General features: G+C 68.6%; 67 protein-coding genes. 48 read left to right on the forward strand and 19 right to left on the reverse strand.

The window, feature by feature from the left end:
• Positions 1-1,377 precede the first annotated feature (1,377 nt).
• Positions 1,378-2,175: a hypothetical protein gene (locus HZZ00_RS37435; protein ID WP_180333974.1), complete on the forward strand. Its 798-nt coding sequence runs from the start codon at positions 1,378-1,380 to the stop codon at positions 2,173-2,175.
• Positions 2,176-2,194: 19 nt separating this feature from the next.
• Positions 2,195-2,698, forward strand: coding sequence for a hypothetical protein (locus tag HZZ00_RS37440; protein ID WP_180333975.1), 504 nt, complete (start codon positions 2,195-2,197; stop codon positions 2,696-2,698).
• 179 nt (positions 2,699-2,877) lie between these two features.
• On the opposite strand, the gene HZZ00_RS37445 is transcribed toward HZZ00_RS37440, so the two are convergent.
• Positions 2,878-3,111 (reverse strand): hypothetical protein, encoded by a 234-nt coding sequence (locus tag HZZ00_RS37445; protein ID WP_180333976.1) that lies wholly within the window; start codon positions 3,109-3,111, stop codon positions 2,878-2,880.
• Between the two features lie 22 nt (positions 3,112-3,133).
• Between HZZ00_RS37445 and HZZ00_RS37450 the strand changes: the two genes are divergently transcribed.
• Both HZZ00_RS37450 and HZZ00_RS37455 read left to right on the forward strand, forming a co-directional pair.
• Positions 3,134-4,363, forward strand: coding sequence for a hypothetical protein (locus HZZ00_RS37450; protein ID WP_180333977.1), 1,230 nt, complete (start codon positions 3,134-3,136; stop codon positions 4,361-4,363).
• A 198-nt stretch (positions 4,364-4,561) separates the two neighbouring features.
• The gene (locus HZZ00_RS37455) at positions 4,562-5,101 is read left to right on the forward strand and encodes a hypothetical protein (RefSeq protein ID WP_180333978.1); all 540 of its coding nucleotides are present in this window, start codon (positions 4,562-4,564) and stop codon (positions 5,099-5,101) included.
• Positions 5,102-5,273: 172 nt separating this feature from the next.
• On the opposite strand, the gene HZZ00_RS37460 is transcribed toward HZZ00_RS37455, so the two are convergent.
• Together HZZ00_RS37460 and HZZ00_RS37465 are read right to left on the reverse strand one after the other, a co-directional pair.
• The gene (locus tag HZZ00_RS37460) at positions 5,274-5,516 is read right to left on the reverse strand and encodes a hypothetical protein (RefSeq protein ID WP_180333979.1); all 243 of its coding nucleotides are present in this window, start codon (positions 5,514-5,516) and stop codon (positions 5,274-5,276) included.
• 413 nt (positions 5,517-5,929) lie between these two features.
• Positions 5,930-6,331, reverse strand: a complete 402-nt coding sequence (locus tag HZZ00_RS37465) for a hypothetical protein (protein ID WP_180333980.1) — start codon at positions 6,329-6,331, stop codon at positions 5,930-5,932.
• A gap of 138 nt (positions 6,332-6,469) precedes the next feature.
• Here HZZ00_RS37465 and HZZ00_RS37470 point away from each other — a divergent pair, with 138 nt between their 5' ends.
• The 28 genes from HZZ00_RS37470 (at position 6,470) to HZZ00_RS37610 (ending at position 32,253) form a co-directional block, all read left to right on the forward strand.
• A complete protein-coding gene (locus tag HZZ00_RS37470; protein ID WP_180333981.1) occupies positions 6,470-7,009 on the forward strand; it encodes a sigma-70 family RNA polymerase sigma factor in 540 nt (179 codons plus the stop codon).
• Positions 6,993-8,549, forward strand: coding sequence for a terminase large subunit domain-containing protein (locus tag HZZ00_RS37475; RefSeq protein ID WP_180333982.1), 1,557 nt, complete (start codon positions 6,993-6,995; stop codon positions 8,547-8,549). The genes HZZ00_RS37470 and HZZ00_RS37475 overlap by 17 nt, the downstream gene beginning before the upstream one ends.
• 792 nt (positions 8,550-9,341) lie before the next feature.
• Entirely contained in the window at positions 9,342-11,222 is a 1,881-nt protein-coding gene (locus tag HZZ00_RS37480) for a hypothetical protein (protein WP_180333983.1), read from the forward strand.
• A 62-nt stretch (positions 11,223-11,284) separates the two neighbouring features.
• On the forward strand, positions 11,285-12,046 hold the full coding sequence (locus tag HZZ00_RS37485; RefSeq protein WP_180333984.1) for a hypothetical protein: 762 nt from the start codon (positions 11,285-11,287) through the stop codon (positions 12,044-12,046).
• Positions 12,047-12,160: 114 nt separating this feature from the next.
• Positions 12,161-12,571, forward strand: a complete 411-nt coding sequence (locus tag HZZ00_RS37490; RefSeq protein WP_257586061.1) for a head decoration protein — start codon at positions 12,161-12,163, stop codon at positions 12,569-12,571.
• A gap of 15 nt (positions 12,572-12,586) precedes the next feature.
• A complete protein-coding gene (locus HZZ00_RS37495; RefSeq protein ID WP_180333985.1) occupies positions 12,587-13,633 on the forward strand; it encodes a major capsid protein in 1,047 nt (348 codons plus the stop codon).
• Positions 13,634-13,635: 2 nt separating this feature from the next.
• Positions 13,636-13,917, forward strand: a complete 282-nt coding sequence (locus HZZ00_RS37500) for a hypothetical protein (RefSeq protein ID WP_180333986.1) — start codon at positions 13,636-13,638, stop codon at positions 13,915-13,917.
• Positions 13,918-14,012: 95 nt separating this feature from the next.
• On the forward strand, positions 14,013-14,339 hold the full coding sequence (locus tag HZZ00_RS37505; protein WP_180333987.1) for a hypothetical protein: 327 nt from the start codon (positions 14,013-14,015) through the stop codon (positions 14,337-14,339).
• Complete coding sequence (locus tag HZZ00_RS37510) at positions 14,336-15,184, forward strand: hypothetical protein (protein WP_180333988.1); 849 nt, start codon at positions 14,336-14,338, stop codon at positions 15,182-15,184. The genes HZZ00_RS37505 and HZZ00_RS37510 overlap by 4 nt, the downstream gene beginning before the upstream one ends.
• Positions 15,185-15,225: 41 nt before the next feature.
• Positions 15,226-15,531 (forward strand): hypothetical protein, encoded by a 306-nt coding sequence (locus HZZ00_RS37515; RefSeq protein WP_219014235.1) that lies wholly within the window; start codon positions 15,226-15,228, stop codon positions 15,529-15,531.
• Positions 15,528-15,914: a hypothetical protein gene (locus HZZ00_RS37520; RefSeq protein WP_180333990.1), complete on the forward strand. Its 387-nt coding sequence runs from the start codon at positions 15,528-15,530 to the stop codon at positions 15,912-15,914. Before HZZ00_RS37515 ends, HZZ00_RS37520 begins: the two co-directional genes overlap by 4 nt.
• Entirely contained in the window at positions 15,914-16,369 is a 456-nt protein-coding gene (locus HZZ00_RS37525) for a DUF6093 family protein (RefSeq protein WP_180333991.1), read from the forward strand. The genes HZZ00_RS37520 and HZZ00_RS37525 overlap by 1 nt, the downstream gene beginning before the upstream one ends.
• Positions 16,366-16,752, forward strand: a complete 387-nt coding sequence (locus HZZ00_RS37530; RefSeq protein WP_180333992.1) for an HK97 gp10 family phage protein — start codon at positions 16,366-16,368, stop codon at positions 16,750-16,752. The genes HZZ00_RS37525 and HZZ00_RS37530 overlap by 4 nt, the downstream gene beginning before the upstream one ends.
• Positions 16,749-17,195, forward strand: a complete 447-nt coding sequence (locus tag HZZ00_RS37535; RefSeq protein ID WP_180333993.1) for a hypothetical protein — start codon at positions 16,749-16,751, stop codon at positions 17,193-17,195. The genes HZZ00_RS37530 and HZZ00_RS37535 overlap by 4 nt, the downstream gene beginning before the upstream one ends.
• Positions 17,196-17,297: 102 nt before the next feature.
• A complete protein-coding gene (locus HZZ00_RS37540) occupies positions 17,298-17,771 on the forward strand; it encodes a hypothetical protein (RefSeq protein ID WP_180333994.1) in 474 nt (157 codons plus the stop codon).
• Positions 17,772-17,874: 103 nt separating this feature from the next.
• Positions 17,875-18,423, forward strand: a complete 549-nt coding sequence (locus tag HZZ00_RS37545) for a hypothetical protein (RefSeq protein ID WP_180333995.1) — start codon at positions 17,875-17,877, stop codon at positions 18,421-18,423.
• 143 nt (positions 18,424-18,566) lie between these two features.
• Entirely contained in the window at positions 18,567-18,809 is a 243-nt protein-coding gene (locus tag HZZ00_RS38975) for a hypothetical protein (RefSeq protein ID WP_257586062.1), read from the forward strand.
• A gap of 19 nt (positions 18,810-18,828) precedes the next feature.
• Positions 18,829-24,075, forward strand: a complete 5,247-nt coding sequence (locus tag HZZ00_RS37555) for a phage tail tape measure protein (RefSeq protein WP_180333996.1) — start codon at positions 18,829-18,831, stop codon at positions 24,073-24,075.
• Positions 24,065-24,964 carry a phage tail domain-containing protein gene (locus HZZ00_RS37560; RefSeq protein WP_180333997.1) on the forward strand — a complete coding sequence of 300 codons (900 nt, stop codon included), beginning with the start codon at positions 24,065-24,067 and terminating at the stop codon, positions 24,962-24,964. The genes HZZ00_RS37555 and HZZ00_RS37560 overlap by 11 nt, the downstream gene beginning before the upstream one ends.
• A gap of 15 nt (positions 24,965-24,979) precedes the next feature.
• Entirely contained in the window at positions 24,980-25,915 is a 936-nt protein-coding gene (locus HZZ00_RS37565; RefSeq protein WP_180333998.1) for a hypothetical protein, read from the forward strand.
• Positions 25,912-27,018 (forward strand): hypothetical protein, encoded by a 1,107-nt coding sequence (locus tag HZZ00_RS37570; RefSeq protein ID WP_180333999.1) that lies wholly within the window; start codon positions 25,912-25,914, stop codon positions 27,016-27,018. Before HZZ00_RS37565 ends, HZZ00_RS37570 begins: the two co-directional genes overlap by 4 nt.
• Positions 27,018-28,934 (forward strand): hypothetical protein, encoded by a 1,917-nt coding sequence (locus tag HZZ00_RS37575; RefSeq protein WP_180334000.1) that lies wholly within the window; start codon positions 27,018-27,020, stop codon positions 28,932-28,934. Before HZZ00_RS37570 ends, HZZ00_RS37575 begins: the two co-directional genes overlap by 1 nt.
• Positions 28,935-28,938: 4 nt before the next feature.
• Positions 28,939-29,160 carry a hypothetical protein gene (locus tag HZZ00_RS37580; protein WP_180334001.1) on the forward strand — a complete coding sequence of 74 codons (222 nt, stop codon included), beginning with the start codon at positions 28,939-28,941 and terminating at the stop codon, positions 29,158-29,160.
• A 143-nt stretch (positions 29,161-29,303) separates the two neighbouring features.
• Complete coding sequence (locus tag HZZ00_RS37585) at positions 29,304-30,131, forward strand: hypothetical protein (RefSeq protein WP_180334002.1); 828 nt, start codon at positions 29,304-29,306, stop codon at positions 30,129-30,131.
• 28 nt (positions 30,132-30,159) lie between these two features.
• Positions 30,160-30,543, forward strand: a complete 384-nt coding sequence (locus HZZ00_RS37590; protein ID WP_180334003.1) for a hypothetical protein — start codon at positions 30,160-30,162, stop codon at positions 30,541-30,543.
• Positions 30,540-31,469, forward strand: coding sequence for a GH25 family lysozyme (locus tag HZZ00_RS37595; protein WP_257586063.1), 930 nt, complete (start codon positions 30,540-30,542; stop codon positions 31,467-31,469). The genes HZZ00_RS37590 and HZZ00_RS37595 overlap by 4 nt, the downstream gene beginning before the upstream one ends.
• A 37-nt stretch (positions 31,470-31,506) precedes the next feature.
• Positions 31,507-31,869: a hypothetical protein gene (locus HZZ00_RS37605; protein ID WP_180334004.1), complete on the forward strand. Its 363-nt coding sequence runs from the start codon at positions 31,507-31,509 to the stop codon at positions 31,867-31,869.
• Between the two features lie 39 nt (positions 31,870-31,908).
• On the forward strand, positions 31,909-32,253 hold the full coding sequence (locus HZZ00_RS37610; RefSeq protein ID WP_180334005.1) for a hypothetical protein: 345 nt from the start codon (positions 31,909-31,911) through the stop codon (positions 32,251-32,253).
• A 1,347-nt stretch (positions 32,254-33,600) separates the two neighbouring features.
• Here the strand turns inward: HZZ00_RS37610 and HZZ00_RS37615 are convergent.
• From HZZ00_RS37615 to HZZ00_RS37640, 6 genes are read right to left on the reverse strand one after another with little or no spacing between them, the layout of a single operon-like run.
• Positions 33,601-33,864: a hypothetical protein gene (locus HZZ00_RS37615; RefSeq protein WP_180334006.1), complete on the reverse strand. Its 264-nt coding sequence runs from the start codon at positions 33,862-33,864 to the stop codon at positions 33,601-33,603.
• 11 nt (positions 33,865-33,875) lie between these two features.
• Positions 33,876-34,292: a hypothetical protein gene (locus tag HZZ00_RS37620; protein ID WP_180334007.1), complete on the reverse strand. Its 417-nt coding sequence runs from the start codon at positions 34,290-34,292 to the stop codon at positions 33,876-33,878.
• Positions 34,293-34,303: 11 nt separating this feature from the next.
• On the reverse strand, positions 34,304-34,537 hold the full coding sequence (locus tag HZZ00_RS37625; protein ID WP_180334008.1) for a hypothetical protein: 234 nt from the start codon (positions 34,535-34,537) through the stop codon (positions 34,304-34,306).
• Positions 34,538-34,548: 11 nt separating this feature from the next.
• On the reverse strand, positions 34,549-34,806 hold the full coding sequence (locus HZZ00_RS37630) for a hypothetical protein (RefSeq protein ID WP_180334009.1): 258 nt from the start codon (positions 34,804-34,806) through the stop codon (positions 34,549-34,551).
• Positions 34,803-35,006 (reverse strand): hypothetical protein, encoded by a 204-nt coding sequence (locus tag HZZ00_RS37635; protein WP_180334010.1) that lies wholly within the window; start codon positions 35,004-35,006, stop codon positions 34,803-34,805. The genes HZZ00_RS37630 and HZZ00_RS37635 overlap by 4 nt, the downstream gene beginning before the upstream one ends.
• Positions 35,007-35,018: 12 nt before the next feature.
• The gene (locus tag HZZ00_RS37640) at positions 35,019-35,321 is read right to left on the reverse strand and encodes a hypothetical protein (RefSeq protein ID WP_180333903.1); all 303 of its coding nucleotides are present in this window, start codon (positions 35,319-35,321) and stop codon (positions 35,019-35,021) included.
• A 256-nt stretch (positions 35,322-35,577) separates the two neighbouring features.
• Here HZZ00_RS37640 and HZZ00_RS37645 point away from each other — a divergent pair, with 256 nt between their 5' ends.
• The 4 genes from HZZ00_RS37645 to HZZ00_RS37660 all read left to right on the forward strand — a co-directional run bounded on the left by HZZ00_RS37645 (position 35,578) and on the right by HZZ00_RS37660 (position 37,553).
• Positions 35,578-35,868: a hypothetical protein gene (locus HZZ00_RS37645; protein ID WP_180334011.1), complete on the forward strand. Its 291-nt coding sequence runs from the start codon at positions 35,578-35,580 to the stop codon at positions 35,866-35,868.
• Positions 35,869-35,883: 15 nt separating this feature from the next.
• The gene (locus HZZ00_RS37650) at positions 35,884-36,912 is read left to right on the forward strand and encodes a site-specific integrase (RefSeq protein WP_180334012.1); all 1,029 of its coding nucleotides are present in this window, start codon (positions 35,884-35,886) and stop codon (positions 36,910-36,912) included.
• A 19-nt stretch (positions 36,913-36,931) separates the two neighbouring features.
• Positions 36,932-37,186 carry a hypothetical protein gene (locus HZZ00_RS37655; RefSeq protein WP_180334013.1) on the forward strand — a complete coding sequence of 85 codons (255 nt, stop codon included), beginning with the start codon at positions 36,932-36,934 and terminating at the stop codon, positions 37,184-37,186.
• A gap of 220 nt (positions 37,187-37,406) precedes the next feature.
• Complete coding sequence (locus HZZ00_RS37660) at positions 37,407-37,553, forward strand: hypothetical protein (protein ID WP_180334014.1); 147 nt, start codon at positions 37,407-37,409, stop codon at positions 37,551-37,553.
• Here HZZ00_RS37660 and HZZ00_RS37665 read toward each other — a convergent pair.
• From HZZ00_RS37665 to HZZ00_RS37685, 5 genes are all read right to left on the reverse strand, one after another.
• Complete coding sequence (locus HZZ00_RS37665) at positions 37,550-37,873, reverse strand: hypothetical protein (protein WP_180333904.1); 324 nt, start codon at positions 37,871-37,873, stop codon at positions 37,550-37,552. The two genes, HZZ00_RS37660 and HZZ00_RS37665, sit on opposite strands and share 4 nt — an antisense overlap.
• A gap of 57 nt (positions 37,874-37,930) precedes the next feature.
• Positions 37,931-38,542, reverse strand: a complete 612-nt coding sequence (locus HZZ00_RS37670) for a hypothetical protein (RefSeq protein WP_180334015.1) — start codon at positions 38,540-38,542, stop codon at positions 37,931-37,933.
• Entirely contained in the window at positions 38,539-38,961 is a 423-nt protein-coding gene (locus tag HZZ00_RS37675; protein ID WP_180334016.1) for a helix-turn-helix transcriptional regulator, read from the reverse strand. Before HZZ00_RS37675 ends, HZZ00_RS37670 begins: the two co-directional genes overlap by 4 nt.
• Before the next feature lie 101 nt (positions 38,962-39,062).
• Positions 39,063-39,233: a hypothetical protein gene (locus HZZ00_RS37680; protein ID WP_180334017.1), complete on the reverse strand. Its 171-nt coding sequence runs from the start codon at positions 39,231-39,233 to the stop codon at positions 39,063-39,065.
• Between the two features lie 271 nt (positions 39,234-39,504).
• Positions 39,505-40,380 carry a hypothetical protein gene (locus tag HZZ00_RS37685; protein ID WP_180334018.1) on the reverse strand — a complete coding sequence of 292 codons (876 nt, stop codon included), beginning with the start codon at positions 40,378-40,380 and terminating at the stop codon, positions 39,505-39,507.
• Positions 40,381-40,663: 283 nt separating this feature from the next.
• On the opposite strand from HZZ00_RS37685, the gene HZZ00_RS37690 reads away from it, so the two are divergent.
• Positions 40,664-41,392 (forward strand): hypothetical protein, encoded by a 729-nt coding sequence (locus tag HZZ00_RS37690; RefSeq protein ID WP_180334019.1) that lies wholly within the window; start codon positions 40,664-40,666, stop codon positions 41,390-41,392.
• Positions 41,393-41,395: 3 nt separating this feature from the next.
• On the opposite strand, the gene HZZ00_RS37695 is transcribed toward HZZ00_RS37690, so the two are convergent.
• From HZZ00_RS37695 to HZZ00_RS37705, 3 genes are all read right to left on the reverse strand, one after another.
• Positions 41,396-41,596, reverse strand: a complete 201-nt coding sequence (locus HZZ00_RS37695; protein ID WP_180334020.1) for a DUF6011 domain-containing protein — start codon at positions 41,594-41,596, stop codon at positions 41,396-41,398.
• 234 nt (positions 41,597-41,830) lie between these two features.
• Entirely contained in the window at positions 41,831-42,007 is a 177-nt protein-coding gene (locus HZZ00_RS37700; RefSeq protein WP_180334021.1) for a hypothetical protein, read from the reverse strand.
• Positions 42,008-42,015: 8 nt separating this feature from the next.
• Positions 42,016-42,432, reverse strand: a complete 417-nt coding sequence (locus tag HZZ00_RS37705; protein ID WP_180334022.1) for a WYL domain-containing protein — start codon at positions 42,430-42,432, stop codon at positions 42,016-42,018.
• Between the two features lie 232 nt (positions 42,433-42,664).
• Between HZZ00_RS37705 and HZZ00_RS37710 the strand changes: the two genes are divergently transcribed.
• The 11 genes from HZZ00_RS37710 to HZZ00_RS37760 all read left to right on the forward strand — a co-directional run bounded on the left by HZZ00_RS37710 (position 42,665) and on the right by HZZ00_RS37760 (position 51,374).
• Positions 42,665-43,171, forward strand: a complete 507-nt coding sequence (locus tag HZZ00_RS37710; RefSeq protein ID WP_180334023.1) for a hypothetical protein — start codon at positions 42,665-42,667, stop codon at positions 43,169-43,171.
• 86 nt (positions 43,172-43,257) lie between these two features.
• The gene (locus tag HZZ00_RS37715) at positions 43,258-44,226 is read left to right on the forward strand and encodes a Rad52/Rad22 family DNA repair protein (RefSeq protein WP_180334024.1); all 969 of its coding nucleotides are present in this window, start codon (positions 43,258-43,260) and stop codon (positions 44,224-44,226) included.
• Positions 44,226-45,929, forward strand: coding sequence for a DNA cytosine methyltransferase (locus HZZ00_RS37720; protein WP_180333905.1), 1,704 nt, complete (start codon positions 44,226-44,228; stop codon positions 45,927-45,929). Before HZZ00_RS37715 ends, HZZ00_RS37720 begins: the two co-directional genes overlap by 1 nt.
• Positions 45,930-46,285: 356 nt before the next feature.
• The gene (locus HZZ00_RS37725; RefSeq protein ID WP_180333906.1) at positions 46,286-47,065 is read left to right on the forward strand and encodes a WhiB family transcriptional regulator; all 780 of its coding nucleotides are present in this window, start codon (positions 46,286-46,288) and stop codon (positions 47,063-47,065) included.
• Positions 47,062-47,499 carry a hypothetical protein gene (locus HZZ00_RS37730; protein ID WP_180333907.1) on the forward strand — a complete coding sequence of 146 codons (438 nt, stop codon included), beginning with the start codon at positions 47,062-47,064 and terminating at the stop codon, positions 47,497-47,499. The genes HZZ00_RS37725 and HZZ00_RS37730 overlap by 4 nt, the downstream gene beginning before the upstream one ends.
• 349 nt (positions 47,500-47,848) lie before the next feature.
• Positions 47,849-48,319, forward strand: coding sequence for a DUF6221 family protein (locus tag HZZ00_RS37735; protein WP_180333908.1), 471 nt, complete (start codon positions 47,849-47,851; stop codon positions 48,317-48,319).
• Positions 48,316-48,627 (forward strand): hypothetical protein, encoded by a 312-nt coding sequence (locus HZZ00_RS37740; protein ID WP_180333909.1) that lies wholly within the window; start codon positions 48,316-48,318, stop codon positions 48,625-48,627. The genes HZZ00_RS37735 and HZZ00_RS37740 overlap by 4 nt, the downstream gene beginning before the upstream one ends.
• Before the next feature lie 551 nt (positions 48,628-49,178).
• Positions 49,179-50,186 carry a hypothetical protein gene (locus tag HZZ00_RS38150; protein WP_219014233.1) on the forward strand — a complete coding sequence of 336 codons (1,008 nt, stop codon included), beginning with the start codon at positions 49,179-49,181 and terminating at the stop codon, positions 50,184-50,186.
• Positions 50,183-50,980 (forward strand): DciA family protein, encoded by a 798-nt coding sequence (locus HZZ00_RS37750; RefSeq protein ID WP_180333910.1) that lies wholly within the window; start codon positions 50,183-50,185, stop codon positions 50,978-50,980. The genes HZZ00_RS38150 and HZZ00_RS37750 overlap by 4 nt, the downstream gene beginning before the upstream one ends.
• A gap of 68 nt (positions 50,981-51,048) precedes the next feature.
• Complete coding sequence (locus HZZ00_RS37755; RefSeq protein ID WP_180333911.1) at positions 51,049-51,228, forward strand: hypothetical protein; 180 nt, start codon at positions 51,049-51,051, stop codon at positions 51,226-51,228.
• A complete protein-coding gene (locus HZZ00_RS37760; RefSeq protein ID WP_180333912.1) occupies positions 51,228-51,374 on the forward strand; it encodes a hypothetical protein in 147 nt (48 codons plus the stop codon). The genes HZZ00_RS37755 and HZZ00_RS37760 overlap by 1 nt, the downstream gene beginning before the upstream one ends.
• 94 nt (positions 51,375-51,468) lie before the next feature.
• Here the strand turns inward: HZZ00_RS37760 and HZZ00_RS37765 are convergent, their stop codons facing one another.
• Both HZZ00_RS37765 and HZZ00_RS37770 read right to left on the reverse strand, forming a co-directional pair.
• The gene (locus HZZ00_RS37765; RefSeq protein WP_180333913.1) at positions 51,469-52,125 is read right to left on the reverse strand and encodes a hypothetical protein; all 657 of its coding nucleotides are present in this window, start codon (positions 52,123-52,125) and stop codon (positions 51,469-51,471) included.
• Positions 52,126-52,418: 293 nt separating this feature from the next.
• Positions 52,419-53,528, reverse strand: a complete 1,110-nt coding sequence (locus HZZ00_RS37770; protein WP_257586058.1) for a ParA family protein — start codon at positions 53,526-53,528, stop codon at positions 52,419-52,421.
• Between the last annotated feature and the right edge of the window lie 835 nt (positions 53,529-54,363).

Genomic DNA, 54,363 nt, shown 5'->3' on the forward strand with positions numbered 1-54,363 from the left:
GTGACATCAGCGGCGGCGGGGCGGGGCGGGGGGCGGAAGCGGAAACAGCCTGGGAAGCCCCCTGGTAGTCGTTCAGCAGCCCCGGAAACCGCCCCGCCCGCCCCGCCCCCGCGCTCATCCCGTGACAACACGGATAACACGCTGCGAAACGGATACGCCGCGATCTCACACACAGTGAGCGGTGAAACCGCAGCGATCGGCCTCGGATTCCTCGTCGGAGGCCCCATCGGAGCCGTCATCGGCGGCATCACCGCCCCAGCTGTCCTCGCCGCCGTCATGTGGCGCAGCCGGCGCGCCGAACACGACGCCAACGCCAACCAGAACAACCTGGCGCCGGGAACAGCGGCCGCGACTCAGCCGGATCCCGGCCCGGCAACGGGAACGGGAGCGGGAGCGGAGACCGCGGCCGGAACAACAACGGCGGTAGCGGACGCAACAACAGCCCGGGACGCCACGACAACCCGGGAGGTGGCCGGCGCCGGTCCCCGAACGGCCACAGCGACAGCGCCGGGACCCACCGCAAGCCCAGGTGAAGGACCCCGTCGCCGACAAGCTCAGCAAGCTCGGCAAGGACCTCCACAACAAGCTCAAGGACCGCAACCAGCGCAACAAGACCCCGAAGAACGGCAAGCACGACGGCTCAGGCACCTCCCCGGGCGGCGGCGGCAGCCACGACAGCAAAGGGCCCCGGAAGAACAACCCGGGCCCGAACAACGGCACCGGCCCGAAGCACGGTACGGACCCGAAGAACAGCCCAGGCAAGCGCCGCAAGTGGCTGAACGACCGCGGCCCCCAGCCCGACAGCCCCAAGCCTGGGACGGCCGCGGCAACAAGCCGAAGAAGCACCGCACCAAGGGCAGCGGCAGCGACACCTCGTCCTCCACCGCCCGGGACGGCCTCGCCCGATCACCCCAACGGCGGCAGCGGAGCCGAAGACGAAATCCTCGAAGGCGAACTCCTCGACAACGACCAGCAGCCCCCCCAGCCCCGCCAGGGCACCGGCGAGGTCATCGACGGCGAAGTAGTCGACGAGGACCGCATCGCCCCTCGTCCGCGCACACCGCGAGAAGCAGCGCCGCCGCCAAGCCATCACCGCGGCAAGAAGGCCGCCGAGAAAGCAGCCCGCGACGGCAACCTCGGCGACCCCCACCAGGTGAAGACCGAAGTGATCCGCGAGCACAAACCGGCGCATCGACCTCGAACTGCACCACGAGAACCAGCTGCTCGCCCCTCACCGCAGCGGCAGAAACACCAAGGAGCACCCCGTGAACTACCCCGCGATCCAGGGCCGCCCCAACCGGCACCCGCACCGCCGGCGTCGCCATCGCCCGGCAGATCGACTTCCGAGGCTCCACCGCCTACGCCATCCTCCACGCGATGGCCGACCAGCTCGCCCACGGCCTCCACAACGACGCCGACGCCGACATGGCCGACCACATCATCGAACTCACCGGCATCCCGAACATGTGCAAGAACCTCTCCCTCGCCGTCCAAGAAGCCGGCCGCGCCCTCGCCCGCACCGCACCCCTGCACCCGTCCGTGATCAAACACCTCAACAACGCGGCCATCGCCGCCCGCAGCGCCGGCCTCATGGCCGACCAGATCATGGTCGTGTTCGTCCAAGCCCACCGCGAGGACATCATCCGCGTCCTCGACCCCCGCATCGGCGAGGAACGCTGGAACCTCCGCAACGGCCCCGGCACCCTCGACGCCGCGAAGCTCCGCGCCGCGATCTCCTCCGCGCACTCCGCCCGCCTCGCCCTCCCCGCAGGCACCTCCGGCGGGGGAGGACAAGGCAACGGCGGCAGCAAGCTCGTACCGGCCTCCGACGGCAGCACCAAAAAGCTCATCACCCTGATGAAGGGCTTCACCCGCGGCCACATGGTCAACGTCCTGTCCGAAGTCGCCGGCTCCGCCGCCGGAGTCGAAGTCGTCGCCGACTCCGTCACCAAGCTCTACCGGCGCATGGTCAAGACCTGGCCCACCGAAGGAGTCGTCGACGACACCGTCCGCGCCACCGCCTCCAGGGTCCGCGCCGTCTCCACCGAACTGCGCAACGCCATCAAGGCCGCACAGCGCGCACACGAGCGGCAACTGCGCCTGAACGCCAAGCCCCGAAAAGGAGCCAAAGCGGAGTCCAAGTGGGACGTCGCCGGCCGCGGACCGGCCAACTAACCAGAAAGGAGACAAGGCCATGACCAGTGCAGAACTGCCGGTGACCCCCGCCGAAAAGCGATGGGACTTCAGCCGGGACGCCGTCACCCACGGCCGACTCGTCGCCTGGGGCAGCGAACTCGGCGTCGCCACCGCCCTCGTCGCCCCCCTCGCCGACATCCCCTGGGAAGCCGGAGCCGGCGCCGGCATCCTCTGCACCGGCGCGGCCGTCCTCTACGAACACGCCCGCGGCTCCTGGCGGCGCGTCCTGGCCGCCCGAGCCACCTCCTGGCTCGCCACCACCGGCTGGCTGTCCTACACCCTCGCCGAAGGCCCCACCCTCCTGAAGATGGCGTTCGGCGGCGCCATCTGGGCCACCGGAGCAGCTGTCAACATCGGCATGGACAAGTGGGGCGAGGAAACCCGCGCCGCCGAGAAAGAACTCGACCGTCGCCTCGAGGCCGGCGAACAGATCAAGGCCGCACAGGACGGCTGGGGCCCGCCTCCTCGAGGACATCTGCGGCATCGAAGGCGCCATCGCTGACCCGGTCATCGACCGCTGGTCCAGCGGAGCCGGCTACACCGTGAAGGTCACCCTGCCCTCCCACCTGAACATCGACGCCCTCCGCGGCTACGAGGCCCCCCTCGCCGGCGCCCTCCACCTCCCCAAGGGCGCCGGCGTCAGCTTCAACGCCGGAGGCCCCACCACCCCCGCAACGTCGTCTACATCGCCGTCACCGAGAAGACATGATGAGCGGCGCCATCCCCTACCCGAAGCTCACCCCGACCACCATCAACAAGCCGATCGGCTTCGGTGTCGTCGGCAACGGCGACGAAGCCGGCCTCAACCTCAAAGACGAAGGCTTCATCGCGATCGGCGCCCAGGGTTCCGGCAAGACCGCCTTGATGAAAAACCCTCGGCCTCGGCCTGGTCCGCTGCGTCGACGCCATCGTCATCGACCTCGACACCTCCGCGAAGATGTCCGCGGTCTTCGTGAACCCCTACCTGCGGTACGGCATCGGCCGGCCCCTCATCGACTGGCCCGCCACCACCGAAGACGAATGCCGCGTCGTCATCCAGGCCGCCAAGAACGCGATCGCCGCCCGCAAAACCGAATACGCCGACCTCCTCGAAGACGAAGACGTCGACAACCTGCCCGCACGCCCCGACATCCCCGCCATCCACATCCGCGTCGACGAGACCAAGTCCATGCCCGACGACGTCCTCGCCGGCCTCGACTTCATCATCGAAGAAGGCCGATCCGTCAACATCCGCGTCTCCAACACAGGGCTCCGCGCAACCCGCGAATACATCACCGGCACCATGGACGAACTCACCCCCGGCCGCATCGGACTCCGCACTAACAACAGCAGCGAACTCCAGATGCTGTTCCCCGACACCGGCGCCCCCGACATGGCCATCTTCACCGACCCCGGCACCGTCGCCTACATGTCCACCACGAAGGGCCCCTTCCAGCCCACCCCGGCGAAGGCCTACGCCACCATGGCCGAAGCCTTCCCCCAGGGCTCCGCAGAGTACGAGCGGATGCAGTCCCTGTTCATGGACGCCGCCCGGGAACTGTCTGACATCCGCCCCGACATGGACCCCATCACCGCCAAAGCCATGGGACTTGCCTGGTCACAGCGTTGGGCCCGGATCATCCCTAACCTCCGCGGTGACGCCCACGGCAATGTCACCCCCGACCGCATGCACGAGTCCGTGTGGGAGCTGTACCAGTCCTGGGAGAAGCCCGTCCCCTACGACCTGCTCCTCGGCCGCGCCGCCGACGACGACGGGTACACCCTCGCCGCACCGACGACCGGCGCCGCAGCCGAGATCCCCCGCCTGTCCGAGACGATGCTCGACGACAACGAACTCGACCGGCTCGCCGCCCAGGAAGCCGCCATCGAACTCGCCAAAACCTCGGCCAAGCCCAAGACGAACGACGAACTGGCCATCGAACTCTTCGCCTCCATGGGCCGCCCCGCGAAGCCGAGCGAGATCTACCCGCTGATGGTGAAAGCCGGCTACGACAAGTCAGAGCGCACCTTCCGCGACCTGGTCGCGAAACTCGGCCTACAGGACAAGCTGACCAGGCGTCATGATGGAACCTACGCGGCAGCCGACAGCGATGAGGTTCCCCATGCAGGACGAGTTCCCGGACCTGAAGATGACCCCGATGGACGAGGCGATGCTCCACATGACTGAGCTGATCTCCGGCCTGAAGAAGGCCGGCCTCAGCGAAAACTCCGCCGTGCGCTTCGCCGCCATCTACTTCGCCGAGTCCTCCGGCAACGTCGAAGACGACGACTGATCAAACCAGCGACCAGGAAAGCCCCCGGGTCGTACCCGGGGGCTTTCTGCATCCAAAACGCCCCCAGCAACCCCGCGAGGAGACCACCCACCGTGAACCGACTGCCCGAGCCCACCGCGCGGCAGCCCCACGCCACCCAGGCCGGGCAGCCCACCCCCGACACCCTCCACCAAGCCGCCCAGATTGCCGCAGCCGTCGACGCCATCTACGAACAGCCCACCAGCTACCGCAACGACTCCCTGCCCAACCACTCCACCATCGGCACCACCCCGCCCGTCCCCCAACCCGGGAAGCCCCCCATGAGCGAAGCCGCCGCCAACCTCAGCGGCGTCATGGTCGCCAGCAGCCTCCCCATCCTCGCCCTCGGCGGCGCCGCCACCGGCATCCTCTGGGCCTCCGGCCACGCGGACCCGGCCGTCGTCGGCTGCATCGTCGCCGCACCCGCAGCACTCGCCATCCCGATCCTCGCCCTCTCCCGCCTCATCAAGCGCGCCAAAGAGACCGTGGAAGCCGCACCGCCCGTCATCCACCAGCACTACAACGGCACCGTCCACCAGGACGCCCGCACCGTGAACAGCACCAACCGCGGCATCTGGGCCAGCACCCGTAACCAACTACCCGCAGGGGAGTGAGCCCCACCCGCATCACGGCCCCGCGGCACCCACACCGCGGGGCCGACCCATGCCCGAAGGAGCCCGCCTGAGCTGGGGACCGGTCCGGTTCGGCTTCGCGCGCGTGAGACACGGCGGGGACCGGGGGCGCTGTTCGCTCAACCGTCTCGGTGAAGGCCGAGCGAACAAGTCGTCAGCTCTCGTAGATCTCCCCGCTCACGATGCCCTGCGCCATCTGCCCGATGATGTCCCTCCGTGTCACCTCACCCGTGGTGGGGGCCGGGTAGCCGGCAGGCAGTCCGCGTTCCACCGCGTCCACGATGTCATCGACCTTGAACGTAACCCCGGTGTCCACCGCGAGGCGGGCGACGTCTTCGACTGCCCGTTCCGTGCGGGCGATCAAGTCACGGACCAGGGACTCATAGTCAGTAATCACTGACCGACGGTAGCGCAGGGAGGCGCGGCGAAGTCCGGAAAGCGGGTGACTTGGTGCCGCCACTGAACCGGCTGCGGCTTAGCGGGCACGGTGAGTCCCCGCCCGGACTCCGGTGCGGGGCTTCGTGGCGGGCGTCCCCGTAAGTTACCGATTGGTTCGGGTGCGACCTGCGGAAACGCGACACCCCAGCCAAGCCACAAGGACCAGAAGAGCCAGACGGAAACCCGCAAGGGAACGCACCTCTGACAACACCACCGAACTACGGCAGCATCAGAACCGCACGGCCCGGACGCCTCGATACCGGTGTCCCCGCGCCCTACCGAGCAACCGGGCCGTGCACCACAAACCGCTCGGGGTACCCGAGCACCCGCCGGCCTCGCCTCAGCCCCCAGCTTTGGCGAGGCCAGCCCGCATCACCCCTCCGGATGCTCCCGGAACCACGCCACCATCCGCTGCAACGGCAACGACACCGCCAGCATGTTCCCCCGCGCCGACAAGTTTTCCCGCCCATAGTGGTCGGCCTGCCGGTCCGCTTCGTCCACGTACCCGATCGGCACCGCGTACAGCGACGCGTCCTTCACCTGCATCGCCTCCCGCACCTTGTCCGCCGCGGCCAGCTTCCTCGTCATGAACGCCTGGCAGTCATCCGCGTCCGTACACCCAGAGGCGGTCTCCTGCTCGTACGTCTCGAGCGCATCCCGCGGCGCCACCGCCGGCGCCGACTTGGAGGTGCTCGCTGACGGTTTCGCATCCGGCTTGTCCGAGCCACCCCCGCAACCGGCCAGCACCACCACCGCGGCCGCCGCAGCAGCCACAGCCCCCACCCTGCGCAGTCTCCTCATGCCGCGCATCGTCCACCCACAGACCAAGCCAAGGGAACAGATCGTTGAAAATGAGCGATCATCCGTAACAGGCGCGGGGCCTGACAACCACACAGCGGGAGCCCCACCGCCATGCCCCCCTCCAAAGCCAAACAAGCCCTCGTCGCCAAACGGCGCAGCGAGATGCTCATCATGAAGATCCAAGGCCGCACCGCCGCCCAGATCGCCGAGCACTACGGCATCTCACCCGCAACTGCCCGCTCCGACCTGGCCCGCGCGATCAAGAAGGCCCGGGAACTCGAGGTCGAGGACGCCGAGCTGTACCGGTACGTACAAGGAGCCCGCCTCGAACACCTCCTCCGCGGCGTATGGGCCGAAGCAGTCGACGGCGACATCAAGGCCGGGGAACAAGCCCGCAAGTACATCGCCGACCTCACCGACCTGTTCGGCCTCAAGGTCCCCGTCCGCACCGAGATCAGCGGCCCCGACGGCGGCGCCATCCCGTTCGGCGGGAACGACCTGACCGAACTCTCGGCCCTCATCGACATCGCCGGCCAGCCCAGCGGCGACCTGCCCGACCTCACCCACGTCGAAAACCACGACAGCGACGACGAAGACGCTGAGGACAACGTCGAGCCGGAGAGCGAGGAGGAGGATGGCGACCGCGAGTAGCGAGCGCTCCCTCCTCGCCACCTACCTGCACCTCCCCCCGGACGACCGCCGCCGCATCGCCCAACACGCGAGCGCCGACCTGCGCCGCAAGCTTGCCCACCTCGAGCGGCAGATCGCCATGGACCGCTCCCCAGGCGCCCTCGCCGCCGTCCTCACCGAAGGCAGGGAGAAGCAGGCCCCCCACCTCGACATGATCGACGGCGTCTTCCAGCGGATCGCCGCCGGCGAACGCATGCAAGTGATGATCACCTGCCCTCCCCGGCACGGGAAAAGCCAGCGCGCCTCGAGGTGGGGACCGCTCTGGTACCTACGCCGCAATCCCACCGCCCGCGTCATGCTCGCCTCCTACGGCGCCGAACTCGCCGATGACCACGGCCGATGGGTCCGCGACCAGCTCCGGGCCTACGCCCCCACTCTCGGCGTCCGCCTCCACCCCGGAAGTCACGCAGCCAACCGATTCGACCTCGAAGCTCCCCGCAGCTCGTCCATCCGCGGCGGCATGGTCACCGCCGGCGTCGGCGGCAGTCTGACCGGCAAAGGCTTCTCCCTCGGCGTCATCGACGACCCCTTCAAAGGCTCCGACGACGCCAACAGCCCAGCCCAACGCGAACGCGTCTGGAACTGGTACCAGTCCGTCTTCTACACCCGCCGAGCCCCCGGCGCCTCCCTCATCCTGATCAACACCCGCTGGCACGAAGACGACCTGTCCGGGCGGATCCTCGCCACCGAACCCGAGAACTGGACCCTCATCGACCTACCAGCCCTCGCTCTCTCCGACCAGGACCCCCTCGGCCGGAAACCCGGACAGGCCCTATGGCCCGAGCAGTACGACGAGGAAGAACTCGCCCGCACCCGCCGCGCCGTCGGCGAACGCGTCTGGTGGGCCCTCTACCAGCAGCAGCCACGCCCCCTCGAGGGCGGCGTCTGGCAGTGGGCGTGGATCACGGGCAACAGGGTCAGTGTCACCGCGCTCCGCGGCGTTGACCTCACTCGCATCCTCGTCGCCATCGACCCCTCCGGCGGGGCAGGCACAGCCAACGACGAGACCGGCATCGTCGCCGCTGGCCGCGACAGCCAGGGCGAGCTGTACCTCCTTGAGGACCGATCCGGCCGGCACGGCGCCAACGCCTGGGGCAACGAAGCCTGCCAGGCAGCGATCGACCTGGGAGCGGACGCCTTCGTCGTAGAGACCAACTTCGGTGGCGACATGACCCGCCAGGTCCTCATCCAGGCGTGGCAGGAACTCGAACGCACCGGCCGGACCGGCAACCGTCCCATGCCCCGGGTCATCGAGGTCAACGCCAAGCAGGGCAAGCGCCTGCGAGCTGAACCCATCGCCCAGCTGTACGAACAGGGCCACGTGCATCACGTGGGGGAGTTCCCCGACCTGGAGCGGCAGATGGTCACCTGGATCCCCGGCATGGACTCCCCAGACCGCATGGACGCCGCAGTGCACGCTCTGACCGAACTTGCCGATCCTGCGTCCGCTGCTGTCGGTTCCAGCAACTACAGCGACCAAAGACTGCGGGGCAGACGTTGACAATCCATCGGTCGTCAAAACCGGGTCACGATCCGAGGGACTGGTGTGACACAGGGCCACACAGCGCCTTGAAATTGTGGGCAAACTACCCCGAAACGTACATGTGAACTTTTCATCTGACCGGCAAAGTGAAAGCAACACGCCCAGGAAGACCGCTGGACGGCAATCTGCCGCGATTTGGTGCCGGGGGACCAAATCACACACCCTGAATCGAAGTGATTTAAAAATCGGGTACGCTGTCCAAGCACGTTACGCACCTCGTCGTCCGTGTCACTGGCACGGCCTCGAGGAGCGGACGGGAAGGTACAACAAGAGGGCCACCCCTCGGCGGGATGGCCCTCGGAGACCCGGACTGGGGCCTTATCGCTGCGTCATCACCTGGACGGCCAATCCAATCACGGCGACGACAAAGCTCCAGAAGTCCCAGTCTGGGTCTGGGTGATCATCGAACACGTCTCCTCCTTCTCGCCGGAGGGACCCGGGTGGTCCCCCGGGCGTACGCACCGGGAGACGTCGCGGAGGAGATGGTCGCGAACACCTGCGGGAAGTCTAAGGCCTCCCAGAGGCCGAAACGGCCGCCCATCCCAGGGCAAACGTGATCAACCGCCGTATTCCTGGCGGAAATTGGGGATCACTCCTTCGCTGGATCGCTCGAATGAGTGAATCTACGGTGATCTTGCACGCTCAACCAGACCCCTACCGCCGACCCACGCCCCTCCAGCCGAGGGAACCCGCCCACCCGAAGCCCGTACCCTGAGCACAGGCGCGGGGCCTGCGAGCGGAGGGAACTCTGTGGGCTTCGTGACCGGCCTGAAGAAGGTCGTCATCGACGGATGGTCGTGGCTGAACTACAAGCCGATCTACAGCGACCCCCGCGGCATGCCCAACCGGCGTGCCTTCCCCGAAGCGCAGGCCTCCTGGGTGCCCGCCGAGGACGAACGGCGCCTGGCCGCGTACAAGCTGCTCACCGCCTACGACAACAACCAGGCCGCCGAACTCGCCGCGATCCTCGACGGCGAGCAGGCCCGGGAACGCCGGGAGTTCGGCGACCCGGCCATGTTCGTCGAGACCGTCATGGCGCACGTCCTGGGCCGCGAGCAGCACATCACCGTCCCGGGCGCCGAAGGCGACACCGCCCAGCCCACCCCGGACGAGGAGATAGCCGGTCGGGTACAGGACCTGCTGCGCGCGTGGGCCGACGACGAGCTGCTGCCCATGCGGATCCAGCAGGCCGAACGCAAGGCCGTCGCCCTCGGCGACGGTATCTACCGGATGGCGTGGGACCCCGCCAAGCAGCGCCCCACCATCCGCGCCGTCGACCCCGGCTTCTACTTCCCCGTCATCGGCGAGGACGACGACGGAGGCGAGTTCCCCCAGCGCGTGCACTTCGCATGGGAGCTGCCCGAGGACCCCAAGAACGGGCTCAAGCCGCGCCTGCGCCGCATCACCTACGAGATTGCCCCCATCGGCGCCGCCACGTCCACCGGAGTCGACGGCGCTGGCCGGGCCCTGCGCGTCCCCGTCACCACCGAAGGATCCGACGGGCAGACGGTGCCGGTCATCGCCCGCGGCGACACCCTCACCGGCGACGGCACGATCACCCGCCAGTACGCGTGGAACGACGCCCCGACCCCACTGACCTGCTACCTCACGGACGCCACCTGGGACCTCGGCGACCTCAAGGCCGGACACGACGTCGATGACCTGCCCCTCGACAAGGCCACCTATGCGACCCGCTCCGACGGCGAAGTCCTCGACCACCTCGACCTCTACATCGACTTCATCCCGGTCATCCACGTTCCCAACACCGTTCCGGCCGCGGAAGAGCACTGGGGGCAGTCTTCCCTGGCCAAGGTGCTGCAGGTCTTCGACGAACTCCAGGCAGCCGACACCGACTCCGCCCGCGCCTCCGCCACCACCGGCCTCCCCATGATCGGCATATCCGGGGCAGTGGCCGATGCCCGGCAGGCCTACGACGTCGGGCCCGGCGCCGTGTTCAAGCTCGGGGAGAACGGCCGCCTCACCACCATCGACACCAGCCCAGCCCTGCGCGAGCTACGCGCCCACAAGAACGACCTCGCCGACCGGGCCGCCACCAACGCCCGCCTGCCTGCCGTGTCCCTCGGCACCCTCGACCCGTCCAAGGTCGCCTCCGGGTACGCCATGGAACTCTCCCTCGGACCGCTGGACTCCCTCGTCGCCAGCATGCGCCTGGCCCGCGCCCACAAGTACGCGCTCCTGCTGAAGTTCGCCCAGCGCCTGTTCCTCGCCGGACAGCACCCCGACTGGACCGGCATCACCCCCCAGCCGGCCGAGCTGGTCTTCGGCCCCTACACACCGACCGACACCTCCGGCGTCCTCAACCAGGTCACCAACGGCGTCTCCCAGGGCGTGCTGTCCCTGGAAACCGGCGTCCGCATGCTGCAGGAGGCTGGGTTCCCCATTGAGGACGTCCAGCAGGAGATCGAACGCATCCAGTCCCGCCAGTTCGAACAGGCCCGCACCCTTGCCGACGCCACCGGCAACCCGGACGCGGTCGCCGCATTCCTCGGCCAGGACACCACCGTCACACCGTCCGCACCGGCTCCGCAGCTCCCCAGCACGCCCGCCGACGCGGTTTCCTCGACCACCGCCGGCGGCAGCAGCCAAGGGAGCGGAGGGAACACGGCATGACATCTGTGCTCCACTTGGATCTAGGCGCGGGGCCTGAACTGTCCTTGGGAGGACTGTCGCTCATGCGTCGCCCCGCGCAGCACCGACTCGGATCCACGCCTGCCCCCGGCTGGGCCCACCCGTACACCGGCCTGCCCGGCATCGCCGTCTTCTACAACGACGGCGGCACCGACCCCGCCCCCCTCCCCGCGCCCACGCCGGCGGACGTGCTGCCCAAGCAGCCGCCGGCCGCGGACCCGGTCAAGCAGTTCACCCAGGATGACCTCGACCGCATCGCCGCCAAGGAGAAGGCCCAGGGACAGCGCGCCGGCGCCCGCCAAGCCCTCGAGGACTTCGCCAAGGAGTATGGCTTCAACACCGTCGACGACGCCAAGGCGTTCATCGATGCCGCCCGCAAGGCCCAGCAGGACGCCCTCTCCGAGGAGGAGAAGCGCCGGCAGGACCTTGACCGGCGCGAGCAGGAACTGGCCGCGAAGGAAGCCGCCACCGTAGCCCGGGAGCGGGCCGCGATCCGCAGGGCAGCCGTCATGGGCCTCGGCGCCACCGGCGAGGACCTGGCCGACGCGCTCGCCCTCCTCGACCGTGACCTCGCCGAACAGCCCGACGCCGACGAAGCCACCGTCACCGCGGCCGCCGAAGCCCTCAAGGCCCGCCGGCCCGCCCTGTTCACAGCCGCCCCTGCCGCGCCGCAGGCCCTTCCCCCCGCCCCCGGCGGAGCACCGGCCGGAGGAGGGCCCCGCCCGTCCGCCACCAAGGACGACGTCCAGGCCCGCGCCCGCAAGCGCGCCGAACAGATGGGCTTCCGGCGCCCCGACGCCGCCTGACAACCCACCACACGAGCCGAGGGACCACGCCCTCCCCGCACCACCCCGTGGACGGCACCACCCAGCTGGTAGCCCGCACCCTGTGCCATCCCCATTCCACGGGAGGAGATCGGCGTGGACCTCCAGCCGATGACCACCACCACGACCGTGACCGCCGACCGGCGCTGGCTGAAGAGCCCCCACGGTACCGAGATGAACGAGACGATCACCCTGGACGTCTCCAAGTTCACGGCCGGCACCCACTACGTCGCCGCGACCGCGACCATGCCGTACGCCTACTTCAAGTCCGGCCTGCCCCTCGGCAAGATCACCGCGACCGGCCTGTACGGGCCGTACAACTCCGGTGCCTCCGACGGCACCCAGATCCTTGCCGGCGTCCTGGACACCGAGACCGCGTTCAACCCGGCCGTCACCAAGGTCGGCGGCGCGCTCCGCGTCCACGGATCCATCGACACCGCGAAGCTCCCCGTCGCGCTCACCGTCCCCGCGGCCGCGAACCGCACCGACAACCTCCGCTTCGCCTGAAAGGGGGGCTGAACGATGCTTGACACCCTGCTCAGGGACATCGACGCCACCGAGATCAACGCCTTCGCCCGAGCCGTGCAGACCCCTGCGGACTACGCGCTCACCCTGTCCGTGATGCCGGAGAGGACCATCAACTCGGTCAAGTTCCGCATCAAGTCCACCAGCCGCCGCGTCAACGCCGCGAAGTACCGCGCCTGGGACGCCCAGACCGCAGTCGCCACCCGCGAGGCCAAGCGGATCGTCACCGAGGGCATGCTCCCCCCGCTCGGCCAGAAGTACCTTGTCGGCGAGCTGGAGCAGATCCTCCTCGACACCAGCCGCGGCGCCGACTCCTCCGAGCTGGTCGACCTGCTCTACCAGGACGTTGCCGCGCACGTGCAGTCCATCAAGTCCCGCCTCGAGCTGGCCGTGGGCGACCTCCTCACCGACGGCAAGTTCACCCTGTCCGGGGAGAACGGCCTCACCGTCGAGTACGACGCCGGCGTGCCCTCCGCGAACATGCCGACCGCCGCCACCGCGTGGACCGACCCGACCGCGGACGCCCTCGCCGACGAAATGAACTGGATCGAGGTCCTGCGCGCCTCCGGCGCCCCGCTCCCGTCCCGCGTCGTCACCAGCTACAAGGCGCGCGCCCTCCTCGCCGGCAACAACGCCTACCGGCAGGCGTTCTACGGCACCAGCGCCACGAACATCCCCACCGGCGTCCTCGCCCCCAACGAGGTCGACGCGGTCCGCGCCCGCTACAACCTCCCCCCGATCACCGTGTACGACGTGCAGATCCCCAAGGACGACGGCACCATGGCCCGCCCGCTGCCGGACAACAAGTGGCTGATGCTGCCGCCGAACCCCACCACGTGGGGCGAGACGCAGTACGGCGTCACCGCCGAGTCCCTCGTCCTGTCCTCCGGCGGCAACCCCGCTATCGAGCGCGAGGAAGCCCCGGGCATCGTCGTCACCCACGGCTACACCGACGACCCGGTCACCGTGTGGACCAAGGGCGCCGCCGTCGCCATGCCGGTGCTGTACGTCCCGGACATCCACATCTCCGCGACGGTGTTCTGACCATGGCCGCCAAGCTCGCAGCGACCGTGTACGTCACCGACCCCGACACCCACCAGACGGTGGTCCTCGAGGAAGGCAGCGAACCGGAACCGCGTCTGGCGGCTCTGGTCACCAACCCCGCGGCATGGGAGGACGGCAAGCCCCCTGCCGCAGCCAAGAAGGCCGCCGAGGCCCAGCAGGACGACGACTCGACGGACGACAAGCCGACCGCGAAGAAGACCGCGGCGGCCCGGAAGCCGGCTCGGGGCCGGACCGCCGCTGACGAGGGCAGCAGCGGCGACTAGCGGCGTGCGGGCCCGCCCCTTGTGGTGGGGGCGCCACCCGGCGGGCCCGCACCCGCACCCCATCTCGCCGACCCCGACCCTGATGGAGGCAGCACGTGGACACGGCAGTAACACACTGGCTGCTTGCCCAACTCGGCACCGACACCGACCTCGCCGACCTCACCGCCCGCTACACGCGACTCGGCACCGCACGAGCCGTAGCCATCGAGGTCCTCCGGGAACGCTACGCAGCCCTCCGCGACCAGCCCACCGCGGTCACCGTCACCAACGTCGTCGCCATCAACCAGACAGCGAACCTCGCCGCCTACGAACGGCAGATCGCCGCCCTCGAGGCCGGTGAACCACCAGCACCGGACGACCCGCCCTGCGGCGGCCCGGACATGCTCGAGATCCTCCACCTGAGGGCACGGCCCCGGCGATGACCACATCAGCCCAGCAGCAGACCGACCAGCGCAGCGAACTCACTGCCCTCATCACCGCCGCCACCCTCGACCTGGTCCGCCAGTGGGAGCGCCTGCCCACTGCCCAGGACACCTTGCTCCGCGCCCTGGAACGCCTCCGCCCGGGGCTCGGCGCCACCACCCGCATCAACGCGCACATCACCGCGTTCAACCAGCAGGTCGGCGAGTTCAGCCGCCTCACCCACGCGCTCATCGAGCGGTGGGCCGCCCACGACCTGCCCACCGCCTACCGCGACGGCGCCCTGCGCGCCCTTCGTCAAACCGACGCAGACCTCGCCCTGTTCCGGTGGACAGCCGACCACCAGGCCGCCATCACCGCCCTCACCGCCGCCTTTTACACCGACCTTGTCGGCCGTATCCAAGAAGCCGTCCGCCGCGCCCAGGCGTTCGCCAGGGCTGCACAGGACGCCACCCGCGAGGTCACCATGGGCCGCAACCACGCCGGCATCGACTCCGCTGCCCTCATCCGCGACCACCCGCTGTCCACGATCATCTACCGCGACAGTTCCCGGCATCCCGTGAAGGACTGGGCCCGCTCCGCCCTCACCTACCAGGGCGCCGTCACCGCCAACCACGGCGCGATCAACACCGGCCGCCTGGACCTCGAGGCCCAGTGGTTCGAGTGCGTCGACGGCAGCGAATGCGGATTCACCTCGCACCAGGACACCGACCACGCCAACGGCACGATCCGATCCGCTGATGACGCGGCCGCCTACCCGATCGCCCACTTCGGCTGCATACGCCAGTGGACCCCCCGCCCCGACCTCAACGGCGCCAGCAATCTCGTCTCAGGAGATCCCGCATGAGCCCCGCCCCGACCGCCCTCACTGTCCACGACGGATACGGCATGCCCGACGACGACCAACGGCTACGCATCTGTACGTGGCTCACTGCCAACGGCATCAACCCGAACAACGTCACCCAGCACGCTCCGATCCACATCCTCCCCATTCCCGTGCGGCCGCCCGAGACCGGTGACGGCTGGCTCGCGCAGGTCATCGTGTTTACCGAGTGCTATGTCAACGCTGATGGGCATAGGGAACAGAACCTGATCAGCCGCGAGCCGGTGACCTTCCAACGCACGGTGCCGCTCCGAGTCCCCTTCCCTGCGAACTTGCCGGGCAACGATGGAGGGGAGGAAGAAGCCGTATGACCGCCCCCGCCGAGCCGACTGCGCACGGCGTCCGCATCGACGCCCAGCCCGGAAGCGCCACCATCCGCATCGACGGCACTCTGCTCCCGCGAGGCCAGGTCATCGGCTACCAGCTCGAACACTCCATCGCCGACGCGCTCCCCATGCTCATCCTGCACACCCGGCAGCCCGAAGGTGTCGTATGGGAGGGACTTTCCCGGGTTGCCGTTGCCGACCCGCAGCAGGACCTCGGCCAGCAGATCGCCGCATTCCTCGGAGGCATCAACCCCGCCGCCCTGGAAGGCGCGGCGCTGGAACGCGACGACCTCTCCAACGAGCGGTATGGACTCACTGCTGCCATCCTCGCCACGCTCGCCGACTGGGCGCAGGGGAGGGGAGTCTGATGGCCAGCCTCGACCAGATCCTCGCCGGAGTCGTCACCTGGATCGACAAGAACCTCCTCATCGACACCATCCGGATCACCGCCCCGCCCAGCGGCGAACCGGTCCTCAACCCGGACACGGACCAACTGGAGTACCTTCCCGGCGACATCCTGTACGAGGGGCCGGGCGCCGTGCAGGGCGGCATCGCCCAGTCCGAGGTCACATCAATCCCCAACGTGGGGCAGCCGTGGGCGCAGGAGTCCAGGAGCCGATACCGGCTGATGACCCCGCTCGAGGCACCCATCGCCCCGAAGGACGCGATCGTGACCGTCGTCGCCTCCCACGACCCGGGCCGCACCGACCTGATCGGACGGTCCTGGATGGTCCAGGACCCTGGCATTGCCGCCACCACCGAGGTCGTACGCATTACCGCCCTGGACCAGAACCAGACCGGAGGCCGGGAGGTGACGCCGTGACCCCGGAGGAACTCGCCGACCGCCTGGAGCACGCAGCGATGAAGGTCGGCCCGGCGATCGAGAAAGCCGTCGCGCACACCGGTGAGATGGGTGTGGCCCGGGTCCGCGGCAACGCATCCGGCCGGCCGGGCCCGAACGTCATCACCGGCGCCTACCGGAACTCCTGGCGGGCGGAGACCCGAACTCTGCGCTCCGGAGCCGTCTGCACCATCGGGACGGATCTGCCGTATGGCCGGCGCCTTGAGTTCGGGTTCGTCGGGATGGACAGCCTGGGCCGCAACTACAACCAGCCGCCCTTCCCGCACGTCCAGCCAGCACTGCCGTACATCGGGCAAACCCTGGTGGCGCAGATGCGGCTCGCCATCTCGGAGGTGGTGCTGTGATCGACCGAGGGCAGGTCACCCAAGCGCTTGCCGCGCTCCTTACAACCGAGACCGGTCACCCGGCCGGGCTGGGGAGGATGCCGAAGGCCGAGCCACCCTACTACCTGCTGTACAGCGTCGACACCAGCCTGTCCGGGGCTCCGTTCACCGATGGCAACGAAGACATCAGCCTCGTCTACCAGGTGACGTCGGTATCTGGCCCCGATCCGAAGGTGGCCGGCTCCAGCGGCACCCTGGGCCAGGCCGAGCGGCTCGCGGACAAGGCCCGGCAGGTGATTCTGCGCCGCGACCCGAGCACCGGCCTCTGGGCGGCCGCCCTGAACATTCCCGGTGCCAAGGTCATGTGCCGGGAGCTGGAAACAGAACCCGGGGGAACGAGTGACCCCACAGATGGGATCATCAGCTATGTGCAGCGCTTCAGGTTCGACCTGACGCCCGCCTGACCCTCAGGCCAGGCCGTTCGACCGCACCGCGGCGGGACCCCACGCGGACGCCACACCACAGTGGCCGCCACACCAGCAGACCAACGCCGTAGGGGTCCCTTCATGGCCAGGTTCAACCGCAAGGGCACAACGAAGATCCTGTGGGTGCCGACGATCGCGTCCACCACCTACCTGCCGACCGCGGCCGAGCTGACCGCCGGCACGGACTACACCAAGCAGATCGCCGCCGTCGACGGGTTCTCCATCGAGAACCAGGAGATCGAGACACCGGACATGGCCAGCACCTTCGTGGCCAAGATTCCCGGTGACGACTCTGCTGCGGACTCCTCGCTGACGTTCTACGAGGACGACACCGACGACACCATCGAGCAGGACCTCGCCAAGGGCACCGTCGGCTTCGTCGTGATCTGCCGCAAGGGCAAGACCCCCGGCACCAAGGGCATGGACGTCCACCCGGTCCGCGTCGCGTCGAACTCGCCGACGATCACCGCCGACAACGAGGCCGCGAAGATCACCGTCAAGTTCTCGATCATCGACCGGCCGCTGCTCAACGCCACAGTCCCGACCGGCAGCTGACCCAGCCCACCCCTCAGCTCCTGGCCGGGCCCGTGACGCGTTCGGGAAGGGCCGCCCACGCGGCGCCCGGCCAGGATCCCTTCCCCTGGAGGACCACCACACCATGACCACCACGGCACCGCCCCCGCCGCAGAACGCCGTAGACCGGGACCCGCACTGGATGGCAACCCGGGCCCGGCTCGCCGCGCGACAGCGCCCGATCGCCACCATGACCATCTGCGACGACCAGAGCGTGAAGGACGCGCTGGCCACTGCCCAGTACGCAGCCCGCCGCGCCAAGTCCGCTGCCGACGACAACCCGGGCGACAAGGACCTGAAGAAGCTCGCCGCCGCGGCGGAGAAGGAGCTGGAGGCGGCACAGAAGGCGTTCGACGAGGCGGCGATCGTCCTCAGGTTCCAGGCACTGCGCCGGCCCGACTTCGAAGCGCTGAAGAAGGCGCATCCGGCGACGGAGGAGCAGGCCGAGGACGGCATGGCGTTCAACCCGGAGACGCTCTGTCCCGAGCTGATCGCGGCCGCGTCCCTGGACGGCATCACCGCCGAGGAGGCCACCGAGTACCTCACCGAGTGGTCCGAAGGCGAAGCCGCCCAGCTGTTCGACACCGCCTGGCAGGTGCAGGGAGAAACCCGCGCGGACCTGGGAAAAGGCTGATCCGAGATGAGCGCCTGCGCCGCGAACTCGAACTGTGCGACCGATGGGGCATCCCCCACTCGCAGTTCCGCGGCATCGGCGACGGCACCTGGAGCGAGCGGGACCGGGCCAAGGCCCTCGCCTTCCTCGAGTACCAGAGGAGCGTGTGCCCGCAGTGCGGCACCCGCTACGACGACTGGGACCACGGCGGCGACGACGAGGAAGACCGCTACGTGGCCGTCCTGCAGAAGTGCGTGGGCTGCGAGGTCATCGCCGACAAGCAGAAAGAGCTGGAAACCTCCGGCGAATCCACGCACGGGATGAAGGTCGCCCTGGTCCCAGCCGCAGTGCAAGCGGCCCTGGAACTGGCCAGGGGCCTGCACAAGGCACGCCACATCGACGACTGACGAGTGAGGGGAGGGCCGGGTGGCCAACTGGAACCTGTCCGTGGAACTACGCGGCAGCGGCAACGACCTGGCCCAGTCCCTGCGCCAGGCTGCCACGCACGCCCGCAGTCTCGGCACCGCGGCAAAGACAGCACGTACCGAGGTCAGGGAACTCGGCACGGCTGCCGAGACGGCCGCCCGGAAGATCCAGACCCTGGGCCGTGAGGCACAGACCACCGGACGCCGGCTCAGCACCCTCGGCGACCGCGCGGCGACGGTCGCCCGCAACCTCAACCGGTACGGTGACGCCGCACGCAGCGCCAACAGCCACCTCAACAGCCTCGGAGACCGCTCCCGCACAGCCGGCCGGGACCTGGGCCGCATGTCCGGGCAGATCGACACCGCCATCCGTGACCTGACCCGCCTGGCATCAGCTGCCCGGACCGCTGATGCCCGCCTCACCCGGGTCGGCGGTACCGGCGTGAACGGTGTACGCCGCTACCGAGAAGAGACCAGCCGACTCGCCTCCAGCATGAAGTCGCTCGCCGGGCTCGGTGTCACCCTCGGCGTCTCGCTGGGCGCCGCGGAGATCCTCAAAGAGGGCAACCAGTACCAGCAGGCGATGAACGCGTTCGGCGCCACCACGAACGCAACCCGCTCCCAGATGATCCGTGCCGGGGCCACCGCCAACCAGCTCGGCAACGACCTCAAACTGCCCGGTGCAACAGCCGCAGATGCTGCCGAAGCGATGGTCGAGCTGGCGAAGGCGGGCTTCCGTACCGACCAGGCCATCAGCAGCACCCGCGCCTCCCTCGTCCTCGCCTCCGCCGCGCAGGTCAACGCCGCGGACAGCGCCAAGTACCTCGGCGACATGATGGACCAGTTCGGCATGGGCGCCGACCAGGCCGGCGTCGCCGCCGACACCCTCGCCGCCACAGCGAACGCGGCATCTGGTGGCGTCACCGACATCTACTACGCCATGAAGTACGCGGGCCCCGTCGCGCACGGCCTCGGCGTCACCATGCAGGAGGCCGCCGCCGGCGTAGGCATGTTGGGTAAGGCGGGCATCCTCGGCCAGACCGCCGGCACCACCCTGCGCGGCATGTTCGCCAACCTGGCCTCTCCCACCCCACAGATGATCGACGGGCTCAAAGCCCTCGGCATCCAGGCATGGGACGCCCAGGGCAACTTCAAGGGCCTCCGCAACGTCATCGTCGGCCTGTCCAAGGCCCAGCACGACATGACCCAGCAGGACTTCACTGCCGCGGTGAAGAAGGCCTTCGGCAAGCCCGCCATGTCCGGTGCGATCGCCCTCGCCCACCAGGGCGTCAGCTCCTACGACGCCCTCATCCAGGCCGTGTCCCAGACGGGCGCCGCATCCGACATCGCAGCAGCCAAGGGCAAGGGCCTCGCCGGCGCCATGCTCCAGCTGAAAACCCAGTCGAAGCAGACCGGGATGGCGATCTACCAGGGCATGTCACCCGGCCTGGAGTTCCTCGCCCGCGGGCTCACGGCAGGCCTCGCCGACGCCACCCCGAAGATCGAGCAGTTCTTCAAGTACCTCAACGACTCGGCTCACCTGTTCGGGCCCGGGATCGCCGCGGCCGCGCGCAGCGAGTTCGCCGGCATCGCTGATGCCACCAAGGGGCTGGCGAGCCCATTCAAGGAACTGGGCACCACAGCTGCCGCGGACGCCCTGCACGTGCTGCTGTCCGCCGGCCAGATGGCCGTTCAGGTCCTGTCCTCGCTCGGTCACGCCGTGGAGCCGGTCATCAAGGCACTCGGCGACCTGTCCGGGCAGTCCGGCACGGTCTCCTCAGCCCTGGACATCGTCATCACCGCCATCGACCTTGCCGCAACAGCTGTCGGCGCGTTGTCCGGTGTCCTCGTCCCCATCGGCCAGGTGGTAGGCGGTCTGGTGTCGGCGTTCGGACGGCTTCCTGGCCCCATCCAGCAGTTCGTCCTCGCTGCCCTGCTGGTCCGACGCATCCAGGGCCCGATGGCCGGCCTCGCCACCACGGTGTCCGGCCGGGTGACCGGCGCTTTCCGGTCCCTGGGGCAGCAGATGGCCGTGCAGCAGGGCCTCGCGGCCACAGCCGGGCAGTCCCTGTCCCGCTACGGCGCCGCCATGGCAGTCCTGCAAGCCCGTGTGCCGGCCATCGGCCGCATGGGCGAAGCATTCCGGACCGCTTCCGCTCAGGGAACCGGTTTCACGGGCACACTGCGAGATATCGGCGCCGCATCCGCATCGGCCGCCCGCACCATCGGTAGCGGCCTCCTCGGGGCGCTGGGCGGCCCCTGGGGGCTCGCCATCACCGCGGCGACCGTCGGCCTGGGCTATCTCGCCCAACGGCAGCAGCAGGCCGCTCAGGCAGCCGCGGAGCATCAGGCCCAGACCAGCAGCCTGTCCTCGGCGCTGCGCGAATCGAACGGCATCGTCAACGAATCCGTGCGGTCGATCGCCGCCGAGAACCTGATGCAGACGAAGACCAAGGACTGGTATGGCAACCAGCAGCGCCTGGTCGACCTCGCCCGCAAGGCCAAGGTGCCCATGTCCGAGCTGGTCGACGCCTACACCAACCAGGGCACGTCCCTGAAGGAGCTGCAGGCGCGGCTCGAGGGCGTCACCAAGGCGCACACCAGTTGGATGACGGACGCCGAGAGTGGCGCAGCAGTGAAGGCGCCCGACGAGGTCGGCAAGGCAGCTCAGGCCCTCAGCAAGGGGCTGGGCGGCGTCTCCGGGGACTTCCAGAAGGCTGCAGCAGACGCCAAGGCGTATAACGAGGCCGTCAACGGCGTCTCCCATGACACCAGTGCCTACGGCAAGCTGAAGGATGCTGTCGCGGCGCTCGCCGACAAGACAGCGGACGCAGACTCCCGCACCCGAGCCCTCCGCGATGCTCTCGATCTGCTGTCCGGCGGCAGTGTTTCCCTCCAGGCAGCTCAGGCCCGCGTGAACGAGGCCATCACCAACGCCAACGAGGCGATGAAGAACGGCATCAACCACGCGGACGGCTATGGCAAGGCCCTCATCCAGACCAACGGCACCCTGAGCACGACCACGAAGAACGGCCAACAACTGTTCGACACCCTCAACACGGTCGCTGACGGCAGCGCGAACGCAGCGATTGCCGCTTACGACTTCGCGCAGTCGCAGGACAAGGGGCTACCCGCTTCCCTTGAAGCGGCCCGAAGCGAGATGGAGAAGGCCCGCAAGTCGGCTATCGACTTGATGGGCAGCTACGGGCTGACAGCCGAGCAGGCCGGGAAGGTCGCCGACAGCCTCGGCCTGATCCCCGGGCAGGTGTCGATCCTGCTGGAGACGAAGGGCGTCGACAGCACCCTGGCCGAGCTGCTCGCGGTGCAGGCAGAGTTCAAGAAGGTCCCGGACTCCAAGACGGTGAAGGTGGATGCCCTCGGTGAGGACGCCAAGAAGGAACTGGAGGACCTCGGGTATCAGATCAAGCTGATTCCCGGCACCCGCCAGTACAAGATCACCGCGCCGACGAAGGACGCCCGGGCCGAGCTGGACGCGCTGATCAAGAAGATGTCCCAGACGCCGGGCGGCAAGAACATCACCGTGAGCGCCAGCACGGCAGGCGCCCTGATGGGCCTCGAACAGGTCCAGAACAAGATCCGGGGCACCAAGGGTAAGACCGTCACCATGGGCGCGCTGACCGGGTCGGCGATCTCAGCGCTGCAGCAGCTCGGATTCAAGATCAAGGGCACCAAGGGCAAGACCGTCACCATCACCATCCCGACCGGCGGCCCCGCGGCCGCCGTGAGCACCATCCAGGGCTACATCAACTCGGTGCACGGAAAGACGGTCGGCGTCGGCGTCTACACGACCGAGTACTACAAGAAGGTGCAGTCCGGGAACGTCTCCTCCGGCCCGCAGCTCCCCAAGCCCGGCCACGCGGCAGGCGGCCTGGTCCGACGGGCGGCCGGAGGCCCCGCCCAGTACTTCGACCAGGGCGGCTACATCACCGGCCCCGGTACCCCCACCAGCGACAGCATCTATGCCGAGTTCGCCTCCGGCGCCAGGGCCATGGTGTCGAACACCGAGTTTGTCATGCGATCAGCTGCGGTCCGCAAGTACGGCGTGACCACCATGAACGCCATCAACCGCGGCCAGCTCGATCTGCCGCACCTCGCCGGTGGCGGATCCGTCACCGACTGGCGGTACGACCCGAACACCGGCAGCCTCTACAGCGCCTCAGACGCAGGACAAGCCGGCCACAAGACGAAGAAGGTGAAGGTCAAGGGCGGCACCAAGGAAGTCGACTACTTCGACATCGGGGCCGTCGAAAAGAAGCTGAAGTCCGCCGCGAAGGCCACCCAGTCCTGGAACAAGGACCTGGAGAAAGTCGCAGACCGGGTCGGCGGGGACGTCGCCGAGGCCCTCGCCGCGATGGGCGAGGACGGCATGAAGCTGGCCCACAAGATGGCCAACGGATCCACGAAGTACATCAACGACATGGCCAAGGCCCTGCGGGACTTGCAGAAGACCGCCAAGGCATCCCTGACCGACTACACCCGGCAGCTGACCCAGGCGAACACGCTGAACAAGACCTTCAGCGACAACCTGGCCAAGCTCGCCGCCGAAGGCTACGGCGACCTCGCCTCCCAACTGGCCGCGCAGAACGACCAGGCCGCACAGGACCTCGCAGCGGCCGCGGTGAAGGACAAGGGCAAGGCATCCAAGGCGAACGCCCAGGCCAAGACCGCGAACAACGCGCTCACCGCCGACCAGGTCGCCGAGCTGGTCCAGATCATCGCAGCGATCAAGACAAGCAAGACCGGCATCCACGACGTCGCTGCCGCCACCAGCCTCGGCGAGGACGAGATCATCGATGTCGGCAACAAGGCCAAGACTCAGATCAGCAAGTCCCTCGGCTCGAGGGCCAGCAAGTTCCTCGCCGACCTCGGACGCGCCAACAAGCACCTCAGCTACGCCGACGGCGGTATCCGGGCCGGCCTGTACGCCACCCAGAGCGGCATCGTCCGTTTCGCTGAGCCCGAGACCCACGGCGAGGCCTACCTGCCGCTATCGCCGACCAAGCGGCGCTCCGCTCTACCAGTTCTCGCCGACGTCGCCCACCGCTTCGGGCTCGGCCTGACCGACGTGACCGCCGGCCGCCAGGTCGTCGTGGTCCGCTCCGGCGACACCACCAATGTGACCGTGACCCCGGTCCGCACCGGCGCGACCGCGTCCGACATCGGCGCCCAGGTCGGCCGCAGCGTCCGACGCGCCCGCAGGGGAGGGGTGGCAGCCCGTGCCTTCTGACCTGAACGACTGGCAGTACGACCTGGGCGGCGTCCTCATCGGCGCCGGCACCAACGTGAACGTCATCGACGTGACCGGGCTGGGACGCCCCCCGGTACGGGACAACGACACCGACCAGCCATCCATGGACGGATCCTTCGCCGGCCCCGACTACTGGGCCGCCCGGCAGATCCAGTTCGACGCCGCCATCACCATCCCCGGCAACCCGACCGCCTGCTACGACGCGGTCGCCGCGCTGCAGGCGGCCGCCGACAACACCAGCGTCCGCCTGGTCGGCGGGCAGGGCATGACCCTGCGGGTCAAGCGGCCCGGAAGCCCCGTCAAGGCGCTGACCGTCCGCGCCCGCAAGCTCGACCCCGAGTACAAGCAGGTCATCCACGGCTATGTGCCACTGGACATGGAGTTCTTCGCACACGACCCCACCTTCTACGCTGACGAGGACTCCACCACCGAGATCCCCCTGGGCTGGCTGACCGGCGGAGGATTCGCCGCCCCCGTGGTGGCACCGATCTACGTCCAGGACGGCACCACGGCCGCCGACCGGCCCGGCTGGGTCACCAACCAGGGAGACGCCGACGCCTGGCCCATCATCCGCATCACCGGGCCATGCGCGAACGTGACCGTCACCAACGTCGCCACGGGCCGCTCCCTCGCATTCCCCTCCCTCGACCTGGACGCCGGCCGCTGGATCGAGATCGACACCCGTCCCGGCTACCGCACTGCCACCTGGGACAACGGCGGCAACGCAGCCGCCGCCCTGTCCCCGAGCAGCCGCCTCGACCTGTTCTCCCTGCCACCCGGCACCTCCGAGATGCGCTGGACGGCCTTCGACAACACCAACTCAGCCCGCCTCCGCCTGACCTGGCGCGACGCCTACATAGCCCTCTGAAGGAGAGCCGACACCATGGCCTTGTTTCCTCGGCCCATCCTCACCAACGGGGCCACCCACTCCGCGCAGCAGTTCCGCATGCTGGTCCGCGACCTCGCCCGCAGCGCCGAAGGCATCACCGAAGGCGACGACCTGAAGGTCACCCAGCGCGACACCCCCGGCGCCGGAGTCGTCATCGGCGACGGATCCGGCGTCATCCAGGGCCGCGCCAACGCCTTCCAAGGCCACTACAGCATCTGCAACATCGGCAGCATCGACGTACCGATCGCCGCGACGGGCAGCACCCCCCGCTCCGACATGGTCATCATCCGCGTGGAGGACCCCGAGTACGAGGGAAGCCTGAACCCGGCCGTCGACCAGATCGTCTACCCGCAGGTCATCTCCAACGTGTCCTCGTCGGCCACCGCGATCCCCGACGGGCGGACCGGGATCCCACTGGCCCGGATCGACATCCCCGCCTCCACGTCCACGATCACCACCGCGATGATCACCGACCTGCGGAAGGTCGCCAACCCGCGCAGCCAGCGCACGCTGCTCACCCAGTCACCCACCGCCCTGTCCACCGACATCAGCGGAACCAGCGGCGCGTTCACCAACTTCTCCACCGCCCCGGGCTGGAGCGTCACCATCCCCACCTGGGCCACCAAAGCAGTGCTGAGCCTGGCCGTCGGGCAGATCCGCTACAACACGGCCGCCTACTTCGGGCAGATCCGAGCCACGTTCGGGCCGTCGCTGACCGTGCAGCCCGTCAACCTCGACGACAACCAGAGCGGCATCCGCCGCGGCACCGTCGTCCTCGGCGACACCCTCACCATCCCCTGGAACTACCCCGGCACCACCCAGACGCTGCGCTTCCAGGCCTGCGGACTCAGCCCCAACCCCGGCAAGGTCGGCGTGGACGGCTCCACCACCCTCATCGCCGACATCACGTTCAGCGAGGCCCCCAAGTGACCGGCCCCGTCCCGGACCGGGTCCTCACCCAGAACGCGGTCACCGGCGAGTGGCTGTCCACCGCCCTGCCCTTGACTGACCTGGAGTACGGCGACGAACTCAACGGGCCCGGCAGCCTGTCCGGGAAACTGTCCCCAAGGCTGCTCGCCTCCAACCCGACGCTGGCCGACCCCGGCAACACGTTCATCTACGTCGAATCATCCGGGCAGCTGCAGTGGGGCGGCATCATATGGGACGTCCGCACCCAGGGCTCCGACTACGCCATCGAGGCCGCCTCCTGGTCGTCCTACCTGCAGCACCGCTACGACCTCGACGGGAACTACGGCGGCCGCGGCCCCTACACCTACGCCGACCGCTGCAACGTCATCCGCGACATCTGGGCCTACGCCCAGGCAGCCGCCGACGGCAACCTCGGCGTCCTCGTCGACACCACCACCTCCACGTCGACCATCGGCACCCCCCAGGACGTGTACGCCTCCAACGCCTGGGACATGAACTGCCTCGGCGACCAGATAGACAACCTCGTCTCCGGTGACGCCACCCCCGACTACACCTGCTTCACCTCCTGGAACACGGCCAAGACCGACGTGATCAAACGGATCCGGCTGGGCTGGCCACGCCTCGGAGCCCGCCGTACCGACATCACGTTCTCCTCCGGCGTCAACATCATCGAGGACCCCGAAGTCGTCCTCGGCGGCGACGACTACGCCCAGGTCGTCATCGCCAGCGGCGCCGGCGACGGATCAGCGAAACTCCGGCAGATCTCCGCCGTCCGCAACGGCCGGCTCCGCATGGAAGCCGCGGTCGACGCACCCGAACTCAACGGCAACGACACCCTCAAGGCCCGCGCGGACGCCGAACGCGCGTGGCGGCAGGTCCTCGGCTCTGTCGACCAGGTCACCCTCCGAGACACCCCTGCCGCACCATTCGGCAGCTACCAGATCGGGGACGACGTCTACACCCGCGTCCACAACGCCTGGACCGACTTCACCGGCTGGTGCCGCATCACCGGCTGGTCCCGGAAGCCGGCCGCACAGGGCGGCCCGCAGACCGTCGTCACCCTCAAGCCAGCCAGCATGTACAACTACGGGGGCATCGCCTGATGGACATCACTGACATCGGACGCACGCTGCAGAACCTCGCCAGCCGTCTGGCGAAAGTCGAACGCTCCGCCCGTCTGTCCCACGCGGCCATCGACAACACCGCGGTCGTCGTCAAGGACGGCACCGGAGGCCTTCGCGGCATCATCGGCGTCCAGGCCGACGGCACCACCGCGGTGAACATCGTCAACGGTGCGCCGCCGCCGCAGCCCTCCGCACCCATCGTCGCGTCCGTCCTGGGCGGCGTGACGGCCTCATGGGACGGCACATTCGCTGACGGCAGCACGCCCCCGCTGGACTGGTCCCGGGTCGAGGTCCATGCCTCCACCAGCGCGGCGTACGACCCGGTGCCTGGCACGCTGCAGGGAACGATCGAGACCGCACAGGGCGCCACCGTCGTCGTCCCCTGCGATGCCCCCGTCTACGTGCAGCTGGTCGCCCGCAATACGTCCGGCACAGCGTCCTCACCATCCGCGATCATCGGTCCCACGGGGCCTACCAAGGTGGTTGCCGACGACGTAGTGGACGGCGTCATCACCACCGTCAAGCTCGCCGACGACGCGGTCACCCAGGCAAAGGTCGCAGCCGGAGCCATCGGAACCACCGAGATCAGCGACGACGCGGTCACCACCCCGAAGCTGGTAGCCGGCGCTGTACAGGCCGGGAAGATCGCTGCGGACGCCGTACAAGCGGGAACCATCGCTGCGGGCGCCGTGACCGGCCGGGAAATCGCCGCTCTCGCTGTCACAGCAGACAAGATCGACGCCAACGCCATCACTGCCGGGAAGATCCAGGCCGGCGCCGTGGACGCCACCGCACTTGCCGCGGACGCCATCACCGGGAAAACGATCACCGGTGGAACGATCAACGGAACCACCATCACCGGCGGCACGATCCAGACCGCCACCAGCGGCGAACGCATCACCCTCAACGAGTCCGGCAACAACAAGATCTTCATCTACGACGGAACCGGCTCCCTCGTCTCCTCGGTGACCCCTACCGGGATCTCACTTCTGGGACCGAGCGGCAACGCCATCACCCTCAGCCCAGCCGTCACCGTCACCGGCTCAACGAACACCTATCCGGCACTGCGATGGTTCAACTCCACCCAGACGAAGGTGGCAAAAGTCGTGGCTCCCGACGGCACGACCGGCGAGCTGAACCTGCAACTGCAGTCGAGCACCGGCAACATGCTGTCCATCGAAGACACCGTCTCCGTCTTCAACGGAAGCCGCCTCCAGGTACTGCCGCCCGCCTCCACCTTCAGCGCCCTGTTCGTACAGCCTGCCGCAGCACACACCGGATACCTGGCCCGGTTCCAGCGCAATTCCGTCGACTACTTCACCGTCGACGCGAACGGCAACACCGCCATCCAGGGCAATCTCAACGTCACCGGGAACCTGACGGTCACCGGGAACCTAACCATCGCTGGTATCGGCCAACGAGTCACCAAACGCCGCACCACCGACCTCTCCCGGGCCAGCACCACCACACTGACCGCCGACAGCCAGATCACCTTCACAGTCGACGCCAACGCCACCTACCAACTCGACGGCTACCTCAAGTACTCCGGCGCCAACGACATCGTCTTCGGCTGGTCCTACCCCACCGGCACGCTCGGGGAATGGCACGGCCTCGGCAACGGCACCAGCGTCATCTCCGGCACCACCGCGGGCGGCACCCAACAAGACCAGATCAGCTCCTGGGGCTACACGCTGCGCACCGAATCAACCGACATCGCCAACGCCCGCACCTACGGAGGCGTCGGCACCACCGCCTTCGGCGTCCACATCCGCGGCCTCATCCGCGTCGGCTCCACCGGCGGCACCTTCGCCCTGACCTGGTCCCAGGGAACAGCCGGCACAACAGCCACCATCCTGTACACCGACTCCCACATCCGCCTCGAGAAAGTGACCTGACCCGATGGAATACCCCTTCAACCGGATCACCGGCCAGACCAACCGAGACGACACGACCGTCTACGTATCGATCTACGTGCAGGCCGAATACCTCACGATCGACGAAGCAGCCCTGACCGCAGCAGTCCAGCAGTGGCTCCTCGCCCAGGTCCCGGCCATCACCTCCACCACCGCCGAACGCCGCGACCAGACCTTCCCCGTCACACCGCTGCCGCCGCTGCCGTAGCCGAGGGAACACGCCAACCATCACGTCTTAGCCTGAGATCACCGGGCGACCCTCCGCCCCTGCTTCACCCCGAGGGACGACCGCCCACAGCGGTACGCCACACCAGTCGGCCTGGGCGCGGGGAGATCCAGGAGCAAGGGCGCGTGCCCGACCTCGACATCAAGCAGTACGACGTGACCGGCCAGCTCGGCCGGCACATGGTCCTCGACGAACGCAGCCTCGCCTACACCAGGCGCTACGACGGCGAACGCATCAAGCCCGCCGAGTGGGCTCCGAAGGTGCCGGTCCTGGACCAGGAAGACCTGCTCGCCCAGGACATCCACACCTCACAGCTGTTCGAAGGCGTCGACGACGTGGACGCCCTCGGCTCGTGCACCGGCAACGCCGGCACCGAACTGATCTCCGTCCTCCACGACGCGGACACCCTCAAGACGGCCGGCCTCGACGTCACCGACCCGGTGGCCGCCGAAAGGTGGGCTATCGGCCTCTACTCCGACGCCACCCACCGCGACCAGTGGCACGACGCCGCCTACCCCTCCGACGACTGCGGCTCCTCCGGCCTCGGTATCGCCAAGGCACTGCGCTCCCGCGGCCTGATCGACCAGTACGGACACGCCACCAACGCCCTGGAACTGTGCCGGGACCTGCAGACCGGCCCGTTCCTGATGGGAACCGTCTGGTACCAGGCCTGGTTCGAGCCGACCACCCCCTCCGCCCTCCTGGACGACATCAAGGGCTGGGAGAAGTCCCCCGTCGCGGGCGGCCACGAAGTATGCGTGACCGCCCTCGAGGACGTCGTCTTCGACTCCAGCGGCTCCCTCGACTACAAGCGCACCATCCTGCGCCTGCGCAACCACTGGACGCGCTCCTGGGGCGACGAAGGCGAATTCCGCATGTCGCTCGCCCTCTACCAGCAGCTACGCGACGACATCGACCTGATCCAGCCCCGCCTGGACGCCTACCACAAGTAGCCCCCGCCCCGCCCTCAAGGAGATCAGCATGAACACCCCGAAGAAGTCCCCCGACCAGCCGGACGCCGCCGCGCCCGAGCCGGCCACCGCCCCGGAGAACAGCCCGTCCTCGGAGCCCGCCACCGAACCACACGCCACCCACACAAGCGGCGGCGACTACGAGCCCTACCCGGGCGCCGCCTACTTCCACGGAGGCCGCACCAGCGACGTCATCGCCGTCATGGCACAGCGCCTGAACCAGGAAGGCTTCAGCGACTACCGCCTGGGCGCGGACTGGACGAACTCCCACCGCCGGGCGTTCAAGACGTTCCAGGAGTCGCTGCGCCCCAAGGGCGGCGGAGACACTTCCGGCATCCCCGACGAGGCCGCCTGGAACAAGCTGCGCGTCCCGCGCGTCACCCCGGAGGCATGACCATGGCCACCTGCCGCGGAATCGACGTAAGCGCCTACCAGGGCACCCAGGACTGGACAGCGTGGAAGAAGCAGGGCGTCGTCTTCGCCTTCGCCAAGGCGTCCGAGGGGCAGAGCACTCACGACCCGAAGTTCGCCACCCACATCAAGGGCATCAAGGCCGCCGACCTCGTCCCGGGCGGCTACCACTTCGCGTGGCCGAACCAAGACCCGCGCAAGGAGGCCGCGAACTACATTGCCGCGGTCAAGGGGGTCGCGGGCAAGGGCTTCTGTCACTGGCTCGACCTGGAGCGCTACAGCGACGGCCGGAACTACCGCGGTAAGAGCGACGCGCAGATCCGCGACTGGGTCACCACGTGGCTCGCCGCTGTGCGCACGGCGTTCCCCGGGCAGCGCGTCGGCGTCTACACGAGCGCCGACGACCTCGCCAAGGGCCACGTGCCGTCTGGAACGCCGCTCTGGTACCCGGCCTACCCGGGATCGTCCGTGGACACCTTCACGGAGGCGGAAGGACACTCGAAGCCCAAGCCCAGCGGCTGGACGCCGCTCATCTGGCAGTTCACCTCGGATCCCGCGGGTCCCACCCGCATCGACCAGTCCATCGCCTACATGTTCGCGGCCGACTTCCGCGCCTGGGCCGGCAGCGCGTCGGCGCCCGCACCGAAGCCAGCCTCGAAGTACGAGCCGTTCCCCGGTGCCGGCTGGTTCACGATGGGCCGCAAGAGCCCGATCGTCGCCGCGATGCACGACCGGCTTGTCGCTGTGGGCTGCAACCACTACCAGTCCTCGAAGAACAAGGACGTCATCGGCTCCGGCGACAAGGCGAGCTACGAGGCGTGGCAGCGCAAGTGCGGCTTCACCGGTGCCGCCGCCACCTGGCCGCCCGGCAAGACCACCTGGGACAAGCTTCACGTCCCCAACGTCTGACCCCTCCGACACCACCCACCCGCTCTAGGAGACCACCGTGTCACCCACCAAACTGTTCGGTCGTGAACCGGCCGCCTGGCTGGCCCTCATCGCGGTCGCCGTGAAGCTTGCCGCCGCGTTCGGCCTGGACGTCACCGCCGACCAGCAGGCCACCATCAACGCCGTCGCCGCGGCCGCGATGGGCGTCCTGATCGCCGCCGTCGCCCACGACGGTGTCGGCGCCGCCGTCATCGGCCTCGCGCAGGCCGGCCTCGCCCTCGCCATCGGGTTCGGCCTGGACTGGTCCGCCGACCGGCAGGCAGTCGTCATGGCCGCCGTCACCGTGGTGGTCGGCATGTGGGACCGCACCCAGGTCACCGCCCCGATCCCGGCAGAAGCCGTGCGCCGCCGCACCGCCTGACCCTTGTCCGCCCACTTACCCCCCACACCGGAGCACACCGTGATCGATGAGCCGTCTCTGGGCGAGCTGGGGCGACTCATCCAGGCGCTCCGGGGCGATGTCCGAGACGACATGGCACAGATCAACGCCCGTCTCGACCGGCTCGTCAGCATGGACGTCTACACCGTGGAGAAGGCAGCGATGACCAAGGACATCGCCGACCTCACCAAAGACGTAGAGCAGTTGGCCGCCAAGCAAACCCAGGACATCGCGGCCCTCCAGGACCAGCGGCAGAAAGACAACGACCGAGTCACCCAGACCAGACGGTGGGTCGTCGCATCGGTAGTCATCCCGCTGCTGGGACTCGTGCTGCCGATCGTTTTGTTCATGGCAGGAGGAAAATGACTCACCCGAGGTCTGGCAGCCGGGTGGAGGCACGCAAGCGTCACCGGCGAGGGAACTGGATCGCTGCTGCGGCGATCGTCATCGCGGGCGGCGCCCTGGCGGCGGTCGTCACCGCCTTCTTCACGCTGTCTCAGCAACTGGAGCGGGCCAACCACGCCCGGGATCTACTGGCGGCTCAGGTGCAGCAGCTCGGCGGTACCCCGGTGGCCGGCCCACCAGGATCGCGGGGCACCCCCGGGGCTACCGGATTGGTCGGCCCGCCCGGCCCTGCGGGACCTTCCGGCCGGCCGGGGGAGTCCGGGAAGCCGGGCAAGCCCGCGCCCACCATCACCCCAAGCCCCGGGCCCTCAGGCCCGACGGGTCCGGCAGGGGCACCCGGAGCCGACTCCACCCTCCCCGGGCCGACCGGACCGGAGGGACAGCCCGGAGCCTCCGGAGCGCCCGGCCGCGACGGGGCGAACGGGGCGCCTCCGTCGTCGTGGACGTACAGCGACGAGTACGGGAATACCTACGAGTGCGTGCCGGTCAGCGACTTCGACCCGAGCGACCCGCGGTACCGGTGCACACAGACATCCACCGCGTCCCCCACCACGTCGCCGGCGCCACCAAGCTCGTCGGATCCTGCCCCGTCGCCCAGCTCACTCGCTCCGCTGGGCCTCGCACCTCGGTTGTAGCGCGCGGACCACCACATCGTGCTGCCTGCAACAGAGGGAAGGCCCCCACCAGTGGTAGGGGCCCTCCTTGTGTGACTGCTAGTGGCGGCGCTCCCACATGAGGAGCAGGATGCTGACGGCGCCGCTCCCGAGGCTGTATGAGGCACCCCGGATGAACTGGCGCTTTGCGTCGCGACCGTAGCGTGCAGCCTTTCCTGCAGCCCACTCACGCATACGACGAGGGACACGAGACAGTTGGTGCCATGTCCGCCGGACATTGCTAGGCTGGCTCACGATGTTCCCTTCACTTCCTTTCAGTGCCTGATCGGATTTGGGTCATCACGCAGGGAGCCCTCCTGACGCTGGGCCTAGGAAACTTCGCGTCGGGGTTGGGCTCCTTCTGCTTCCAGCAGTCTAGTGAGGCATGCAAGCAGAACTGTCGACTTGTGGGTGCCATCTGACGGCCCGTCTCAACTGGTCGTAGTGGGTTGTACCGTCCGGTCCCGGCTGGTCCCCACTAGTCCCGTGAAACGCGGGATCAACCCGGAGGAATCATCCACTCCGAAACCGGTTGTGTGACGGTCGTCACTTTCAAGAACAACGCGGCCCAGATAGTGAACGCGAGTCCTCAGCTACTGTGCATGACGGTGCCCCGGCTGCTTTCCTCAGCCGGGGCACCGTCACAAGCACTGGATCAGGCGAGATCGCTACCATGCTCCTCGTTCATCTGCGAGGCTTCTTCCCACGTCAATGCTCGACGGCCGTATACGAGTTCAGCACCTCCGGAGTGGAGCTTGTCCAGGAGCCGCTGCGTCCGATCGCGCGCGTCCTGAGCAGCTTCCTCGGCGTACCACTCGACCAGCTCATCGGGCGTCGCATCTACGATGACGAAGGCGTCGACGACGCTGGAGAAGACAGCTAGACGGCCGTCTGGCTGCTTGATGATCTGGTGTCCCACAGTAGTTCTCCTCAGTTCTCGGTAGCCGGTGCCTGAACGAGATGGGCGAATCGCTCGTCGGGGCCCGGACCGACCTGCACGCCCTCGGGGTATTCCATCCCCGCCGTTGCGTGGCAGATGACGTACATCTCGTCGCCGTCCCGGTGCACTGCCACGTACTGGCCAGCGAACCCGACGATCCGGCCCTCCCGGCCATCGTGCTTCACCTCCAGGCCGACACGGAGGTTCAGGCCGTAGTAGTTTCGGATGTGCTCGATGCTGTTCGCGACGCGGGTGCGGATGCTGCGGGCGTCCTCCCGTAGTTCCTCAACCCGGTCCTCGATCTCGAGCTGGCGCTCCAACGGCGAGGCCAGGTCCATGGTGTCGAGGAGTTCGCGGGCCTTACGCTCGAAGACTTCGGCGTCGGCGTAGATGGCGGCACTACTCATGGTCGGTGTCCTCACTTCTCGGTGGCGTGGCCGGCGGCCGTGACGGCGCGGGCAATCGCCAGTGCGTCCTTGACCGTGGTGGGCTCGTCTCCGACCAACTTGGCGTACACAGCCGAGGAACGCAGGAGCTTTGCGAGGGCCTGCCCAAGGTCGGGGGCGATCGTCTGTACGTCGAGCTGAAGAACCGCGTCGGCGCCGTCAATCAACTCCTGCGCTACCTGCTCCCTGTGGCTCTTGGTTAGCATGCTCAGTGTCCTCACTTCTCGGTGGAGTGGTCGGCAGGCAGGTGGGCGCGGCCGGCCTCGGTCAGCAGCAGCGGCTTCTTCAAGCTGACCTCCGGCCCCCACTTTGCCCAGCCGTGGCGGACGATCGCGGTGGCGGTGGCGGCGGTGATGCGTCCCCCGTTCGCGTAGACGTTGGTGTCGGCGAAGGCGCGGGCGCTACGGTAGGCGCTGCCGTCGGCGATGAGGACGAGGGCGTCCCGCTGTGCCTTGGTCGGCTTCGTAGCAGTCATGGCCGGTGTCCTCGCTCCTCGGTGGCGCGGTCGGCGACGTTCACGACGGCGGCTACATCCAGCGAAGGGCCCGGGTTCGGCCCCTGGTAGTTGCCGCCGCAGGAGCAGTGCTGCCCCTCGTAGAGGTAGCAGTGCACGAAGTGCGGGCCGTCCGGCAGACGGTTGCCGTTGGCGATGACCTGATGCATCAGGAAGTTCATGGGCTGGTGTCCTCACTTCTCGCGGTGGTACCGGTTGACGTGGTTGTTGATGCTTTCGCGGGCGCCCCGGTAGCCGCAGCCGAGCGGGCACTCCTGCCAGAGTCCCTTGTCGACGGCTGCCTTGGTGACCGAGTTCTCGGCGTCGGGCCCGTAGCCGTGGGCGTGGAGCATCTGGGCGACGGTGCCGCCGTGGTGGATGGCGAGGAACGCGGCTTCGGCGGTCTTGTCGTGGCCGGCGGCGAAGTACCGGCCGTAACCGATCTCCCGGCCACACCCGCAATAGCAGAACCCGGTGGGCTGAGCGGTGTCTGTCATGCAGTCAGCTTAGCCACCCTTGCCCCATCAAGACAACCCTTGGAGATCCAAGGGTTTCGCGCGAAAGCCGACCCTCAGAAAGGCCCCTAGGACACCCGAACCCAGAGCGGTCGGTGTGGCGCGACGTCCGGACGCGTCTCAGGCCGTCAGGCGGCCGTACAGCCGATCCGGCCTGTCCTGCGCCCCGTTGGAGGCAGTGCGCGCCGTGACTGGCGATAAGCTCACATATCGCGCACCAAAAGCGGTACAGTGAAGCATGCCTGAAGCCTCGACACATTCCCACGCAGCCCTCTCCGCTGCGGGCGCCGCTGAAGCCGAAACCCTCCGCTCCACCGCTGCGCGCCTCGCGGAGATCGATGGCCTGGCTGACACCAGCGCCCTCCGCGAAGTTCTCCTCGACCTCAGCTACGCCCTTGCCAGCCTCACCGGCCCGGTCGGGGCTCTCCTTGATACCTGGAACGAAACCGCCGTCGAACCTGTCGATTCGGACGTGGACGCGCTCACCGACATCGCGGCTGTCCTCCGACACTGCGCCAACAACACCTGACCGGAGGAGGGCCGCGTGGCCGACAACCTGCCTGCCAGACTCAGTGAACCCGCGCTCCTGCCCCATCAGTTCGACGACCAGCTCCGCGCCCGGCTCGCCGCCCTCGACGCCGCCTCCGACACCCACGCCGACGACCAACGCCCCGGCAACACCACCCGCGCCTACAACGCCGACTGGAAAACCTGGGAAGCCTTCTGCACCCAGCTCCAGATCCCCACCACTGCCGCCACCCGCGGCACCCTCCGTGCGTTCGTCGACTACCTGTGGAACCGGGAACAGCGTGCCTACTCCACCATCGACCGCAAACTCGCCGGGGTCACCGTCAAGCTCCGCAAGGAGTACAAGGTCATTGTCGACCCCGAGGCCACGAAGGCGGCAAGGGAGTTGCTGAAGGACTACGCCAAGCAGGCCGCGGCCGCCGAGGAACCCGCGCGCGGCCGCGGGAAGGCGCCCGCCCTCCGCCTCGTCACCCTCCGAGAGATCGTCGCCAAGTGCGACACCGACATCTTCGGCCTCCGCGACCGCGCCATGCTCCTCCTCGGCTTCTCCATCGCCGCCCGCCGCGCCGAACTCGCCGGCCTCCGCCTGCGGAACATCCGGCCCGACGACAACGGCCTCCTGGTCCACGTCGCCGTCTCCAAGACCGCCCCCCGCACCGTCCCCGTCCCCTACGGCCAGAACCCCGAGACCTGCCCCGTCCGCGCCTGGCATGCCTGGGTCGACGCCGCCCGCATCACCGACCCGGACCGGCACGCGTTCCGCCGCATCCACCACACCGGGAAGGTGCAGCCCCAGGGCCTCAGCCCTCAGCGCGCCGGCGACATCATCACCGCTGCCGGGCTCCGTGCCGGATGCGAGGACCTCTTCACCGGCCACTCCGTCCGCTCCGGCCTCGCCACCGAAGCACGCCGCGCCGGGAAGGACCGCAAGGCCATCGCCGCGATCACCGGCCACAAGAAAGGCTCGAAGGTCCTGGACGGCTACATGCAGATCGTCGACCAGTGGGACGAGAAGGACAACGCCCTGATCGGACTCGGCCTCTGAGATACAGGGAGACCCAAGTATGTACATCGACCCACGCCTTGTGGCGATTGACGCCACTGCCGATGAACGACACCCGACTGAGGTATTCGAGGCTCAGTTCACCGTCGTCGCCGACAACCTTTTCGCCGGCTACCTGCGCGACCCGCAACGCACAGACGCCATGCTGCGCCGCGATGGACTCACCAAGACGGCTGACCGGCTGGTCGAAGTCCTCGGTTCCCGCTGGTGGGAGGACCTTCCGACAGAAGACGGCTCCGAGAACGCCCAGCACTGATGTCGGCAGTCTCCAGCATTTGTTGGTAACTGACCTGGCCCGGTCGGCTCCTTCCTACACGCCGCGGAGCCGACCGGGCTTTCGTGCGCCCGCGTCTGACCTGGAGTTCTCGTAGGAGCGGCGCCCATGCCGAGCCGGGAGTCCACGCCGTGTCTCCTGTCGGCCGACGGTCCAGCACTGCGAAGGGGTGAACAGTTCCCCTACGCGCTGGAGGCGCGCGATGCCGATTCACGAACTGATCCACCAGGCCGAGGGCTTCCTGCACTGGTACGACCTCATCCGTGTGTTCGGAGGCGACCTGGTCCAGGTGGTCCGCTGGGTGCTGCTGCGCCCGGGCGCCGGCCGTCACCGGCGGCCGCGAGGCTAGCCGGGCGCGGGGAGCGCGTCACGGAGGTAGACGGGGAGGGCCTCGCGTACCGCGGGGCTCGCCTCCCAGCTGCCGATGGCGAGTTCGTCGGCTGTGACGGTGACCCGGGTTCCGGTGTCGGTGTAGGCGACGGCCCGTAACGTGTCCCCGGGCCGGGGTGGCGCCGCGGCAAGGTGGCCGGCGAGTACGGCGCGGGCGATGTCGGCGAGCGCCGCGGTGGTGGTGGCGCGCCCGTATCTCTGGCAGATCCACACGCCGCTGAACGGCTCGTGGAGTTCCACCTGCCAGGTGAGGCGGGTGGGGGTGTCTTCGCAGGTCATGGGCTGATCTTGCCCTGTGCTGCGGGTGCTGGATGCGAGTACTGGCGGGTTACTTGCCTACCGCTTGATCTCGCCTGCGCTGGATGGGGAGCCGCCGAGTCTCCACGTGGACTGCTTGTGGGACCGGGTCGCGCCCGAGTCGATGACGTCATCAACCCATGAATGCCCAGGGACGCAGGCCAGGTGTGCCCATCCTCCGCCGGGCGCTGGCGCGACCTCGGCCCTTCGCCCGCGGGGCTTCTCGCACACCGCGCAGACGGCGAGGCCGCTGCCGCCTTGGCGGAACGGTGACGTAGGGAACGTGCGGAGGGAGAAGGAAGGCGGCGCATCGATCCGGACGACCTGCAGCATCTCGGGAAGCGGCTCGCTGCTGCGCCCCTGGCGCCTGCGGGTCGGCTTGTCGGGGGCGAGCTTGCGCACGCCAGCGGTGTTTGCCCCTGCTGAGGCGGCCTTGGCCTTGGGCGTCTTCTTCGTGCCCGTCTGACGGCGCTGGGTCTGCTTCTGCGGTGCTCGCTGAGGGGGTGCTCCGGAACCTGCCTTGATGGCCTGGTTGAGGCATGCGGCGTGGCAGGTCTTTCCGGAACGGGCTTGCGCGGTGGGCTTGTTGCCAAGCAGCTTGCGGCAGATGGCGCAGGACCGTTCACCGGTGTGCGGCGTGCGGGAGGTCACGTCGGCAGCGTAGCGGCTTCGTTCTGCATACGGAGGGCGAGTTCTATACCGCTCATCAGCATGTGTCGGATGAGCGGGTCCGTAATGCCCAGTGCCTGTACCGCTCCATATGGCGTCAGCGCTTGAGGCTCATCCTGTTTTGGCCAGGCGTCCTCCGAGATCGTGCCAGCTGCCACGAAGAGATCCCGTACGTCGCATCGCACCTCGCGGGCGATGCTCTCAAACTGGGCGGGATGCGGGAGGGTTCGCCCGTTCAGCATGCGAGTGACTGCCGAGTGACTCATGCCGGTGCGCTCGGCAAACAAGATGCGGTTGCCGGTGCCAGGGGAGAGGTCAAGGCCGATTCTGCTGGCGAGGTCGGCGACAAGCTCACCGAAGCGTTGCGCAGGAGTCTCTTTGGTCTCTGCAGTCGGTTCCATGAGCCGAAGATAGCACGCGTGCAATCGGCAGTGCACGCGTGCGCTGTGTCACTTCCCGGCGAGTGCCGGGGCAGACCTCTCGGCTTGCCCCGGCCGTGCCCTTACCGGCTCGTCACCAGGAACACGGCAAAGCTGATCATGCTGCTGCCGAGGCCGTACGCCATACCCCGCACGAGGTGCTGCTGGACGCGCCACTCCAGCAGCTGGCGGAACAGCCTGGCCCATGGGCTCTGCTCGGGCCGGTTCTCGGCGTCGGTGTTGCTACCGTTCATGGCGGGTGTCTCCTCTGTCGTCGCTGAGTGGGCCCGCATGCGGGAGTCTCCGTCCGACAGGTGCCTGGCAGGGCGTCGGCCGGGGGCTTCCGTTGCATGAGGGGAGCGAATTGCTCTGCGGACGACGGTGCCTGACGGCCTGTTAGCGAAGCAACCACGAGATGGCCTAGCACTACCGGGCCCCAGACGGCGTACTGCGATGTCCCGCAGTGACATTGGTGGCCTACTGGCGGGCCGCGCGCTGTTACAGAACGGTGACATAACCCGGCGCTCAGTCTGCCCGTCTGGGTTCTGGGGTGTCCCAGTAGCCGGTGTGGGCGATGGTGTCGGCGGTGACGGGCGGTTGCCGGTCGGCGAGGAGGGGATGGGTGGCGCACATCTGCCCGACGAGCTTGTTGACCCAGCGGGACTGGAGCGGCTGGCGGTCCTTGTTCAGCAGGAGCCGGTGCTCGGTGGGGTCGGCGGGTTCGGGCCGGACTTTCAGGTAGTCCTTCAGCGCGGCCCCGGTGAGCGGTTCGAGGGTGAACTGCTTGCCGACGTTCTCGTGGTCGTCGGGGGCGCGGATTTCCCAGGTGCCGTCGGGCTGGGGGTAGAGGTGGCGTTTGTCGACGCGGACGACCTGGGCGGGGCGGAGGCCTTCGAGGAGGAGCCAGACGGCGAGGCGGTCGCGTTGGTAGTGCCGGGAGTGGGTGGGTCCCCAGGAGCCGATGACGGTGAAGAGGACGGCGCGTTCCATGCGGTCGAGGCGGTTTTTGGCGCCGGCGGGGCGGGTGACGCCGGAGCGCAGGGCGGTGAGGTTCGGGGGGAGGGTGATGGCGCCGCGGTCTTTGGCGGCTTCGTAGTACATGGTGAGGGCGGTGATGCGCCGGTCGTGGCTGCGGGCGACTTCGGGGTGCTGGTCTGCGAGGGTGGCGAGGCTTGCGGGGGTGAAGGCGAGGCCTGCGAGGTAGGGGTGGAGGAAGGTGGCGGCGGACCAGGCGGCAATGTCGACGGGCCGGGCGGTGAGGGCGTCGATGGGCGGGTGCTGCTGGCGGCACCAGGTGAGGAAGCCTTTGGGGCCGGCGAGTTCGCGTAGGTACTCGGCTCGGGTGGAGGGGCGCAGGGCTGAGCCGGCGAGCCAGGTGTGCAGGAGTTCCTCGGCGTCCATGCCGGTAGTCTGCCCGCCCTACTGACTAGTTACAAAACTTCCGGGCTGCCTCGGCCCTGGTAGCGGGTGGTTGCGGTACGGCGCGAGGGCGCGGGGTGGGGTCGCGCGGGCTTCTCTTAGTGGGTGGTGGGGCCGGAAGTTTTGTGACCTTGCCGATCATGGGGTGAGGGGTGTGGTGCCGCGGGGCTTCGCCGGTGGGATCACGCTACGGGCGATCCGCCGCGGTGTTCCCTCCGCTCCCGTTCCGGCGTGGCGCGGAACCGCGTGTGGCAGGGTGAGCCGCATGTCGAACCCAGCACAGCCCGAGCGCCCGCGATCGCTCCTGGAAGCCTCCCTCGCCCTCGGCGACGGTCCCACCCTGCGCCAGCTCCGCGAGGCCATAACTGCCCCAGGGCCGGCCGCGATCAGCCAAATAGCCGCCCTGGCCGGCCAGGGCGAACGGCAGCGCCAGAGCTGGAACAGGTTCCTGGCCGAAGCAGTACGCGCCCAGGACACATCCAGGCGCCTGCTGCGCGACACCGTGATGCACCAGTGGGGAAACGCCGCCGCCATGCGGCTGCTGCAATCCGCCGCGCCCACCCGGAGAACCCTCACGACCGAGGACGTCGTCCAGGTCCTGCGGGACATGGACGCCTGGCGCGGCATGCCGCCGGCTCAGCAGCTGGCCGCCTTCACCGTCGTGGACGAGACGTACGGGTCCGCAGCCGTCCAGGACGACGAGCAGGTACCCGACGAGCTGGTGGACGAGTTCGAGGACACGGCCCGTACGTTCCTCTCCTCCAACGCCGGCCTGCTGCCGCCGAAGATGCAGCGGACCCTGTTCGTGTACTTCTGCGGGCTCATCGTTCTCGTCGCGCTCATGCAGGCGTCGTTCACCTCCGACGCTGTCGACGCCGTTCTCGGCAAGGCTGCCGACTTCGCACCGTTCGCCGGCGCTGCCATGCTGGCCGCGGGAAAGGCCTTCGACCGCTACACCGGCAACCAGAACGACGAGGATGACACGGACAGCTGACGCTCACAGCCCCGGTATCGGGTCCTGGTCGACGTCCCGCCGTTCCAGACGGGTCCGGTAGTCGGGATCGCATTCCGGCCCGTACCCGCGCCTGCGCGATTCCTCGTCGTGAAGCTCCCTGCCGCAGCCCGGCCCGCGGCACCACACACGCCGGCGCAGTCCGGACGGCTGCCCGGTGAGGGCTTCCTGCTCCTGAAAGGCCATGGCTCCAGTGTGATCCGTGAAAGGGGCTAGCGGGCTGCGGAGTACCAGAGTTAGCATGCGCTCACGCGCTCAGTGTCTCCATGGCCGCCAAGTCCCACTCGGACTGGCGGCCTTCGTCATGTGTCGCGAGCGGGTCTTGATCGTTGCCGCGAAGATTTGCTACGCTGCGCGAGCGCGATCAGTACATCCAAGGCCACTACCCACTATGGGCAGTGGCCTTCGTCATCTCCGGAGTCAGCGGGGATCGCTTGCCTTCTGCGGGGCGACCAGGTTGAACGGCCGGGGCGGCAGGTCGAGCCGCGGCCCGGCGTCTGGCCCCTGGTAGTTGCCGCCGCACGAGCAGAAGCTGCCCTCGTAGACGTAGCAGTGGACGAAGTGGCGGCCGTGCGGGTGGCCGGGCGTGGGTTCCATGGCTTCTCCTAGGCGGCGAGGTCGGTCTGGGACTGGGTGAGCTTACGGCGGGGCTGGTAGTCGGCGTCGTCCTTGTCGCGGGCCAGCTCGTAGAAGAAGAGGGCCTGGACGTCATCGGCGGGCTGCGGCTCGGGCCGCTCGTAGGTGGTGGGGGCCGGCCGCTCCAGGACGTATGCCATGCGGTGGATCGTGTAGGCGGTCACCTTGCTGATCCGGAAGTTGCGCTCGTCGCCGCGGATCCGGCACATGGCGATGAGGATGACGTCGCCGTCGGCGGTGGTGCGCAGTTCGTGGCCTTCGACGGTGCGGACGGTCTCTTCGCCCTTGTCGTCGATGTAGGTGAGGGTCACGACATGCTGGCGGTCGATGGCCCGGTAGAGGTCGGCGATGGTCGTGGTGGTCGGCTGCTGGTGCGTCAGCTTCATCGTGGGTTCCCCCTTGTGGTGCGGTGTGACCAAGGTAGCCGATACAGCATTGCAATGCAATACAGATGGGCGTAGGGTTGGCATCAGCCAAGGGCACCCCGCCCTGGCCGCCCGGTTCTCGTCGGGCATGGCGTTGCAATACAGATTGGAGGACGATGGCGTGGTAAACGCCCCCACGCGTCCGCCCGGCCATCCCTGGTCCGGGCGGCGCCCGCCGAGAGGACCCCGTCCCGTGCCGCTCAGCCGCCAGGACCAGAACCGTGTCGACCTGCTCAAGAAGGCGTCCGCGCACCTGCGGGAGACCGGAGCGCCGAAGGAACTCGCCGACGTGGTCGACTTCGTCATGACGGACGAGGGCGCGAACTTCGTGAACCGGCTGCGCTGGAAGGGCGCGGAGCAGGAGAACCCGAACCTGGCGATCCGGATGCCGCTGGCCCTGCGGGAGGAGATCAAGGCGGGTGCGCAGGCTGCGGGTAAGTCACTGACGACGCAGGCCGTGGCGGCGTTGAACGCGTTCCTGGACGGCAAGTACGTGCCGTTCGACCCGAAGGAAGAGGACGTGTTCCGCGGCGGCCCGCAGGCGATGTTGAACATCCGGGTGAACGCCGAGCTGCGCCGGAATGCCGACGAGTACGGGGCGAAGCTGAAGGAGGACGGTGTCCTGGACTGGGCGCCGCTGACTTCGCACGTGCTGAAGGCGTGGTTCGTGGAGAAGTTCACCGCTCACCGGGCCGAGTAGCCCTTGGGGTGGCGCGGCCGGCCTGACCTCTGATGCTGGCGCCGGCCCCGCCCCTACCGACTGCATAACCCCATAGGAGAGACCTCATGGCGTCTGCCATTGAGGCCCCCGCCAGCGTGACGGCGGAGGGCCCGACCTCGCACACCCAAAACCAGGATGCACGCCTCTCGCCGTACCAGCTGCGGATGCTGCACGGCGGCATCAACGGCAACCGCGTCCAGAACCTCCGCGGCATGTCCCACCTGGAAGCATGGGATGTACGCCGCCAGCTGATCCGGATCTTCGGGTTCGGTGGCTTCGACATCGAGACCCTGTCGCTGGAGCAGACCTACGAGCACAGCGAGGTCCGCCGGAAGAAGAACAAGCAGGGCCAGGAGTACGGCGATCCGTACACGGCGTGGACCATCGTCTACCGCGCTCAGGTCCGTCTCATCATCAAGGACACGGCGGGCCGTCCGATCGCGCACTTCGATGATGGTGCGGCAGGGGATGCGGTCAACCAGCCGTCCCTGGGTGACGCCCACGATCTCGCGATGAAGACGGCGTTCTCGCAGGCGTTGAAGCGGTGTGCGGTGAACCTGGGTGACCAGTTCGGGTTGTCGCTGTACAACGACGGCTCGCGGGATGCGGTGGTGCAGTTCTCGGCGGCGCATCCGCCGGCGGAGTGGAAGCAGCAGGCTGCGCCTCAGCCGGAGCCGGAGGACCCGCCGGTGAAGCCGGAACCGAGTGCTCGTGCCGAGGTGGACGAGGAGTCGGTTCCGGTGGCGGTTCCGGTGGCGGGTCCGACCGAGCGTCCTGCGGAGACGGCCCGCCCGGTGACCGGGCAGCCGAGTGAGCACCTGGCCAAGCTGCTGCGGCAGACGTCCGACTGCTGGAACAGCAACAACATCCTGATCTTCAACCAGATCGGGGAGGACGGTGCCCAGCACGGTGTCCTGGACGAGGAGTTCACGGACAAGCGCGGCGCGGTGACGACGCTGCGGAAGATCCTGGACGGGCGCGTCGCCGAGATCCAGGCCACCCAGAACGACCCCACAGAGAGGAGTGCCGCCTGATGTACCGCAACGACGACAACGCGCTGACGGTCATGGACTGGTTCTGCGGCGCGGGAGGGTCTTCCCAGGGTGTCCACGCTGTTCCCGGCGTTCGCGTCGAGAGGGCGGCGAACCACTGGAAGCTGGCGATCGAGTCACACGCCGAGAACTTCCCCACGACCAGCCACTACCAGGGCGACATCCGTAAGGCGCCGGTCTGGGACTGGCCCGTCACGGACATCTTCTGGGCGTCTCCGGAGTGCACCAACTGGTCCGTGGCCAAGGGCAAGAAGCGCGACTTCCAGAACGCGATGCAGGGCAGCCTCCTCGACCTCCTCGCCGGCCTGGACGACGAGGACGATGAGCCGACCGCTGAGGAGGAGTCCCGCGCGCTGATGGAGGAGGTGCCGCTGTACCTGCGCGGTGTCATAGAGCGCGGTGGTCTCGTCAAGGCGGGGGTCGTCGAGAACGTCGTCGATGTCCGCGCGTGGGACCAGTGGGACCGCTGGATCGGTGAGATCCACAAGCTCGGCTACCGGACCCGGATCATCGCGCTGAACTCGATGCACGCGAACCCGCGGGCGGTGCACCAGGCCCCGCAGTCCCGTGACCGGCTGTACGTCGGCTACTGGCACGAGTCGCTGGGCCGCACCCCCGACTGGGACAAGTGGCTGAGGCCGCGCGCCTGGTGCTCCGGCTGCGACCAGTACGTGCAGGCGATGCAGGTGTTCAAGGACCCGAAGCGCGACATGGGCCGCTACCGGCAGCAGTACGTCTACCGGTGCCCGAACACGGCTTGCCGCAACCAGGTCGTCGAGCCGGAGGCCCTGCCGGCCGCGGCGGCGATCGACTGGTCCATCCCGGGGCAGCGCATCGGTGACCGTGCCAAGCCGCTCGCAGAGAAGACCATCAAGCGCATCGAGGCCGGGCTGAAGAAGTTCGCGCGGCCCGTCCCGATGATGGTCCCGGCCGGCGGAACGTGGCGGGACGCAGCGGTCAGCGTGGGCGAGCCGATGCCCGCACGCACCACCCGGGAGAACGACGCCCTGATGGTGCCGCCGCTCATGGTCCCAGTCGAGGGACGTGACGGGAAGGACGCGGCGTCGGCGAACGGGCCGCTGCGCACGATGACGACCCGCAACGAGACCGGCCTGGCCTGGTTGCCGTTCATCGCTGAGCTGCGGGGCGGCGGGTCGGTGGCCCGTTCGGTCGCGGAGTCCCTCGCTACGGTGACCGCGTCGGGGAACCATCACGGGCTCGTCGCTCCGGCGGCGATGGTGATGCGGAACAACACGGCCCGGGGCAACCCGGGGCAAATGTGCACCCCGGCCAGCGAGCCGTTCCGCACGATGACGACGGCCGGGCACCAGTCGCTGCTGACGTGGGAGCACATGCTCGTCCCCTACTACGGCAACGGCGCCCCGCGCTCAGTAAGCGATCCGATCGGTGCGCTCACCACCCGCGACCGATACGCCCTCGTCAGAGGCGACATCGACATCGACGACGTCCTCTTCCGGATGCTGGAGCCGCACGAGATCGGGCGGGCCATGTCGTTCGCCGACGACTACATCGTCCTCGGCAACAAGCGGGAGAAGGTCCGCCAGTACGGCAACGCGGTCACCCCGAACGCCGCCGAGGTCCTGGTGTGCGCGCTGGTGGAGGCCATCACCGGCGAGGAGATCGACCGCTACGCCGGCCCCGGCCCGCACGCACTCGCTGCCTAACCGGTCTGGGGCCCGCAGCACGGCGGGCCCCATCCTGTTTCCCGTTTCCCCGCCCTTGGAGGTGAGACCGCGTTGGCGGCTCGCGCGATACCGGCCGCCGCGGCCTTCACCGCGGCGGTTGTTGTTTACGCCCTGTACGTGTCCCGGCGGAACCGGCGGCTGCGGCTGGTGCTGGTCCGGGAGCGTGCCACGCATCATCTCGTGGCCGGCTGTCTGGCCCGGGATTTGGAGGAGTTCCGGAGCCGTCTGGGTGCGGCTGTTGCCCAGGACGCTGTGGCCGCGGCTGCTGGCCGGGGCCTGGGCGATGCTCTCGCCCACCACAACCCGACTGTCCCGCCTTCGGAGGGAGGACCCCGATGAACCCGATGTCCCAGAGCAAGACGAGTGAGCAGCTGCGCCGCGCGTGGGTGGAGCACCCGCACTTCCGGTACCGCGGGTGCGCGCCGGATCCGGATGACCCGCTGCGGATGGTGGGCGATCCCGGCCTGCACGTCGGCGCGCATCACGGTCCGGACGCGTTCGCCCCAGAGGGGCAGAAGGAGCGGCGGGCCCGTGAGGAGCGGGCGATCGAGGTCTGCCTGAACTGCCCGGTGATGGTGCAGTGCGACCGGTACGCGTCGTCAGTGACGCCGGACGGCAGGCTGGCGGAGCCGGAGGGCGTGTGGGGTGGCCGGCGGTCGCTGGAGCGGCACAAGGCACTCATCCAGGCCCGGGTCGCAGTGACGGCGGCGCCGGACTCGGCATTCCAGACCGAGCAGAAGCAGGCCGTGCTCGCGGCGTTGGCGCGGTGCTGGGAGCCGCTTGCGGTAGCGGCGGCTGCCGGGATGGATGTGCGGACGGCGAACTGGCAGCGCTCCCAGCTGGTCCGGCTGCTGGGTCTGCCGAAGACCGTGTCGCGGATGCGGGTGCTGGCGGCCGCGCGGGAGCGGGGGCTGCTGGACGGTGTGCGGGTGATGCCGGATGACGGCACGGTGCCGGCGCTGGCGCCGCCGACGAAGCTCCCCGCCCCGGCCCAGGCCCCGGCTGCGGGTGGTGTGGTCGTTCAGATGCGGCGGCCGCGCCGCTCCCACGCCGCGATGCCGGGCCAGTTGTCGTTCGAGTCTCTCGTCCCCACCACGTCTGGAGTTGCAGCATGACCGAGATCCCTACCGCCGGCTCCGTCGAGGGGAATGTCGTGGACGCTGAGGAGGCGGCCGCGTTCGAGGTGATGTGTGCGGACGCGGTGCTGGGGGGCCGTGCGGTGTCGTCGGGGCAGTTCCTGGCGGGGCTGTTGGCGGAGGCCGAGTTGGCGACGGTGGGCCGTCCGGAGAAGCTGCCCGCCGACCTGTTCCCGGACGCTGATCCGGCGGTGGTGCAGGCGGTGTGGGATCGGGCGCTCGCGGTCGGGTTCCACGCGGGTCGGATGTCGGCGGCGCCTCGGTTGTTCCGGGACCAGATGGACCGGGTGGCGGGCTTGTTCGAGGTGGCGGGGTGGCACGCGATGGCGGGGATGGTGCGCCGGTCGCGGGCGTTGGTGGCGCCGACCCGGAAGGGCCTGTCGGCGGACTCGGAGATAGAGCGAGAGCACTGATGACACGTCATGACCGGTGTGACAAGAGGCTCGTGAGACACGTGGGGAAGGACGGGGGACAGGTGCGGAGCCGAACCGGTAGGCTGGTGCCTGCGCCAGACGACCACTCAGATGCGGTCCGAGGCCCACGAGACATAAGGAACGGCCCCGCAGTAGTCCTGGTGCTGGTAACACCGGGTGCGGGGCCGGGCCGACACCACGACCCTTGCGAAGTAGAGGTGCCGACGATGGCCAAGAGTACCCGGGGACTCAACCCCGTAGACAGGGCAGCCCGAAGTTTCCGCGCATCCGGCGTGAAGATCACACCGCCGACGCAGCCGGGCCCTGTCCCCACTACCCCCGCAGTCGCGTGACCGCCCAGGGCGAGGATGTCCTCGCCTGGCTGGAGCAGGCCATCAACGAGCGGGAAGAGACGGCGCGTCGAGCCTCACACCAGAAGCTGTGGCGCACGCATGACACCCATCTGGACCTTGGTGGCCACACGGCCACTGTCCTGACCGGTGAACGCAACGACACCGAGCTGCTGGCATGGGTCCCGACGATGAGCCACCAGCCCTGGGACGAGTCACGCAATGCCTGGAACAACGCTGAGCACATCGCGCTGAACGACCCCGCGTCGGTTCTGTGTCGCTGCGCCGCTGACCGGAAGATCCTTGATCTGCATAGCCGGATCGAAGACGGTACTCAGCTCAGTGTCGACTTCCCGCAGTGCAAAACCTGCTGCGAGGAAGGCGGGTACGAGCGTGAGGCCGAGACCTTCCCCTGCCTCACGCTCCGGCTTCTCGCTGAGGGCTACGGCTGGACGGGAGGCGAGCGATGAGCGCCCGCACCTGGCTGGCCAAGGTCACCAGTTTCGCGTTCCCGCGCACCTTTTCCACCGGCCCGCTCCCGAAGACGGACGACATCGACGTCCTGCTGAAGGCCGGACGCCGTCACCATCACGTGTGCTTCACCGTTCAGATCACTGACGGAACCAAGCATGCCGTCGGTCGCGAGGTGGAGGTACAAATCCAGGCCGACGAGGCGATCAAACTGGGCCAGCAAATGGTCCGTGTCGCCACCACACTTCTCCCCGCACCCCGCGAGGGAGAACAGACCCCACCCACTGAGGGAGATCAAGTGACGTAGCGATTGCTGGGCGGGAGATTCCTCGACCGCCCTGGCCGCTTTCCCGGTCTGGTGCGCCAACACCTTCCGGGCCTTGCGGCCCCGTACCACGGCTCAGCACGCCAATGCCGAGCTAAGGCCCACCGGGCGCCAACCCGAGTGAGCGAACTTCCTGGTTCTGCCCGAACCACTCCGGTCACCGAGGGGCTTTCGCATGCCCTCTCACTTATCCGAAGACGAGGTCCATAGTGCCGTACGCGCACCCTTCTTGTCAGCTTGGCGATCCCGCCACGGGCGATTCGCGGCTTATCTCCCCCCGCACGGGCGACACCCCGTGCCCCCACACGTCACACGACACGCACACCCCCACCACCAGAATCGAACAGCCGATCGATTACAGTGCAGACCAGGCAGCTCTCGTCCGCGGCACCTGCCAGGAGGTGTCCCACACTAAGTCGCGACGGAGCGGCCCGCGTCGGTGGCGTCGCGCGGTCCGGTGGCTGATCGCAGCCGGCCTCCACACCCGTGCGAACGCCACCACGCTCACCGTCGCCGACGACCTCGCTGACCGCATGGACTACGACACCGGGCACGTTCGCTACTGCCTGGACGAGATGGTCGCCCGCCTCGGCATCTCCCGGGCCTCCGTGAAGCGGCACATCGGGTACCTCCGCGAACTCGGCGCGCTCGCCTGGGTCCAGCACGGCACCCGGACGAACATCCGCCGCGCGATGGGGCTCAAGGGCTACGCCGCCACCGCCACCGTGTACGCCGCCGTCATCCCCCCCGTGTACGACCACGCCATGGGCCACCGCATCGTCGGCACCGGCTACACGGCCCGGATCATCATCGACCAGCGCGGCCAAGCCCCGGCCCAAAACCGGGTTTTGAACCACGTCCCGCGGCAGTCCAACCCTGTGGATAACCCGCCTGTGGAAAACCCCGCTCCGGAGGGCCTTGAGCCCCCTTCCCTTACCTGGGTAGAGGAAGAGGGAAAGCTGAAGGTAGTGGGGGGTAGTAACTACACCTCGCACGCTCGGCCGCCGAAACCGCGGATCCCCCACCAGAGCAGCTACATCAACGGCCGGCCCCGGACCGCACTCGACGTCCAGAAGGCCAGCAAGACGACCCGGCTGGTGCGTGCCCTCGTGCCCTGGGTCCAGTCGGTGCCGCTGCGGCCCTTGGAGTTCGTGCTCCGCCCGTGGACCGACCGCGGCCTGGACGCCTACCAGATCGCTGCCGACCTCAACGGCATGTGCTCCGGGATGCGCTGGCGGCCGAAGAACCCGATCGCGTTCCTCCGCGCCCGCCTCAACGCCGAAGCCGAGCAGCGGCAGGAGACGCAGGCCGCGCAGGAAGCCGCCGCCCGCTGGGAGCAGGAGCACTGCGCCGAGGGCGCCTTCCAGGGCAGCTACAGCACCCGCATCGACATCCTCGCCGCGAACCGGCAGGGCCTGGACCGCCTCGTCGCCACCAGCCGTGCCCGCGGCTGGGACGACCTGTCCGGCGCCAACGACGACACCGCCACCTGGGATGCCGAAGCGGACATCCTCGCCTTCCTCAACGGGAGCCCCTCATGACCACTCCGCAGCCTTCCGGTGTCGACCTCGCCCGCACCGCCCTCGCAGCCGCCCGCGCGGCTGCGAAAACCCGCCCCACCCAGTCGCCGAAGAAAACCACCCGCAGTCGGCGAGAAGCCCGCCGCGGCGGCCGCGACCCCATGGCCCTCGGCACCGCCATCACCAGCCTCATGGCCGACCGCGGCTGGACCGCCCCCGAGGCCGGCGGCAGCATCCTCGACCAGTGGCCCACCATCGCCCCCGAACTCGCCAGCAAAGTTGCTGCGGTCCGGTTCGAGCACGACACCGGCACCCTCCACCTCCAGCCGGCGTCGGCTGCGTACGCCACCCAGCTTCGCTTGTTCCAGATGCAGATCCTGCGCCGCATCCACGAGAAGACCGGCGACCGCTCGGTCCACAGACTGCGCATCCTGCCGCCCGGAGCAGGGACAGCGCACAGCAGCAGCCTGGCCGAGGAGCCACCCTCGGCAGCGGTGGAGGCGCCGGTGAAGACCCGGCAGACTGCCTCGGCCGGCTACCGGCAGGCACTCGCTGCAGCCCTTGAGCACCGGCGCCCCCACCAGCCCACCGACCCGTACACCCTCAAGGCCATGGCCCGGCAGGAAGCCGCGCTCCGTGCCGGACGGCAGGCCGAGGAGGAACACGTGGAGGGGCAGTGGGCGCAGGACGATGCCGAGCGGAAGGCGGGCCCGCGGCCGGGCAGCATCGAGGCCTCCATCGCCGCGGCCCGCGCCTTCAAGCGCCGGGAAGCCGCAGGGCTTATTCAGCCGCGGCGCGCGTTCGACGTCGCGTGAGCGGAGGGAACACCGCGGCGGATGTGGTGCACCGTGGACGCGGTCACCGAGCACGAACGGGAGCCGCCATGCAGCCCACCACCTCCAGCACATACCCCGACGCCTGGCACGCGGCCGAAGCCGCGCAGGAGACCGCCTGGCTGAACGACTGGGTGCGCGGCCGTATCTGCCCCGCCACGCTCACTGCCCGACCTGACCGCACGCCGGCCGACGCCGTGCCCGCCCTCACCTCTGCCGGGAGCTACTGATGACCGCAACCGCCACCGCCATGCCGCCGGGGCAGCGCATCGTCTACCCGCGGCCGCCGGTCACGGTCCTCCGCAGCGAGTTGTTCGTGGAGCCGGCCTACGAGGGCGGCGAGCCGTACGACCAGGACGATGAGGATGAGGAGTAGGTGGTGACCATTGGTCACCACCTTAGGGTCAGATAGACGACAAGGTGGTGACCATTGGTCACCACCTTTGAGACGCCGGTTCGGGCAGACCCGGCTAGCTGGCGTTGCCCTCCAGCTCTTCCAGAAGTTCGCGCACCGCACTCTCCAGCTCCGCGGCCTCCCTGCGCGCCTGCTCCAAATCGTTCTGCGCGAGGGACCGGATACGCTCCACCGCCTTCAGTGACTCGCTCGGCGGAGCCGTCACCTCCTTCGGCTTCGCGGGTTTGCTGACCTCTAGCACCGACTCCAGCACCTTCGGCGGCGCGAACCCGAGGAACGTTGCCGCCTCCTTCAACGCCGTGTCGGTGACGTTCCCGTGCCGAGCGGCCTCCTGCCAGGTCTGCCGCACCGCGTCCACGCCATGGGTGTCGAGGATCGGCACCAGCACACGCAGCGGCCGCTCCTTTAGCTCCTGCGTCGTGATGTCCTCGAGGGCCTGGGCGACACCGAGAACTCGGATGATGTTGTTTGCCTGGTGCTTCTTGATCCCGAAGCGGGCATCGGTCAGTTCACCGAAGGTGTCGAAGCCGGCCGTCTTATGCAGCTCCTCGTCCTTCAGAGCTTGCAGTCGCAGACCCAGCCCGATCAGCTTCTGCTGCTCGGCACGCTCATGGTTGGCGCGGGCCGCATACTGCACGGCAAGGATCCCGCGGGAGTAGAACTCCAGGCGCTCCTGCGGGTCACTGCTCTCCGGCTTGGTGAACTCCGGCATGGGCAGATACCCGGAAGCAGTTGCCCGGGCAGGTGCGGCAGGACGAGCCGCGGTCCCTGCAGCCGCTGCCGGCTCTGAGCCGAGCTGTGCGCCTTCTGCCGGCTCTGCGGCAGCAGGTGCCGGAACGAGGGGAACGGGCGCGGCTGCGGGTGTGGGTGGTTGGGCCTGCGCCTGACGGCGTTGCGCTTGTTCCTCCTCCCACCTCCGCATCTGCTCCTCACGGTCACCGGTGGACGAGGTAACCGCTCCGCCGACAACTGGTACGACAGGGGCGTCCTTCGGTTTGTACTTGCTCACGCCGTCAGCTCCTTCGCCAACGCCCGCATCACTTCGGCGTGCTGGGAGTCCGGCGCGTAGTCCAGCAGCGGCACCTCATAGTCGGACGCTTCACGGCCCTCGACTGCATCCTTCAGCGTGGCGAGCGTGCCCGGCGTGGTTAGTTCCTGCCAGCCCTCGTAGAAGGCCCTCATCACGGTGCCCTTGCGGGAGTCGTAGGCGTTGACGACGAAGCCAAGCTGGTCGACGACCGCGCCCGTGCGCTTCTCGACGGTGTCGATCTGCCGGGACAGCAGCCCGTACGCCTTGAAGCTGGACTTGTCCGACCACACCGGGATCAGGATCCCGGATCGCTCGATCAGCTCGCCCGGCCGGCGCTGCACGTAGTGGATGGCGAGGTCCATGGCGAGACCCAGGTTCGGCGGGCCGTCCAGGACGATGACGTCGTAGTCCTGCTCGATCGGGGCGAGCGCGTTGATGAGGGCGCGGTCACGGCCGATCTGCATCACGGCCAGGTCGGCATCCATGAGGAAGGCGTCCTCGTCCGCGGGCAGCACGTGGAGGCGTCCGCCGAACCGGTCGTGAGGGAGTGCGACGAGGGAGCGGGCGATGTGCTTCTCGGCCTTGCCCGTCATGTGCCGCAGCAGGGACTCGCCGCCCTCGGGGATGCCCTCGATCTGCAGCCGGGACGACAGGTGGCCCTGGGGGTCGTAGTCGACCAGGAGGACGCGCTTGCCGGCCTCTGCGCACGCCTGGGCGATGCCGGAGGAGACAAACGTCTTGCCGACGCCGCCCTTCTGGTTGCCGACCAGGATGCGCTGGACGGGCTGCTCGGTGAGCCGTTGGTCCGGGGACGGGTAGGCGTCCAGCCATACCTTGATGGCCTGGGCCATGCCCTGGACCTTGGTGATGTGCCGTTCCTCGCAGGCGTCGATGAACCGTCCGGGCAGACCGACGGGCAGGAAGACGCCCCACGACTTGGCGCCCTGGACGTCCGCTTCAGGGGCATTGGGTGTGTCGAGCCAGAGGCTGATGGCCGATGCTGCGGCGTCCTGCATGTTCAGGCCGTGCTCGGCGGCCCGGATGCGGAGGTCGCGCCGGAGGTCTGGCGCCAGATTGACGAGCAATTTTTCGCGTGATGCATCCGCGCTGGGGTGGGTCATGGCGAGCAAATTACCAGTCGCCTGGTGGAGGTTCGTGCACTGGTGCCGTGTTCAGGGAGAGGCCCACCCGAACGGCGCAGCTCGCCAGGGGAGTTGACGTCATGCCGTATTTGCCGTGGCTGCCGGGGTCTTCTGGTCACCCGTTCGAGTGGTCGCGGCCCGCGCGACTTCCCCTGGGCTGCGCTTGCCTGTTGGGGTGAAGGAGCCGCACCCGCCAGGGTGGCCGGCCGCCCGGCCGAGGACTGCCAGGGGGCACCCGGGCCGACAGCCGAGGTGCCCCTCCTCGGTCCCGGGTGGCCACTCAGCGACTCTCCGCCCGCGGCGGCAGCGACTTCCCTCAAGGGGCTATACCGCTGCGGAGTACCGCGCTTACACTGCCGTCACCAGACGGGTGCGCCAGGAGCGCATCTTGAGGTCTCACAGCCCCTGCAGCCCAGACGATGTTGTCGGCACTCCATCTGTCTGGGCCGTAGGGGCTGACCCATATCCGGGCAAACAAGATCAACGTGCTTATCATGCTGATACACACATCAGCACCTCAAAATTCGCCACACCCGTTAGGAATCCGGTCACAGGGCGGTGAAAACCACCAGCCGCCCTACGCGACCAAACGAATCGGTGCGAGAGTGGCAGACCCGAGACGTGGACTGGCAGCTGCGCCGAGGGAAAGGACCTGCGGGCCGACCACCCGCGGGTGATTCGAGGACCCTATCTGCCGGAGGAGCGGAGACTCCATGTCCGCAGCAGAGCCGGCCACCCCCCACACGCCCAAGCCCGCAGTGAGCGGCGAAGGCGCGGC

It is taken from the genome of Streptomyces sp. NEAU-sy36, assembly GCF_013423905.1.
In the GTDB taxonomy this organism is placed as follows: Bacteria; Actinomycetota; Actinomycetes; order Streptomycetales; family Streptomycetaceae; genus Streptomyces; species Streptomyces misionensis.

Excerpts from the sequence above, each read along its gene's own strand:
- HZZ00_RS37435 (WP_180333974.1), top strand. The coding sequence starts at position 1,378 with ATGGCCGACCAGCTCGCCCACGGCCTCCACAACGACGCCGACGCCGAC.
- HZZ00_RS37440 (WP_180333975.1), top strand. The coding sequence starts at position 2,195 with ATGACCAGTGCAGAACTGCCGGTGACCCCCGCCGAAAAGCGATGGGAC.
- HZZ00_RS37445 (WP_180333976.1), bottom strand. The coding sequence starts at position 3,111 with ATGACGATGGCGTCGACGCAGCGGACCAGGCCGAGGCCGAGGGTTTTT.
- HZZ00_RS37450 (WP_180333977.1), top strand. The coding sequence starts at position 3,134 with ATGTCCGCGGTCTTCGTGAACCCCTACCTGCGGTACGGCATCGGCCGG.
- HZZ00_RS37470 (WP_180333981.1), top strand. The coding sequence starts at position 6,470 with ATGCCCCCCTCCAAAGCCAAACAAGCCCTCGTCGCCAAACGGCGCAGC.
- HZZ00_RS37475 (WP_180333982.1), top strand. The coding sequence starts at position 6,993 with ATGGCGACCGCGAGTAGCGAGCGCTCCCTCCTCGCCACCTACCTGCAC.
- HZZ00_RS37485 (WP_180333984.1), top strand. The coding sequence starts at position 11,285 with ATGCGTCGCCCCGCGCAGCACCGACTCGGATCCACGCCTGCCCCCGGC.
- HZZ00_RS37495 (WP_180333985.1), top strand. The coding sequence starts at position 12,587 with ATGCTTGACACCCTGCTCAGGGACATCGACGCCACCGAGATCAACGCC.
- HZZ00_RS37500 (WP_180333986.1), top strand. The coding sequence starts at position 13,636 with ATGGCCGCCAAGCTCGCAGCGACCGTGTACGTCACCGACCCCGACACC.
- HZZ00_RS37510 (WP_180333988.1), top strand. The coding sequence starts at position 14,336 with ATGACCACATCAGCCCAGCAGCAGACCGACCAGCGCAGCGAACTCACT.
- HZZ00_RS37515 (WP_219014235.1), top strand. The coding sequence starts at position 15,226 with ATGCCCGACGACGACCAACGGCTACGCATCTGTACGTGGCTCACTGCC.
- HZZ00_RS37520 (WP_180333990.1), top strand. The coding sequence starts at position 15,528 with ATGACCGCCCCCGCCGAGCCGACTGCGCACGGCGTCCGCATCGACGCC.
- HZZ00_RS37525 (WP_180333991.1), top strand. The coding sequence starts at position 15,914 with ATGGCCAGCCTCGACCAGATCCTCGCCGGAGTCGTCACCTGGATCGAC.
- HZZ00_RS37540 (WP_180333994.1), top strand. The coding sequence starts at position 17,298 with ATGGCCAGGTTCAACCGCAAGGGCACAACGAAGATCCTGTGGGTGCCG.
- HZZ00_RS37545 (WP_180333995.1), top strand. The coding sequence starts at position 17,875 with ATGACCACCACGGCACCGCCCCCGCCGCAGAACGCCGTAGACCGGGAC.
- HZZ00_RS37565 (WP_180333998.1), top strand. The coding sequence starts at position 24,980 with ATGGCCTTGTTTCCTCGGCCCATCCTCACCAACGGGGCCACCCACTCC.
- HZZ00_RS37575 (WP_180334000.1), top strand. The coding sequence starts at position 27,018 with ATGGACATCACTGACATCGGACGCACGCTGCAGAACCTCGCCAGCCGT.
- HZZ00_RS37580 (WP_180334001.1), top strand. The coding sequence starts at position 28,939 with ATGGAATACCCCTTCAACCGGATCACCGGCCAGACCAACCGAGACGAC.
- HZZ00_RS37590 (WP_180334003.1), top strand. The coding sequence starts at position 30,160 with ATGAACACCCCGAAGAAGTCCCCCGACCAGCCGGACGCCGCCGCGCCC.
- HZZ00_RS37595 (WP_257586063.1), top strand. The coding sequence starts at position 30,540 with ATGACCATGGCCACCTGCCGCGGAATCGACGTAAGCGCCTACCAGGGC.
- HZZ00_RS37620 (WP_180334007.1), bottom strand. The coding sequence starts at position 34,292 with ATGAGTAGTGCCGCCATCTACGCCGACGCCGAAGTCTTCGAGCGTAAG.
- HZZ00_RS37625 (WP_180334008.1), bottom strand. The coding sequence starts at position 34,537 with ATGCTAACCAAGAGCCACAGGGAGCAGGTAGCGCAGGAGTTGATTGAC.
- HZZ00_RS37630 (WP_180334009.1), bottom strand. The coding sequence starts at position 34,806 with ATGACTGCTACGAAGCCGACCAAGGCACAGCGGGACGCCCTCGTCCTC.
- HZZ00_RS37635 (WP_180334010.1), bottom strand. The coding sequence starts at position 35,006 with ATGAACTTCCTGATGCATCAGGTCATCGCCAACGGCAACCGTCTGCCG.
- HZZ00_RS37640 (WP_180333903.1), bottom strand. The coding sequence starts at position 35,321 with ATGACAGACACCGCTCAGCCCACCGGGTTCTGCTATTGCGGGTGTGGC.
- HZZ00_RS37645 (WP_180334011.1), top strand. The coding sequence starts at position 35,578 with ATGCCTGAAGCCTCGACACATTCCCACGCAGCCCTCTCCGCTGCGGGC.
- HZZ00_RS37655 (WP_180334013.1), top strand. The coding sequence starts at position 36,932 with ATGTACATCGACCCACGCCTTGTGGCGATTGACGCCACTGCCGATGAA.
- HZZ00_RS37660 (WP_180334014.1), top strand. The coding sequence starts at position 37,407 with ATGCCGATTCACGAACTGATCCACCAGGCCGAGGGCTTCCTGCACTGG.
- HZZ00_RS37665 (WP_180333904.1), bottom strand. The coding sequence starts at position 37,873 with ATGACCTGCGAAGACACCCCCACCCGCCTCACCTGGCAGGTGGAACTC.
- HZZ00_RS37675 (WP_180334016.1), bottom strand. The coding sequence starts at position 38,961 with ATGGAACCGACTGCAGAGACCAAAGAGACTCCTGCGCAACGCTTCGGT.
- HZZ00_RS37680 (WP_180334017.1), bottom strand. The coding sequence starts at position 39,233 with ATGAACGGTAGCAACACCGACGCCGAGAACCGGCCCGAGCAGAGCCCA.
- HZZ00_RS37685 (WP_180334018.1), bottom strand. The coding sequence starts at position 40,380 with ATGGACGCCGAGGAACTCCTGCACACCTGGCTCGCCGGCTCAGCCCTG.
- HZZ00_RS37690 (WP_180334019.1), top strand. The coding sequence starts at position 40,664 with ATGTCGAACCCAGCACAGCCCGAGCGCCCGCGATCGCTCCTGGAAGCC.
- HZZ00_RS37695 (WP_180334020.1), bottom strand. The coding sequence starts at position 41,596 with ATGGCCTTTCAGGAGCAGGAAGCCCTCACCGGGCAGCCGTCCGGACTG.
- HZZ00_RS37700 (WP_180334021.1), bottom strand. The coding sequence starts at position 42,007 with ATGGAACCCACGCCCGGCCACCCGCACGGCCGCCACTTCGTCCACTGC.
- HZZ00_RS37705 (WP_180334022.1), bottom strand. The coding sequence starts at position 42,432 with ATGAAGCTGACGCACCAGCAGCCGACCACCACGACCATCGCCGACCTC.
- HZZ00_RS37715 (WP_180334024.1), top strand. The coding sequence starts at position 43,258 with ATGGCGTCTGCCATTGAGGCCCCCGCCAGCGTGACGGCGGAGGGCCCG.
- HZZ00_RS37720 (WP_180333905.1), top strand. The coding sequence starts at position 44,226 with ATGTACCGCAACGACGACAACGCGCTGACGGTCATGGACTGGTTCTGC.
- HZZ00_RS37725 (WP_180333906.1), top strand. The coding sequence starts at position 46,286 with ATGAACCCGATGTCCCAGAGCAAGACGAGTGAGCAGCTGCGCCGCGCG.
- HZZ00_RS37730 (WP_180333907.1), top strand. The coding sequence starts at position 47,062 with ATGACCGAGATCCCTACCGCCGGCTCCGTCGAGGGGAATGTCGTGGAC.
- HZZ00_RS37740 (WP_180333909.1), top strand. The coding sequence starts at position 48,316 with ATGAGCGCCCGCACCTGGCTGGCCAAGGTCACCAGTTTCGCGTTCCCG.
- HZZ00_RS38150 (WP_219014233.1), top strand. The coding sequence starts at position 49,179 with ATGGACTACGACACCGGGCACGTTCGCTACTGCCTGGACGAGATGGTC.
- HZZ00_RS37750 (WP_180333910.1), top strand. The coding sequence starts at position 50,183 with ATGACCACTCCGCAGCCTTCCGGTGTCGACCTCGCCCGCACCGCCCTC.
- HZZ00_RS37755 (WP_180333911.1), top strand. The coding sequence starts at position 51,049 with ATGCAGCCCACCACCTCCAGCACATACCCCGACGCCTGGCACGCGGCC.
- HZZ00_RS37760 (WP_180333912.1), top strand. The coding sequence starts at position 51,228 with ATGACCGCAACCGCCACCGCCATGCCGCCGGGGCAGCGCATCGTCTAC.
- HZZ00_RS37765 (WP_180333913.1), bottom strand. The coding sequence starts at position 52,125 with ATGCCGGAGTTCACCAAGCCGGAGAGCAGTGACCCGCAGGAGCGCCTG.